Annotated in this window: 55 protein-coding genes, 6 tRNA genes and 1 other annotated feature (1 of these 62 running past the window's edge); of the genes, 56 read left to right on the top strand and 5 right to left on the bottom strand. The window is 34.8% G+C overall.

What is annotated here, in order from left to right; translation table 11 throughout:
- The 38 genes from gpr to K332_RS0103595 form a co-directional block, all read left to right on the top strand.
- Nucleotides 1-399, top strand: partial view of a GPR endopeptidase gene (gpr, locus tag K332_RS0103790; RefSeq protein WP_026906245.1) — the 3' end only. It extends 693 nt beyond the left edge of the window; 399 of the gene's 1092 nt are visible here — the last part of the coding sequence; its start codon lies beyond the left edge, outside the window; the stop codon is at nucleotides 397-399.
- A 107-nt stretch (nucleotides 400-506) separates the two neighbouring features.
- Nucleotides 507-1673 (top strand): stage II sporulation protein P, encoded by a 1167-nt coding sequence (spoIIP, locus tag K332_RS0103785; RefSeq protein WP_036688052.1) that lies wholly within the window; start codon nucleotides 507-509, stop codon nucleotides 1671-1673.
- A gap of 14 nt (nucleotides 1674-1687) precedes the next feature.
- Nucleotides 1688-2020 carry a hypothetical protein gene (locus tag K332_RS0103780; protein WP_026906243.1) on the top strand — a complete coding sequence of 111 codons (333 nt, stop codon included), beginning with the start codon at nucleotides 1688-1690 and terminating at the stop codon, nucleotides 2018-2020.
- 497 nt (nucleotides 2021-2517) lie between these two features.
- Complete coding sequence (lepA, locus tag K332_RS0103775; protein ID WP_026906242.1) at nucleotides 2518-4326, top strand: translation elongation factor 4; 1809 nt, start codon at nucleotides 2518-2520, stop codon at nucleotides 4324-4326.
- A gap of 90 nt (nucleotides 4327-4416) precedes the next feature.
- On the top strand, nucleotides 4417-5586 hold the full coding sequence (hemW, locus tag K332_RS0103770) for a radical SAM family heme chaperone HemW (RefSeq protein ID WP_026906241.1): 1170 nt from the start codon (nucleotides 4417-4419) through the stop codon (nucleotides 5584-5586).
- Nucleotides 5587-5652: 66 nt separating this feature from the next.
- Entirely contained in the window at nucleotides 5653-6687 is a 1035-nt protein-coding gene (gene hrcA, locus K332_RS0103765; RefSeq protein WP_026906240.1) for a heat-inducible transcriptional repressor HrcA, read from the top strand.
- Nucleotides 6688-6743: 56 nt separating this feature from the next.
- The gene (gene grpE, locus K332_RS0103760; RefSeq protein WP_036688049.1) at nucleotides 6744-7319 is read left to right on the top strand and encodes a nucleotide exchange factor GrpE; all 576 of its coding nucleotides are present in this window, start codon (nucleotides 6744-6746) and stop codon (nucleotides 7317-7319) included.
- Nucleotides 7320-7349: 30 nt separating this feature from the next.
- Nucleotides 7350-9179: a molecular chaperone DnaK gene (dnaK, locus tag K332_RS0103755; protein ID WP_026906238.1), complete on the top strand. Its 1830-nt coding sequence runs from the start codon at nucleotides 7350-7352 to the stop codon at nucleotides 9177-9179.
- Between the two features lie 189 nt (nucleotides 9180-9368).
- Nucleotides 9369-10487 carry a molecular chaperone DnaJ gene (gene dnaJ, locus K332_RS0103750; protein WP_026906237.1) on the top strand — a complete coding sequence of 373 codons (1119 nt, stop codon included), beginning with the start codon at nucleotides 9369-9371 and terminating at the stop codon, nucleotides 10485-10487.
- A 54-nt stretch (nucleotides 10488-10541) separates the two neighbouring features.
- Nucleotides 10542-11480 (top strand): 50S ribosomal protein L11 methyltransferase, encoded by a 939-nt coding sequence (gene prmA, locus K332_RS0103745; protein ID WP_026906236.1) that lies wholly within the window; start codon nucleotides 10542-10544, stop codon nucleotides 11478-11480.
- Nucleotides 11481-11488: 8 nt separating this feature from the next.
- Nucleotides 11489-12247, top strand: coding sequence for a 16S rRNA (uracil(1498)-N(3))-methyltransferase (locus tag K332_RS0103740; protein ID WP_026906235.1), 759 nt, complete (start codon nucleotides 11489-11491; stop codon nucleotides 12245-12247).
- Nucleotides 12247-13602, top strand: a complete 1356-nt coding sequence (mtaB, locus tag K332_RS0103735; RefSeq protein WP_026906234.1) for a tRNA (N(6)-L-threonylcarbamoyladenosine(37)-C(2))-methylthiotransferase MtaB — start codon at nucleotides 12247-12249, stop codon at nucleotides 13600-13602. The genes K332_RS0103740 and mtaB overlap by 1 nt, the downstream gene beginning before the upstream one ends.
- A 99-nt stretch (nucleotides 13603-13701) precedes the next feature.
- Nucleotides 13702-14373 (top strand): deoxyribose-phosphate aldolase, encoded by a 672-nt coding sequence (deoC, locus tag K332_RS0103730; protein ID WP_026906233.1) that lies wholly within the window; start codon nucleotides 13702-13704, stop codon nucleotides 14371-14373.
- Nucleotides 14374-15107: 734 nt separating this feature from the next.
- Nucleotides 15108-15284, top strand: a complete 177-nt coding sequence (gene rpsU / locus K332_RS0103725) for a 30S ribosomal protein S21 (protein ID WP_026906232.1) — start codon at nucleotides 15108-15110, stop codon at nucleotides 15282-15284.
- Nucleotides 15285-15299: 15 nt separating this feature from the next.
- Complete coding sequence (locus K332_RS0103720; protein WP_026906231.1) at nucleotides 15300-15746, top strand: GatB/YqeY domain-containing protein; 447 nt, start codon at nucleotides 15300-15302, stop codon at nucleotides 15744-15746.
- Between the two features lie 212 nt (nucleotides 15747-15958).
- Complete coding sequence (locus K332_RS0103715) at nucleotides 15959-17299, top strand: NfeD family protein (RefSeq protein ID WP_026906230.1); 1341 nt, start codon at nucleotides 15959-15961, stop codon at nucleotides 17297-17299.
- 45 nt (nucleotides 17300-17344) lie between these two features.
- A complete protein-coding gene (gene floA, locus K332_RS0103710; RefSeq protein WP_026906229.1) occupies nucleotides 17345-18334 on the top strand; it encodes a flotillin-like protein FloA in 990 nt (329 codons plus the stop codon).
- Between the two features lie 36 nt (nucleotides 18335-18370).
- Nucleotides 18371-18946 (top strand): hypothetical protein, encoded by a 576-nt coding sequence (locus tag K332_RS0103705; protein ID WP_026906228.1) that lies wholly within the window; start codon nucleotides 18371-18373, stop codon nucleotides 18944-18946.
- A 99-nt stretch (nucleotides 18947-19045) separates the two neighbouring features.
- Nucleotides 19046-19327 carry a sporulation protein YqfC gene (gene yqfC, locus K332_RS0103700; protein ID WP_026906227.1) on the top strand — a complete coding sequence of 94 codons (282 nt, stop codon included), beginning with the start codon at nucleotides 19046-19048 and terminating at the stop codon, nucleotides 19325-19327.
- Between the two features lie 23 nt (nucleotides 19328-19350).
- Nucleotides 19351-20577, top strand: a complete 1227-nt coding sequence (gene yqfD, locus K332_RS0103695; RefSeq protein ID WP_026906226.1) for a sporulation protein YqfD — start codon at nucleotides 19351-19353, stop codon at nucleotides 20575-20577.
- Nucleotides 20578-20579: 2 nt separating this feature from the next.
- Nucleotides 20580-21545: a PhoH family protein gene (locus K332_RS0103690; protein WP_026906225.1), complete on the top strand. Its 966-nt coding sequence runs from the start codon at nucleotides 20580-20582 to the stop codon at nucleotides 21543-21545.
- Nucleotides 21546-21626: 81 nt separating this feature from the next.
- Nucleotides 21627-23759 (top strand): HD family phosphohydrolase, encoded by a 2133-nt coding sequence (locus tag K332_RS0103685; RefSeq protein WP_036688046.1) that lies wholly within the window; start codon nucleotides 21627-21629, stop codon nucleotides 23757-23759.
- Nucleotides 23759-24223 (top strand): rRNA maturation RNase YbeY, encoded by a 465-nt coding sequence (gene ybeY, locus K332_RS0103680; RefSeq protein WP_026906223.1) that lies wholly within the window; start codon nucleotides 23759-23761, stop codon nucleotides 24221-24223. The genes K332_RS0103685 and ybeY overlap by 1 nt, the downstream gene beginning before the upstream one ends.
- On the top strand, nucleotides 24213-24566 hold the full coding sequence (locus K332_RS0103675) for a diacylglycerol kinase family protein (protein ID WP_026906222.1): 354 nt from the start codon (nucleotides 24213-24215) through the stop codon (nucleotides 24564-24566). The genes ybeY and K332_RS0103675 overlap by 11 nt, the downstream gene beginning before the upstream one ends.
- Before the next feature lie 722 nt (nucleotides 24567-25288).
- Nucleotides 25289-26191 carry a GTPase Era gene (gene era, locus K332_RS0103665; protein ID WP_026906221.1) on the top strand — a complete coding sequence of 301 codons (903 nt, stop codon included), beginning with the start codon at nucleotides 25289-25291 and terminating at the stop codon, nucleotides 26189-26191.
- A 174-nt stretch (nucleotides 26192-26365) separates the two neighbouring features.
- Nucleotides 26366-26518 (top strand): YqzL family protein, encoded by a 153-nt coding sequence (locus K332_RS23520; RefSeq protein ID WP_084287694.1) that lies wholly within the window; start codon nucleotides 26366-26368, stop codon nucleotides 26516-26518.
- 24 nt (nucleotides 26519-26542) lie between these two features.
- The gene (recO, locus tag K332_RS0103655; protein WP_026906220.1) at nucleotides 26543-27292 is read left to right on the top strand and encodes a DNA repair protein RecO; all 750 of its coding nucleotides are present in this window, start codon (nucleotides 26543-26545) and stop codon (nucleotides 27290-27292) included.
- A 48-nt stretch (nucleotides 27293-27340) separates the two neighbouring features.
- Nucleotides 27341-27516 (top strand) — a binding site (T-box leader).
- Between the two features lie 131 nt (nucleotides 27517-27647).
- On the top strand, nucleotides 27648-28526 hold the full coding sequence (gene glyQ / locus K332_RS0103650; RefSeq protein WP_026906219.1) for a glycine--tRNA ligase subunit alpha: 879 nt from the start codon (nucleotides 27648-27650) through the stop codon (nucleotides 28524-28526).
- Nucleotides 28526-30610, top strand: coding sequence for a glycine--tRNA ligase subunit beta (gene glyS, locus K332_RS0103645; RefSeq protein WP_026906218.1), 2085 nt, complete (start codon nucleotides 28526-28528; stop codon nucleotides 30608-30610). The genes glyQ and glyS overlap by 1 nt, the downstream gene beginning before the upstream one ends.
- 277 nt (nucleotides 30611-30887) lie before the next feature.
- Nucleotides 30888-31517, top strand: a complete 630-nt coding sequence (gene ccpN, locus K332_RS0103640) for a transcriptional regulator CcpN (RefSeq protein ID WP_026906217.1) — start codon at nucleotides 30888-30890, stop codon at nucleotides 31515-31517.
- A gap of 21 nt (nucleotides 31518-31538) precedes the next feature.
- Entirely contained in the window at nucleotides 31539-32336 is a 798-nt protein-coding gene (locus K332_RS0103635) for a pyruvate, water dikinase regulatory protein (RefSeq protein WP_026906216.1), read from the top strand.
- Nucleotides 32337-32822: 486 nt separating this feature from the next.
- The gene (gene dnaG, locus K332_RS0103630; protein WP_026906215.1) at nucleotides 32823-34631 is read left to right on the top strand and encodes a DNA primase; all 1809 of its coding nucleotides are present in this window, start codon (nucleotides 32823-32825) and stop codon (nucleotides 34629-34631) included.
- 34 nt (nucleotides 34632-34665) lie between these two features.
- Nucleotides 34666-35787, top strand: coding sequence for an RNA polymerase sigma factor RpoD (gene rpoD / locus K332_RS0103625; protein ID WP_026906214.1), 1122 nt, complete (start codon nucleotides 34666-34668; stop codon nucleotides 35785-35787).
- 731 nt (nucleotides 35788-36518) lie between these two features.
- Nucleotides 36519-36878, top strand: a complete 360-nt coding sequence (gene cccA, locus K332_RS0103615; RefSeq protein ID WP_026906213.1) for a cytochrome c550 — start codon at nucleotides 36519-36521, stop codon at nucleotides 36876-36878.
- A 95-nt stretch (nucleotides 36879-36973) separates the two neighbouring features.
- Nucleotides 36974-37684: a tRNA (adenine(22)-N(1))-methyltransferase gene (locus K332_RS0103610; protein WP_026906212.1), complete on the top strand. Its 711-nt coding sequence runs from the start codon at nucleotides 36974-36976 to the stop codon at nucleotides 37682-37684.
- Entirely contained in the window at nucleotides 37668-38795 is a 1128-nt protein-coding gene (locus K332_RS0103605; protein WP_026906211.1) for a Nif3-like dinuclear metal center hexameric protein, read from the top strand. Before K332_RS0103610 ends, K332_RS0103605 begins: the two co-directional genes overlap by 17 nt.
- A 32-nt stretch (nucleotides 38796-38827) precedes the next feature.
- Nucleotides 38828-40141: a DEAD/DEAH box helicase gene (locus K332_RS0103600; RefSeq protein WP_084287691.1), complete on the top strand. Its 1314-nt coding sequence runs from the start codon at nucleotides 38828-38830 to the stop codon at nucleotides 40139-40141.
- A 17-nt stretch (nucleotides 40142-40158) separates the two neighbouring features.
- A complete protein-coding gene (locus K332_RS0103595; RefSeq protein ID WP_026906209.1) occupies nucleotides 40159-41052 on the top strand; it encodes a deoxyribonuclease IV in 894 nt (297 codons plus the stop codon).
- Nucleotides 41053-41086: 34 nt separating this feature from the next.
- On the opposite strand, the gene K332_RS0103590 is transcribed toward K332_RS0103595, so the two are convergent.
- Nucleotides 41087-41371: a DUF2624 domain-containing protein gene (locus K332_RS0103590; protein WP_026906208.1), complete on the bottom strand. Its 285-nt coding sequence runs from the start codon at nucleotides 41369-41371 to the stop codon at nucleotides 41087-41089.
- Between the two features lie 166 nt (nucleotides 41372-41537).
- On the opposite strand from K332_RS0103590, the gene K332_RS0103585 reads away from it, so the two are divergent.
- On the top strand, nucleotides 41538-41912 hold the full coding sequence (locus K332_RS0103585; protein WP_036688039.1) for an MATE family efflux transporter: 375 nt from the start codon (nucleotides 41538-41540) through the stop codon (nucleotides 41910-41912).
- A gap of 126 nt (nucleotides 41913-42038) precedes the next feature.
- Here the strand turns inward: K332_RS0103585 and K332_RS21885 are convergent, their stop codons facing one another.
- Nucleotides 42039-42365, bottom strand: coding sequence for a hypothetical protein (locus K332_RS21885; RefSeq protein ID WP_051359336.1), 327 nt, complete (start codon nucleotides 42363-42365; stop codon nucleotides 42039-42041).
- Between the two features lie 79 nt (nucleotides 42366-42444).
- Between K332_RS21885 and K332_RS0103575 the strand changes: the two genes are divergently transcribed.
- From K332_RS0103575 to phoU, 12 genes are all read left to right on the top strand, one after another.
- Nucleotides 42445-43080 (top strand): NfeD family protein, encoded by a 636-nt coding sequence (locus K332_RS0103575; protein ID WP_026906206.1) that lies wholly within the window; start codon nucleotides 42445-42447, stop codon nucleotides 43078-43080.
- Between the two features lie 192 nt (nucleotides 43081-43272).
- Nucleotides 43273-44901 (top strand): Na/Pi cotransporter family protein, encoded by a 1629-nt coding sequence (locus K332_RS0103570; protein ID WP_026906205.1) that lies wholly within the window; start codon nucleotides 43273-43275, stop codon nucleotides 44899-44901.
- A 299-nt stretch (nucleotides 44902-45200) separates the two neighbouring features.
- Nucleotides 45201-45275, top strand: a tRNA-Asn gene (locus tag K332_RS0103565).
- 9 nt (nucleotides 45276-45284) lie between these two features.
- Nucleotides 45285-45361: transfer RNA gene (locus tag K332_RS0103560), tRNA-Met, on the top strand.
- Nucleotides 45362-45390: 29 nt separating this feature from the next.
- Nucleotides 45391-45466 (top strand) — tRNA-His (locus tag K332_RS0103555).
- A gap of 16 nt (nucleotides 45467-45482) precedes the next feature.
- Nucleotides 45483-45559: transfer RNA gene (locus tag K332_RS0103550), tRNA-Ile, on the top strand.
- A 9-nt stretch (nucleotides 45560-45568) separates the two neighbouring features.
- A tRNA-Ser gene (locus K332_RS0103545) sits at nucleotides 45569-45661 on the top strand.
- 69 nt (nucleotides 45662-45730) lie between these two features.
- Nucleotides 45731-45806: transfer RNA gene (locus K332_RS0103540), tRNA-Phe, on the top strand.
- 168 nt (nucleotides 45807-45974) lie between these two features.
- Complete coding sequence (locus tag K332_RS0103535; protein WP_026906204.1) at nucleotides 45975-46586, top strand: superoxide dismutase; 612 nt, start codon at nucleotides 45975-45977, stop codon at nucleotides 46584-46586.
- Nucleotides 46587-46711: 125 nt separating this feature from the next.
- Entirely contained in the window at nucleotides 46712-47986 is a 1275-nt protein-coding gene (locus tag K332_RS0103525; RefSeq protein ID WP_026906203.1) for an MFS transporter, read from the top strand.
- A 70-nt stretch (nucleotides 47987-48056) separates the two neighbouring features.
- Nucleotides 48057-50207 (top strand): peptidoglycan D,D-transpeptidase FtsI family protein, encoded by a 2151-nt coding sequence (locus K332_RS0103520; RefSeq protein ID WP_026906202.1) that lies wholly within the window; start codon nucleotides 48057-48059, stop codon nucleotides 50205-50207.
- Nucleotides 50208-50340: 133 nt separating this feature from the next.
- The gene (phoU, locus tag K332_RS0103515) at nucleotides 50341-51000 is read left to right on the top strand and encodes a phosphate signaling complex protein PhoU (RefSeq protein ID WP_026906201.1); all 660 of its coding nucleotides are present in this window, start codon (nucleotides 50341-50343) and stop codon (nucleotides 50998-51000) included.
- A gap of 241 nt (nucleotides 51001-51241) precedes the next feature.
- Here the strand turns inward: phoU and K332_RS21880 are convergent, their stop codons facing one another.
- Both K332_RS21880 and K332_RS0103505 read right to left on the bottom strand, forming a co-directional pair.
- Entirely contained in the window at nucleotides 51242-51829 is a 588-nt protein-coding gene (locus tag K332_RS21880) for a hypothetical protein (protein ID WP_036688036.1), read from the bottom strand.
- 24 nt (nucleotides 51830-51853) lie between these two features.
- Nucleotides 51854-52063: a hypothetical protein gene (locus tag K332_RS0103505; RefSeq protein WP_026906200.1), complete on the bottom strand. Its 210-nt coding sequence runs from the start codon at nucleotides 52061-52063 to the stop codon at nucleotides 51854-51856.
- A gap of 810 nt (nucleotides 52064-52873) precedes the next feature.
- Between K332_RS0103505 and rpmG the strand changes: the two genes are divergently transcribed.
- From rpmG to K332_RS0103485, 4 genes are all read left to right on the top strand, one after another.
- Entirely contained in the window at nucleotides 52874-53023 is a 150-nt protein-coding gene (gene rpmG, locus K332_RS0103500; protein ID WP_026906199.1) for a 50S ribosomal protein L33, read from the top strand.
- Nucleotides 53024-53110: 87 nt separating this feature from the next.
- Nucleotides 53111-53668 (top strand): 5-formyltetrahydrofolate cyclo-ligase, encoded by a 558-nt coding sequence (locus K332_RS0103495; RefSeq protein ID WP_026906198.1) that lies wholly within the window; start codon nucleotides 53111-53113, stop codon nucleotides 53666-53668.
- Nucleotides 53669-53739: 71 nt separating this feature from the next.
- The gene (locus tag K332_RS0103490) at nucleotides 53740-53937 is read left to right on the top strand and encodes a hypothetical protein (RefSeq protein ID WP_026906197.1); all 198 of its coding nucleotides are present in this window, start codon (nucleotides 53740-53742) and stop codon (nucleotides 53935-53937) included.
- A gap of 201 nt (nucleotides 53938-54138) precedes the next feature.
- Nucleotides 54139-55695, top strand: coding sequence for a rhomboid family protein (locus tag K332_RS0103485; protein WP_026906196.1), 1557 nt, complete (start codon nucleotides 54139-54141; stop codon nucleotides 55693-55695).
- Between the two features lie 9 nt (nucleotides 55696-55704).
- Here the strand turns inward: K332_RS0103485 and K332_RS24665 are convergent, their stop codons facing one another.
- Complete coding sequence (locus K332_RS24665) at nucleotides 55705-55836, bottom strand: hypothetical protein (protein WP_281170890.1); 132 nt, start codon at nucleotides 55834-55836, stop codon at nucleotides 55705-55707.
- An 81-nt stretch (nucleotides 55837-55917) separates the two neighbouring features.
- Here K332_RS24665 and K332_RS0103475 point away from each other — a divergent pair, with 81 nt between their 5' ends.
- Nucleotides 55918-57201, top strand: a complete 1284-nt coding sequence (locus K332_RS0103475; protein ID WP_026906195.1) for an IS110 family RNA-guided transposase — start codon at nucleotides 55918-55920, stop codon at nucleotides 57199-57201.
- The last annotated feature ends 470 nt before the right edge of the window (nucleotides 57202-57671 follow it).

The raw sequence follows: 57671 nt of genomic DNA, 5'->3' as shown, positions 1-57671 counted from the left end.
GCAATAGGTGTTCCGACAGTTGTGGATGCCGTTACGATTACAAGTGATACGATTGACTTTATATTAAAGCATTTTGGACGAGAATGGCGAGAAAAAGACCGTCCATCTAAGGCACTAGCTCCTGCTAATATGTCTTTTGGAGGTAAAAAATTTACGGAAGAGGATTTACCTGACCCTGAAAAAAGGCAAACATTTATGGGGATTGTTGGAACTCTATCAGATGAAGAAAAAAGAAAGCTTATTGCCGAGGTTCTAACTCCAAACGGTTACAATATGATGGTGACTCCTAAAGAAGTGGATGGGTTTATGATTGATATGTCACATGTAATCGCTAATGGAATAAACGCAGCTCTTCACGAAGCAGTAGACGTTGAAAACTTTGCTAATTATTCAAGATAACTAACAGAACAAATCTATTAAATTTTATAAAAAATGAGAGTATCGGTTCTACCTTCCAAAGATTCGTCATAGATTTTACTAAAGACGAACGGGAAGGTGGAACAATTATGGTAGGGTTTAACACTAACAAGAATAAAAAAAGTGTATTTTTAATCGTAAAAAAGAGCGTTTTATATGTAATATGTGTATTGTTCTTATTTATTTTAATAGGATTATTTACTTCTATCTCCCCAGCGCTTCGTTTTTCTTCAAATACATTAACGAATTGGACAAGTGAAATTGAAAGTTCGACTTTCTTATATTTATTGGGGATGGAAAACCGAGTATATTTGGAAGGACTTCCACCTGATTCAGACATACCAAAAATATCATCAACCATTTTTCAAATAGCTACAAGTATTAAACCAGATGATCCTAGGAGTTTACTAGGTAGTGAAATCCCAGGGTTGTCCATTTATGATAGTGAAATTTTTATAGCAGGGGAAGGTACAAATTATACGAATTTGCCTGTAGAATCAGCACCTCCATTAGAAGAGGTTTTGAGAGATAGGGAAGCGGTTGTTGATGAAAATATTGAAAATGAACCTAATAATGAGCCTGACAAGTCTCCGAATACCGGAGGAAAGAATGTAGTGTATATCTATAATACCCATAATTACGAATCCTTTCTCCCTTATTTACCAAGTGTGACAGACCCGAATCTCGCCCAACACAATGAGGTAAACATAACAAAAGTAAGTCAACATCTAGCTAATGCATTAACTGATCAAGGGATAGGTAATACATTTGATGAAGTGGACAATATGAAAATATTAGAAAAAAATGGTATGGAATATCCTCAATCCTATACATCGATAAGAGGTCATGTTCAGGAAGTCTTCGCTAATAACAAAGATATTCAATACGTATTTGATATACACAGAGATGCAGTTAGGAGAGAAGCAACAACCAAAGTGATAGATGGGGAAGCTTATGCTAGAATTGCATTTGTTATTGGTGGAGAGAATAAAGATTATGAGAAAAATGTTGAAATTGCAAGTAATCTTTACAAGATTATGGAAGAGAAATACCCTGGCTTAAGCAGAGGTGTTTTGCCACCGAAACGGGGAGCTGGAACAAATGGCGTATTTAATCAGGACTTACATGAAAATGCTCTAACAGTGGAAATTGGTGGTGTTGATAATACGTTAGAAGAATTATATCGTTCAGCTGATGCCTTAGCAGAAGTATTTAGTGAATATTATTGGGACGCTGAAAAGGTTAGCGGGGATTAAAGGAGGTTCTAAAAATGTCCAAATTTATATCTGTCTCATTACTTTTAATAGTTTGCTTTCTAGTCGGAACCCTTGTTGGTATAGATCATAATGGAAAATCACTGATACCAACTAGTTCAACGGTAAAAACTGAAGATGTAGAATCAACGCCTGAGGTACAACAGACAGTCAACAAAGATATTCAAGAGACAGAAGTGGTAAATCAAGAAACAATTGCCCAAGAACTTACCAATCCCAACACAGAACACCTTAGCCAAAAAACAGCATCCTTCCTAGAAGTAATTGTACAAGGCTTCTATGATCTCATTGTCCAAATACTATATCAGATTTCACAATTATTCTACTAAAACTTGGTCAAATTATAATCCGAATGCCGATTGTTAATTCTTTTAGGGTTACATCCATTTGGATTTTCTCTTTGATTATTAATTTATATGGTTTGGTATTGATTTTGTATAGAATGTGCGGTAACTAATTCCCAAGTTTCTTGGTCAGGGCGCATGCTCCAGTTGACAGGGCCCATGTTTCCCTGAGTCGGGCGCATGCTCCGGTTGACAGGGCGCATGTTTCCCTGAGTCGGGCGCATGCTCTGGTTTACAGGGCCTTGTTACTTCACATTTTCCATCAACTGTGCATTATAATCAAAATACCAAAATAGTGTTTTAAAAATTGGTAACTATGGCTTTGTTTGGACTTCTTAAGAGAATTATACCTCTTCTAACAACTCTTTCTTGAAACTAAAGGTTGCAATTGCTATAATCATCCTAGCAATCATCGTAATTATTTATGTTAAATTTGTACTTTTACTGAATATTGGTAAAGGCATTAGGAGTGAACACCAAGTATGGCGAGAAATCAAGAAAATGTACGTAATTTTTCTATCATTGCCCATATTGACCATGGAAAATCAACATTAGCGGATCGTATATTAGAAAATACTCGAACGGTTACGAAACGTGAAATGAAGGAACAATTGCTTGATGCGATGGATTTAGAAAGAGAACGTGGAATTACAATTAAATTAAATGCAGTACAGCTACATTATCAAAGTAAAAGTGGAGAGGATTTTACCTTTCACTTAATCGATACCCCAGGACATGTTGACTTTACATATGAAGTATCTAGAAGCCTTGCAGCTTGTGAGGGAGCGATATTGGTTGTCGATGCTGCACAAGGAATCGAAGCGCAGACTCTTGCAAACGTGTATCTTGCATTAGACAATGAACTTGAAATTATTCCAGTAATTAATAAGATTGACTTACCAAGTGCAGATCCTGAACGCGTTAAAAAAGAGCTTCAAGATGTAATTGGTATTGATCCAGATGATGTTATTCTAGCGTCAGCGAAGGCGAATATTGGAATTGAAGACATATTGGAGAGGATTACAGAAGCTGTACCACCTCCAATAGGGAATCCAGAAGAACCATTAAAAGCATTAATTTTTGATTCTTTGTATGATTCTTACCGCGGTGTAGTAGCCTATGTGTGTATTAAGGAAGGCTCTGTAAAGGTTGGCGATAAAATAAAGATGATGGCCACTGGTAAAGAATTTGAAGTTAATGAGGTTGGGGTATTTACGCCAAAGCAATTACCACTGAAGGAATTGAATGTTGGAGATGTAGGATACCTAACTGCTTCTATCAAAAATGTTGGTGATACACGTGTTGGTGATACAATCACCTTTGCAAACAACCCAGCATCTGAACCATTACCTGGTTATAGACGTCTAAATCCTATGGTTTACTGCGGACTATATCCAGTAGATTCAAATAAATACAATGATTTACGTGAGGCATTAGAACGCTTAGAACTTAATGACTCAGCACTTCAATATGAAGCTGAGACTTCTCAAGCGTTGGGCTTTGGTTTTCGTTGTGGCTTTTTAGGTCTATTGCATATGGAAATTATTCAAGAACGAATTGAACGTGAATTTAAAATTGATTTAATAACAACAGCACCAAGTGTAATCTATGAAGTGGAACAAACAGATGGAGAAACTATCATTATCGATAATCCGTCAATGATGCCAGATCCACAAAAGATTCAAGAGATTCGCGAACCATATGTAAAAGCAACGATTATGGTTCCGAATGAATATGTTGGAGCTGTAATGGAAATTTCTCAAAAGAAACGTGGCCAATTCATTGATATGGAATATCTTGATGATATCCGTGTTAATGTGATTTATGACATACCACTTTCAGAAATTGTCTATGACTTTTTTGATCAATTAAAATCTAATACAAAAGGATATGCTTCTTTTGACTACGAATTAATTGGTTATCGACCTTCGAAATTGGTCAAAATGGATATTCTTTTAAATGGTGAAACTATTGATGCATTATCCTTTATTGTACATAAGGATTTCTCTTATGAACGCGGGAAACTAATCGTAGAAAAGTTAAAAGAATTAATTCCTAGACAACAGTTCGAGGTGCCAGTTCAAGCTGCGATTGGTAATAAAATTGTAGCAAGATCATCGATTAAAGCAATGCGTAAAAACGTACTAGCAAAATGTTACGGGGGAGATATTTCTCGTAAAAGAAAGCTACTTGAAAAGCAAAAAGAAGGTAAGAAGCGCATGAAGATGGTCGGATCTGTAGAGGTACCACAAGAAGCATTTATGGCCGTACTTAAAATGGATGATGAATAAGGAAAAAGAGCGGAAGAACTTGTATAAAGTTTTTCCTTTTCTTTTTTACACTTATAGAATTATAAAATCAGTTTGTTAGGAGAAAGTACTATGATCCAATCCGTATATATTCATATTCCGTTTTGTCATCATATTTGTCATTACTGTGACTTTACAAAGTTCTTTTATAATGAACAAATGGCAACGGATTATTTAGATGCACTTTCCAATGAAATACACACACAAGTAGAAGGTAAGAAAAACCCAGTGAGAACTATTTTTATTGGTGGTGGTACACCAACATCACTAAACCATACACAATTAAAAACATTATTAGCATTAATCGCAGAAAAATTTGATGTTTCCAATTGTGAAGAATATACAATCGAGGCAAACCCGGGAGATTTTGATGAAGAGAAGGCAAAACTATTAAAAGAATATGGTGTTAATAGGGTATCACTAGGCGTTCAAGTATTTGATGATAATATGCTTAAAGAATTAGGAAGGGCACATCGTATCGAGGATGTATATAAGACCGTAGAGTTATTGAAACAACAAGATCTAACAAATATTAGTCTTGATTTAATCTATTCTTTACCGAAGCAATCTGCTGAACACTTTGAGAAAACAGTTACAGAAGCGCTCTCATTTGACCTTCCACATTATTCAGCCTATTCCTTACAAATTGAGCCTAAGACTATTTTCTATAATCGCTATAAAAAAGGTCAATTACACCGTCCTACACAAGAAGAAGAAGTAAAAATGTACGATATTCTAAAGAGAAAAATGAAAGAAGCAGGAGTACAACAATATGAAATAAGTAATTTTTCAAAGGAAGGTTTTGAAAGTAAGCATAACCTAACCTATTGGAATAATGACTATTACTATGGATTTGGTGCAGGGGCTAGTGGTTACCTTCCTGGTAAACGTACTATTAATATGAAACCTATTCCCGCCTACATTAAACAAGCGATGGAAGATGGAAATCCAACATTAAAAATTGAAACGATAGGTTTAAAAGAACAAATTGAGGAAGAATTATTTTTAGGATTGCGCAAGCTAAGTGGTGTAGACAAGCAAGAGTTTTTATCGAAATTTGCCTTTCCAATTGAATTACTATATAAGAATCAAATCGACTACCTTATTCAAAAAGGTTGGCTAGTTAATGACGAGAAATCTATTCATCTAACGGATGAAGGTGTGCTATTTGGTAATGAAGTATTTGAACACTTTTTATTAGAAGATGAAGACTTAGAGGCAATAGCGTTGACAAAAAAATAAGGATTTGATAATTTATTATTAGAATTAGCACTCAGAAGGCCAGAGTGCTAACAGGGGTGATCATTAATGTTAACAGAAAGGCAATTATTGATTTTGCAAGTTATTATTGATGATTTTATTGAATCAGCTAACCCAGTTGGCTCCCGTGCTATTTCAAAAAAAGATGATATATCCTTAAGTGCCGCAACGATACGTAATGTCATGGCTGACTTAGAAGAATTAGGTTATATTGAAAAAACACATTCTTCATCTGGTCGGGTCCCGTCAGAAAAAGGGTATCGTTATTATGTGGACAATGTTGTTGGACCGCATATGGAGAATGGTAATCTTAGTATCATGAGAGACTTAGTCCGGGATGATTTCATCGATTTTGAAAAGTTGGTGCAGAAGTCTGCTGAGGTATTATCTGATTTAACAAATTATACATCCATTATTCTAGGTCCAGAAATATTTGAAACAAAGCTTAAACAGTTGCAAATAGTCCCATTAACAGATCATTCAGCTGTAGCCATATTGGTCACGGACTCAGGTCATGTAGAACATCGTTCATTTACTATTCCTGCTGAAATCAGTGCAACAGATTTAGAGAAAATCGTTAATATTTTAAATGATCGATTAAATGGTATTTCTCTTGCCAGGTTACCAGAAGTCATTACAACAGAAGTACTTTCTCTAATGCAAATGTATGTACATGATTTTGAGAAGTCCTATCAATATTTGAAATCAGCATTCTTTAAAGAGCAGCCAGTTAAGTTATATATTGGTGGAAAGACGAATTTGCTAACACAACCTGAATTCAATGATATTAAAAAGATTCGTGCATTCTATCAAATGATGGAAAACGAAGATCAAGTTGTGAATTTATTAAAAACACCTCAACATGGCATTAAAGTAACTATTGGTAATGAGAATAAGTTTGAAGAGATTAAGGACTTTAGTCTCATAACAGCTTCTTATCAATTTGGTAATGAACAGATGGGGACAATCGCATTGCTAGGACCTACTAGAATGGAATATCGAAAAGTGATAACCCTATTAAATGCGTTATCAAATGAAATGACAGATGCGTTGTACTTGTGGTATAAAAACAACGAAACGTAAAAAATGTAAATGGTTTAAAAAATCATTTACTTGAGTGGATTTTGGAGGTGCTTGATATGGAAGAGAAGGATGTTACTGGAATTGAGGAAGAATTAGAAGAACAACAAGAAACTGAGGGAAATGAGCCAGAAGTTATAGAACAAGTAGAAGTTACTTCTGATATGGAAGATGAAACAGGGAAGCAAAATGAAGAAATAAATAAATTACAACAAGAAAAAGAAGATATATATCAAAGATTCCTAAGAATACAGGCAGAATTTGATAACTTCAAGAAACGTTCAATTAAAGAGCGTGAAGCTGCGGCTAAATATAAAGCTCAGGATCTTGCTACTGAACTTTTACCTGCTATTGATAATTTTGAACGAGCTTTACAGGTTGAAGTGAATGAAGAAAATAAAGGTTTACTAGATGGTATTTCTATGGTTTATAGACAGCTTATTGATGCTCTTAATTCACAAGGAATAGAATCAATTGAAGCAGTTGGTCAAGAGTTTGATCCTAACATCCACCAAGCTGTTATGCAGGTTGAGGATGAATCAAAGGAATCTAATATTGTTTTAGAAGAATTACAAAAAGGATACTTAATTAAAGATCGTGTTATTCGACCTGCAATGGTTAAGGTAAATAAATAAGTTAGGTAACGATTCAAGGAGGAAACAAATATGGGTAAAATTATTGGGATTGATTTAGGTACAACAAATTCATGTGTTGCAGTTATGGAAGGTGGAGAAGCGGTAGTTATTCCTAACCCTGAGGGTAACCGTACAACGCCATCAGCTGTAGCATTTAAAAATGGTGAAAGACAAGTTGGGGAAGTAGCAAAGCGTCAGGCAATTACTAACCCAAATACGATTCTTTCTATCAAACGTCATATGGGTACAGACTATAAAGTAGAAGTTGACGGGAAAGATTATACACCTCAAGAGCTTTCAGCAGCAATTTTACAATACTTAAAGTCATACGCTGAGGATTATATCGGAGAAACAGTTGATAAAGCTGTCATTACAGTACCAGCATATTTCAATGATTCAGAACGACAAGCAACTAAAGATGCTGGCCGTATTGCAGGACTTGAAGTGGAACGTATTATCAACGAACCAACTGCTGCAGCTTTAGCATATGGTATTGATAAGGCGGACCAAGATCAAACTATTCTAGTATTTGACCTTGGTGGTGGTACTTTTGATGTGTCTATCTTAGACATCGGTGATGGTACGTTTGAAGTTGTTGCAACTGCTGGTGATAACCGTCTTGGTGGAGATGACTTTGATGATGTAATCATCAATCACTTAGTCGCAGAATTTAAAAAAGAAAATGGAATTGACTTATCCCTTGATAAAATGGCAGTTCAACGTCTAAAAGATGCTGCTGAAAAAGCGAAGAAAGATTTATCGGGTGTTTCTCAAACTCAAATTTCCCTACCGTTTATTACGGCTGGTGAAGCTGGTCCATTGCATCTAGAAATGAATTTAACTCGTGCTAAGTTTGAAGAGCTATCTTCTGAACTTGTGGAACGTACGATGATTCCTACACGAAAAGCATTACGTGATGCTGATTTAACTGCTAATGATATTGATAAGGTTATTCTTGTTGGTGGATCTACTCGTATTCCTGCAGTTCAAGAGGCTATTAAACGTGAAACTGGTAAAGAGCCTTCTAAAGGTGTTAACCCTGATGAAGTAGTTGCACTTGGTGCAGCAATTCAAGGTGGAGTTCTTCAAGGTGATGTTAAAGATGTTGTATTACTAGATGTAACACCACTTTCATTAGGTATTGAAACAATGGGTGGCGTATTTACTAAACTAATCGAACGTAATACAACTATTCCGACTAGCCATTCACAAGTTTTCTCTACAGCTGCAGATAGTCAAACAGCAGTAGATATTCATGTTCTTCAAGGTGAACGTGAAATGGCAGCGAACAATAAAACACTTGGACGCTTCCAATTAACGGATATCCCACCAGCACCAAGAGGAGTACCACAAATAGAAGTATCATTTGATATTGATTCAAATGGTATTGTAAATGTGCGCGCGAAAGACATGGGTACAAATAAAGAACAATCTATTACCATTAAATCTTCCTCAGGTCTATCAGATGATGAAGTAGATCGTATGGTACGTGAAGCGGAAGAAAATGCTGAAGAGGATAAGAAACGTCGTGAAGAGGTTGATCTTCGTAACGAATCTGATCAACTAATCTTTACAACAGATAAAACATTAAAAGATTTAGCTGATAAAGTTTCTGATGAAGAAAAACAAAAAGCAGAAGCTGCGAAAGAAGAATTGAAAAAATCACTTGAAGGTTCTGATCTAGAGGATATTAAAGCGAAGAAAGAAGCTTTAGAAGAACAAGTTCAACAACTATCAGTTAAACTATATGAACAAATGGCACAACAAAATCAACAAGCAGAAGGTCAAGAAGGCCAAAGCACAAATGACGACGTTGTAGACGCTGATTACCAAGAAGTAGACGACGAAGAAAAAAAATAAACAACTAAAAATAGTCATCTATAAAGTCAAAGTCAGGATACCCTTGACTTTGACTTTTTCATTAAAGTTATTTGGAAAAAGTTTTATTGGGCTTTTCCATGGATAATTAAACCCTATCCATTTGCCATCATATTATTTTTAATGTTATGATTTACCTTATGTGAAAGTGATTCGGGAGAGTGATAAACAGTGTCAAAACGTGATTATTATGAAGTCTTAGGTATAGAAAAAAGTGCATCAAAAGAAGATATAAAAAAAGCATACCGTAAACTAGCTCGAAAGTATCATCCAGATGTTAATAAAGAGCCCGATGCAGCGGATAAATTCAAAGAAGCGAAAGAAGCTTATGAAACATTATCAAATGAACAAAAACGAGCACAATATGATCAATTCGGTCATGCGGGTATGAATGGTCAAGGCTTTGGCGGAGGTCAAGATTTTGGTGGTTTTGGTGATATATTCGATATGTTCTTTGGTGGCGGCGGGGGCCGTAGACGAGATCCAAATGCACCTCAACAGGGTGCTGATTTACAATATACCATGATTCTTGATTTCGAAGAAGCAATCTTTGGAAAAGAAACAGATATCTCAATTCCAAAGGATGAAGAGTGTGATACTTGTCATGGATCAGGAGCAAAACCTGGTACAAAACCAAAAACTTGTTCCCATTGTAATGGTTCTGGTCAATTGAACACCGAGCAAAATACACCATTTGGTCGTGTGGTTAATCGTAGGGTTTGTCACCACTGTAATGGTACTGGGAAAATTATTCCAGAGAAATGTACGACTTGTGGTGGAGATGGAACGGTTAAAAAGAACAAAAAGATTCATATTAATATCCCTGCTGGTATAGATGATGGTCAACAAATCCGTGTAGCTGGTAAAGGGGAACCTGGGAAAAATGGGGGCCCTGCCGGTGATCTTTATGTAGTTATTCAAGTAAGAAGACACGAGTTCTTTACACGTGAGGGGGATAATATTTTCTGTGAATTACCACTAACTTTTGCACAAGCTGCCCTTGGTGATGAGGTAGAAGTACCAACAGTTCACGGTAAAGTCAAACTTAAAATCCCTGCAGGTACACAAACTGGAAAGACCTTCCGCTTAAAAGGGAAGGGTTCACCAAATGTTAGAGGCTATGGAAATGGTGACCAACATATCAAAGTTCGTATCATGACTCCAACTAAATTGACAGACCGTCAGAAGGAATTATTACGTGAATTTAATGATATAGCAGGAAACGATAAAACAGAAGAACAAGAAGATTCGATTTTTCAAAAGTTTAAAAGAGCTTTTAAAGGGGAATAAAGAATTTTTATCCCCTTTACATAAGAAAACAAATAAGAAATGAGTGAGATTCGTTTGAAATGGTCAGAAATATGTATTCATACAACGAATGAAGCTATTGAACCAATTTCGAATATTTTGCATGAAACGGGTGCAAGTGGTGTCGTTATTGAAGATCCAATGGATTTGGTTATAGAAAAAGAAGACAAATTTGGTGAAATATATGCACTTGATGAAAATGACTATCCGGAAGAAGGAGTCTATATTAAGGCATATTTACCATTTAACAGCTTTCTAGGGGAAACTGTAGAGGAGATCAAGCAAGCGATTAACAATCTTTTAACATTTGATATTGATTTAGGACCAAATCAAGTAACCCTAAGTGAGGTAAATGAAGAAGATTGGGCAACTGCTTGGAAGAAGTATTATAAACCAGTTCGAATTTCAAACAAGATTACAATTACCCCTACATGGGAAGACTATACACCGAAATCTAATGAAGAAATTGTTATTGAGCTTGACCCTGGTATGGCATTTGGTACAGGAACACATCCAACGACTGTATTAAGTATTCAGGCCCTTGAAAAAGTTATTAAAGGAAATGAAACGGTGATTGATGTTGGATGTGGTTCAGGGGTACTTAGTATTACTTCAGCATTACTTGGTGCAGACGAAATTTATGCATATGACTTAGATGAGATTGCAGTTAAAAGTACGCAGGAAAATGCGAAAGTAAACAAGGTTAATCATTTAATCAAAACGAAACAAAATAACCTACTTAGCCATGTTGATATGAAAGTGGATATTATCGTTTCCAACATTTTAGCAGAGATTATTGTAAGATTTATTGATGATGCATGGGACAATCTAAAAGATGGCGGGTATTTTATTACTTCAGGTATTATCCAAACAAAAAAATTATTGGTTTTAGAGAAGTTGGAGCAACAAGGGTTTGAGATACTGGAAATTAATGAGCTAGAAGACTGGGTATCTGTCATAGCCAAGAAAAAGTAGGTGCTGTAATGCAGAGATATTTTATCCCAGATGAAAATTGGAATAGTGAAATAGTAACTATTGACGGGGACGATGCTCATCATATTATACGTGTTATGCGTATGCAAATTGGTGATGAAATAATTTGTAATCCGCCAAATACAAATGGAGCAATCTGCAAAATTACCGAAATAGAAGAACATTGGGTTACTGCTGAAGTTATTGAATGGCAGGATCGTAATGTAGAACTTCCTGTTTTTGTAACAATTGCACAAGGACTACCTAAGGGAGATAAGCTGGATTTTATCTTCCAAAAGGGAACAGAACTTGGTGCTTCGGCATTTATCCCTTTTCAGGCGAAAAGGTCTGTTGTAAAATGGGATGCTAAGAAAGCTGATAAAAAAATTGCTCGTTATGCTAAAATAATTAAAGAAGCTAGTGAACAGTCTCATCGTAGTCGTATACCAGAAATTAAACCAGTCTTGAAATTACAAGAGTTATTGAAGGAGAGCGAATCCTATCAACTGAAAATTATTGCATACGAGGAAGAGGCAAAAACAAAAATTTTTCAATCTTATGCAAGTATTATCAGTCAGTTAAAAACAGGGGATAGTGTTATTATTTGTATTGGACCAGAAGGAGGATTTTCTTCTGAGGAAGTACAAAAATTGAAGGAACATCAATTTATCCCTGTTCGGTTTGGACCACGTATATTACGAACTGAAACTGCTGCTTTATATGCACTAGCTAGTATATCGTATCATTTTGAAGAATTGGGGGGGCAATAATGCCAACTGTAGCGTTTCATACATTAGGATGTAAAGTAAATCATTATGAAACAGAAGGTATTTGGCGGATGTTCATGGAGCAAGGTTATGAACGCGTCGACTTTGACCATGACTCTGACGTCTATGTTATTAATACATGTACAGTAACAAACTCTGGAGATAAGAAAAGTAGGCAGACAATTAGACGTGCGGTGCGTAAAAATCCGGACGCGATTGTTTGTGTTACAGGTTGCTATGCACAAACATCACCGGGCGAAATTTTAGAAATTCCTGGTGTTGATGTTGTTGTCGGTACGCAAGATCGTAAAAATATGATTAAATACATTGAAAATCATAAGAAAACAAGAGAACCGATAAATGGTGTTTCTAACATTATGAAAAATCGTGTATTTGAAGAAATGGATGTTCCTGAATTTACCGATAGAACTCGTGCATCATTGAAAATTCAAGAAGGCTGTAATAATTTCTGTACCTTCTGTATAATTCCATGGTCAAGGGGACTACTACGTTCAAGAGATCCAGAAAGTGTATTAAACCAAGCACAAAAATTAGTAGAAGCAGGTTATAAGGAAGTTGTTCTAACTGGTATTCATACTGCTGGATATGGTGAAGATTTAAATGATTATAATTTTGCAGCTCTTTTACGCGATTTAGAATCAAAAGTGGATGGTCTAGAACGTATCCGCATCTCCTCCATTGAGGCTAGTCAAATTACAGATGAGGTAATTGAAGTACTGGATAAATCTGAAAAGATTGTACGCCACTTACATATACCACTTCAATCTGGTTCTGATACTGTATTAAAGCGTATGAGAAGAAAGTATTCAACTGATTTCTACTATCAAAAAGTAGAAAAAATCCGTAAAGCTTTGCCGGACTTAGCGATTACCTCTGATGTAATTGTAGGCTTCCCTGGCGAAACAGAAGAAGAGTTTATGGAAACGTATAATTTTATTAAAAAAGTTGGATATTCAGAACTTCATGTATTCCCATTTTCAAGAAGAACTGGTACACCAGCTGCTAGAATGGAAGAACAAGTGGATGAAGATATAAAAAATGAGCGCGTTCAACGAATGATTGATTTATCAGAGGAACTGGCTAAGGAATATGCATCTCGTTACGAGAATGAAGTATTAGAAGTTATTCCGGAAGAACGTGTACTGGATGAAGAAAATCCAAATATATTAGTAGGATATACGGATAATTATCTTAAAGTTAAATTTGAAGGAACAAATGACATGATTGGTAAAATTGTACGTGTAAAAATTACCAAATCTGGGTATCCATATAATGAAGGTACCTTTGTACGCATCATGGATTACGCTACTCATAGTAAAATTAAAATGAATGCCTAGTCAAAGGACTGGGCATTCGCTATTATAGATTAGCATTTTAGAAAAGAAAGTGGTATGCTACAAGAGGTACGTACAACATAATAAGAGGATGTGTTTTAATTGGTAAAGGATATTGCAAAATATATTGATCATACATTACTTAAGCCTGATGCAACAAAAGAAGGTATTTTAAAGATTGTTGAGGAAGCAAAAGAATACGAATTTGCATCAGTTTGTGTAAATCCACATTGGGTACCATTATGCTATGAGCATCTAAAAGGAACAAGCGTAAAAGTATGTACAGTAATTGGTTTTCCATTAGGAGCTACCTCTACAGCATCGAAAGTATTTGAAACAAAACAAGCTATTTCAGATGGGGCTACTGAAGTTGATATGGTTATTAACATTGGTGAGCTGAAATCTGGTAACGATGAATTTGTTAAACAAGATATTCAAGCTGTTGTAGAAGCTGCAAAGGGACAAGCATTAACAAAAGTAATCATTGAGACGTCATTACTGACAGAAGATGAAAAGGTAAAAGCTTGCCTTTTAGCAAAAGAAGCAGGGGCAGACTTCGTTAAAACATCAACTGGATTCTCTGGTGGTGGAGCAACAGTAGAAGACATAGCATTAATGCGTAAAACTGTAGGACCGGACCTTGGAGTAAAAGCTTCTGGAGGAGTACGTGACTTAGAGCAAACAAAAGCAGTAATCGAAGCAGGAGCAACAAGAGTCGGTGCAAGTTCCGGAGTAGCCATTGTCAACGGCCTTCAGGGAACATCTGATTATTAATTTATAGTAATGACTATTTAGGAATCGAAGGAAACTGTGCGGTAACTTTAATTAAAAGGTTAATGTAGTGCTAAGACACCGCTCCGGGGTCTTCGGACACGTGCTATTCCCGCAGGACAAATGTTTTCGGTGGGGCGAGTAATCGCAGTCCCAAGGAAGACTTCGGCAGCATAACATCGCACGAAGAAAATCGGTTTTTATTTTCGAGGAGTCTACGTATTCTCCCTGCGCTAGTATTGGCTTTCAAAATAAAAATTGTTTTATCACACATTTTTATTAAAAATTAATTTTAATAAAATTCAAGCTAAACGAGCTCCGGAAATACACGGAGACTCCTGTGGGAGAATAGGCATAGATGAGACCCCGCAGTGCGATAGCACGAGGAGGATCACCAGCCGCCTTAGGATGCGCGAAGTGTATTTCCGGAGCGGGTATGATGCGCTGCCAAAAATTATTAGTTAGTTACTGCACAGTCTATACAATTTGTGTAATTAAAAACAGATTTCCAGAAAACAGCTATTGTAAAATGTGTTTTTATTGTTTATAGTCATATAAATAATGGATCAATATTTATTAACTGCTAAGCTGTGTGCTCACGCTACAGACATAGCAATATAATAAAGAAAAATAATCAGTTGACCATTACAAAGCAATATATTATAATTACAAAAGGCATGATATATATCGATTGCCTTATTAATCTGTTTTTTTGCTTCGGAGGGAGGGAAATTAGCATGTCAAATACAACTCGCGTTCGTAAAAACGAGTCTCTTGAGGATGCTCTTCGTCGCTTTAAACGTAGTGTAGCAAAAAGTGGGACACTACAAGAATATCGTAAGCGTGAACACTATGAAAAACCAAGTGTTAAGCGCAAAAAGAAATCTGAGGCTGCTAGAAAGCGTAAATTCTAAAGTAGGTGCTGGAAGATGTCATTAATGACACAGTTGAACGACGATATGAAGCAAGCAATGAAGAATAAGGATAAAGAAAGACTTAGCGTTATTCGAATGGTAAAAGCTTCATTACAAAATGAATCGATAAAACTTGGTAAAAGTGAATTATCTGAAGACGAAGATTTGACTATTTTATCAAGAGAATTAAAACAAAGAAAAGATTCCCTCCAAGAATTTAAATCAGCTGGACGCGAAGATCTTGTTGAAAAACTTGAAATGGAAATCAAAATAATTCAAGAATATATGCCTGAACAGCTTTCTGATGAGGAACTTTCAGCAATAGTTCAAGAAGCGATTCAAGAAACTGGCGCATCTTCAAAAAAAGATATGGGTAAAGTTATGAGTGCAGTAATGCCTAAAGTTAAAGGAAAAGCTGACGGCTCTAAAATTAATAAATTAGTTCAAGAACATTTGAATTAAGTTTGCCCTGAAAAACCCTTGCAAAATAGCAAGGGTTTTTTATCTTTATCTTATTTTACGATTCTTATTCATAAGAAGATATCATTTTTCTACCTTCTCTATTAGAATCTGTGATAGTATTTATGTTAATCATGTTATACATATGAAATATTTTTGAAACTTTATTCCATTATAAACGTATAAATAACTGTGCATAGAAGGAGGTGTAATAGTTGCCGAGAAAGCGTTTGGCATTATATTTTTCTATTTATATTGTCATTATTATATCTTTGTTAGCACCGGCTTTTGGCAAAACTATTCATGCTGACACTGACACGCAGGGTGGAGGAAAATTAATCTATGTTATTCCTATAAAAAATGACATTGAACGGGGATTAGAAGCTTTTTTATCTAGAACCACAAGTGAAGCAATTGAAAAAGGGGCAGATCATATCATATTTGAGATTGATACTCCTGGTGGAAGTGTAGAAGCTGCAAATAATATTGGAACCTTAATTGCTAACCTATCCATACCTTCCACTTCTTTTGTCGTAAGTGAAGCCTTCTCAGCGGGTTCATATATTGCCCTTCATACGGACACTATTTATATGGCGCCTAGAGCTCGAATTGGAGCAAGTGGCGTAATTAATTCGGATGGAACAGCTGCGGATAAAAAAGCGCAATCAGCATGGTTGAAAACAATGACAAGTGCTGCTGAAGCAGGTGGAAGGGATCCACTATACGCTGCAGCGATGGCAGATGCAAGTATTGATTTGCCTGAATTTGATGCGCCAACGGGAGAATTTTTAACATTAACCCCCCAAGAGGCATTAGATGTTGGTTATGCAGAAGGGATTGTCCAGGATCGTACTGAGTTATTGTATGAACTAGGACTATCAAATGCCACCATTATTCAATCTGAGCCTACCCTTGCAGAAAATATTGCTAGATTTATAACTAATCCAATTGTAGTACCTATTTTACTGTCTTTAGCAAGTCTAGGATTGATTCTAGAGCTTTACTCTCCTGGATTCGGCGTACCTGGTAGTGTTGGACTACTTTCCTTAGCATTATTCTTTTATGGACATTTCGTTGCTGGTCTTGCTGGGATGGAAGCCATTATTATTCTGATTCTTGGTATTGCCTTACTTATCGCAGAGTTTTTTGTGCCCGGTGGTATATTAGGTATACTAGGGATAGGAGCGATTATAGGATCGTTGTTTATGTCTGGCGCGAATATTGGTCACATGATGACCAGTGTTGCCATTGCTTTTCTAGTTGCTGTCATTGCTTCCGTTATATTATTTAAAAGGATTGGACTAGATAAGGGTGTTTTCCGTCATGTTATACTAAAAGATCGAACTACTACAGAACTAGGCTATGTATCCAATCAAAATCGTTTGGATTTAATTGGTATGGAAGGTATTGCTGCTACAGCATTAAGGCCATCTGGTGTAGCTGTTATTGATAACGAACGTGTCGATGTTGTAACAGAAGGTAGTTTTATCCAAAAAAATACCCCGATCAAAGTTGTAAAGGTTGAAGGGGTTCGCGTTATTGTAAGAGGATTATAAGGTTATAATTACCTATAATATAAAACAACTTTAGGAGGAAATTTTATGGATCCAAATATTATTATGCCGGTGATACTAATCGCGGTAATCTTGATTGCAGTAGCAATCTTATTTACATTCATTCCAGTAACACTATGGATAAGTGCCCTAGCTGCAGGGGTACGAGTAGGAATTTTACAATTAATTGGTATGAGATTACGTCGAGTTGTACCGAGTCGTGTTATTAATCCATTAATTAAATCACATAAAGCAGGACTAGATGTAACAACAAACCAGCTTGAGAGTCATTATTTAGCTGGTGGTAACGTGGATCGTGTGGTAAATGCATTAATTGCTGCACACCGTGCGAATATTGAATTATCATTTGAACGTGCTGCTGCTATTGACCTTGCTGGTCGTGATGTACTTGAAGCTGTACAAATGAGTGTTAACCCAGAGGTAATTGAAACACCATTCATTTCAGGTATTGCGATGGATGGTATCGAAGTTAAAGCAAAAGCAAGAATCACTGTTCGTGCAAACATTGACCGATTAGTTGGGGGTGCAGGTGAAGAAACGATCATCGCCCGTGTTGGTGAAGGTGTTGTAAGTACAATTGGTAGTTCCGAAACACATGCAAAAGTTCTAGAAAATCCAGATTCTATTTCACACACGGTCCTTTCTAAAGGACTAGATGCTGGAACAGCATTTGAAATTTTATCGATAGATATTGCTGATGTTGATATTGGTAAGAATATTGGTGCAATGTTACAAACCGATCAGGCTGAGGCAGATAAAAAGATTGCACAAGCAAAAGCGGAAGAACGCCGTGCAATGGCTGTTGCACAAGAACAAGAAATGGTTGCTCGTGTACAAGAAATGCGTGCGAAAGTTGTGGAGGCTGAAGCAGATGTTCCTCTTGCACTTGCAGAAGCTTTACGTACTGGAAAATTAGGTGTCATGGATTATTTAAACTATGAAAACATCAATGCTGACACGGATATGCGTGACTCTATTGGTAAACTTTCTAAAGAAAATAATGATGATGACAAGTAACACCGGTAGTTACAATATTAAGAAAGGGGGATGTAAATGGAAGGTTTAATGCAATTCTTACCTCTAATCGCTTTTATCGTGTATGGAATTATTCGAGCAATGGGCGGTGCTCAGGAAGAAGAACAAAAAAAACCTAATCGACCAAATGTACCAAGACCTGCTACAACCCCTTCACAAGAACAGAATAATCCAAGACGGACTGTTTATCGAACATCCGAAACGGAGATTCAAAAGGGGAAAGATCCAAAACATCATGACCCTAAACAAACCGTTTATTCATCAACTCCATCTAATGTTTATCTGGAAGAACAGCAAAAGCAGCAAGTGGAGAGATTAAAAGAACAGATGAATACAAGAACCAGTGACTCAATAGTTTCCTTAAAGGAGCAGGATTTGTCAATTGGTCCAGCTATTCAGGATGCTATTAGGCATCATTCTTTAAAAAATCAGAATGCAAATAAAGAAAGATTTAAAAAGGATGTAAAGTCAGGCTTAAATTACAAAGGTTTAGTTAATGGCATTATTATGTCGGAAGTTCTTGGAAGTCCAAGAGCAAGGAAACCTTATCAAAGTGTGACAGCAGAGAGAAGAAGAAAAATCCACTATAAGTAATTGATAAAACCCAAAAGTATCGGTAGATGCTTTTGGGTTTTTTAGTTCTTATCTGTTTCATATTCTCATAAATATGTATGTGAGAGGGGGCTTTCACTAGTGAAGAAAATTCAACAACGAATACGACCATGGCTAGTAAAGTATCTTGCATTGCCTTCTGATGTTGTAATGGAATTACCGAGGATAACTATCATTGGTCAACTACATGTATATATTGAAAATCATAAAGGACTTGCTGTTTTTACGGATGAGGAATTAAGACTAAAAACAACAAAAGGATACATTCAAATAAAAGGGTCATCATTTGTATTAAAAATGATGTTACCAGAAGAAATATTGCTGGAAGGAAAAATAACTGACGTCAAATTTATTCCAGGATAAATGATGTTTACCAGGAGGATGAGATGAAACAGATACAGGGATCTTTTATAAAGGGGTATGTAAGAATAATTGTAACAGGTCGAATGCCGGAGATGTTTTTCCAAGAATGTGTGAATAGTGGAGTAACGGTTTGGAATGTAAGAAGGGAAGGGAGGTCTTCTTGTAGCGGTAATGTTAAATTATCGGATATATCGGAAATTAGAAGACTAAGAAGGGAACGAAATTATAAAATTACTTTTGAACAGCGACGAGGTTACCCATTCATATTTAGACGCTTTTTCCGAAAAAAAGAGTTTATCTTTTCCTTTATTATGAGTATTTTATTGATACTTTTTATGTCGAATATTATTTGGAAGGTTGAAATCACAGGGGAACTCCCGAAAGAAATTGAAGAAAAAATAAACAAACAATTAAATACATATGGGATCCACGCGGGTGCATGGATTTTTATGATAGATCCACCAGCAAAGATTCAGCAAAGACTTACTGATGATATTCCGGAATTACTCTGGGTTGGTGTGCGTCAAAAAGGGACAACCTACCAGCTTGAAGGCGTAGAAAAGATAGTGGTGAAAGAGGATAAAGTGGAAGGACCACGAAATCTTGTAGCGAGTAAAAAAGGTGTTATCAAACGGATGTACGTCTCCAAGGGCGTTCCACAAGTTGAAATAAATGAATATGTTGAACCAGGCGAAATTCTAGTTTCTGGAACCTTAAGTGATCAACCGAAAAGTGAAGATGGGGAAGACAAGGAGAAGGAAGATAAAAAAGTTCTCGTACCAGCAGAAGGGGAAATTATTGCAAGTACGTGGTATGAAGCAGATGTTACTATTCCGCTAAAACAAAATTATGAGCTTTTAACAGGACAACAAGAAAAAAAATTCTACCTAGGAATAAATAATTTTAAATTCCCGATTTGGGGATTTGGATCACCTGATTTTGAAGAAGTTCATCGTGATAGTACAGAAACGCCAATCAAATTCATTAGGTGGAATTTGCCAATTAATATTATTGAGTCAACATTGAGTGAAAAACAGATTCAAAAATTAGAGCGAACACAAGAAGAAGCAGTACAAGCAGGTATTAAACAAGCTAAGGAAGAACTTCAATTACAGCTTGGTCCTGATGCTAAAATTACCTCAGAAAAAGTTTTGCATGAATCTCTAGAGAATGGTAAAGTTAAATTATACTTATATATGACAGTAGAAGAAAATATTGCTAAAGCACAGCCTATAACTCAAGGAGATTGAATATGCCTGAAAACTTAAATGCTATCGATATTGAATTAACAAATCCTGAAGAGGCTCTTGAGCTTTTTGGGAACAACGACAGATATCTAAAACACATTGAGGAAAAACTTAATGTCTCCATTGTAACTCGTGGAGAAAGAATTAGTGTTTCTGGAAAAGATAGTGATATTGCTATCGTACAAGATGTATTACTAACCCTACTTAATGTCGTTCGGAAGGGGATTACAATTACTGAACGTGATATTGTTTATGCCATTGAACTAGCTAAGGATGAAAAAATCAATCAATTTGAAACCTTATTTGAGGACGTTATTGCTAAAAATGTTAAAGGAAAAGAAATTCGCATCAAAACACTAGGACAAAAGAGTTATGTATCTGCTATTAGGAAAAATGATTTAGTATTTGGTATTGGACCAGCTGGTACCGGTAAAACGTATCTTGCCGTTGTAATGGCGGTTCAAGCGCTAAAAAATGGCCAAGTAAAACGAATTATTTTAACAAGACCGGCAGTAGAAGCTGGGGAAAGCTTAGGTTTTTTACCTGGTGATTTAAAAGAAAAGGTGGATCCATATTTAAGACCACTTTATGATGGATTAAATGATGTTCTAGGAGCGGAGCATACACTAAGATTATTAGAGAGAGAAACAATTGAAATTGCTCCATTAGCCTATATGCGCGGAAGAACATTAGATGATGCTTTTGTTATATTGGATGAAGCTCAAAATACAACACCTGAGCAAATGAAGATGTTCTTAACACGTCTAGGTTTTGGATCTAAGATGGTAATAACTGGGGATATCACACAAATAGACCTGCCAAAGGGAGTTAAATCAGGATTACAAATTGCAGATAAACTATTAACTTCTATAAAGGATATTTCCTTTGTTTATCTAACCCAAACAGATGTTGTAAGGCATCCATTAGTGCAGAAGATTATTGATGCGTATGAAAAAAGCAACATGACCTGATATTACTCGAAGAAAGACCCGCTAATGGAGGGTCTTATTTCTTTATACTAAAAATATTAATTCGTTCTAAGGGGGGAGAAAATGACTTCGTTTAGAGATATAATTGCATATCTAATAAAACTACGAACAAAATGGGTTAGAATCCTAGTTCCGGTATTAGCCTTAGCGCTTTATTTCTTTATTTTAACTTTTAATAATGTACATACAGAGATTTATGATATTGAGCCACTTACAACTTCAAGGGAAACAATTCGTTCTCCTATTACAATAGAAAATGAAGTAGAGACAGAGCGGAAAACTCGAGAAGCAGTCCAAGCAGTTGAAGACAGATTTGATATATCGACCAATATTGCGGATGAGCAAACCGGATACATAAACGAGATTTTTACTGCAGTTGATAAATTAGAGTCTGAATCTCTTGTTGAAGATGAAGATGGTGTAGTACAGGTTCCATTAACAAACCGTGAAAAAGTCCAAAGACTGAAGGAATTATTGTCCAACAGTATCACTGAAAAAGTGGAGGATAGTGTCTTTTTGAGACTAATCGATGTCCCTAAGGAAGAAAGGGATAAAGGAAAGGAAGTATTTATCTCCTATTTGCAGGAGGAGTTTCAACGAGGTGTAAGAACAGATAATATAAATAGTGCTATAGAGAGGGTTCAAGAGAATATACGCTATTCTAACCTTGATCAGAATGTAATAGAAGCAATTCACGAATTAACATCATTTGCAATTGTTGAAAATTCATTTTATGACTCCGACAAAACTGCAGAGGCCAAAAAACAGGCAGTGAGTAATGTGGAACCAGTGATAATAAATGGCGGGGAAATAATTGTACGTGAAGGAGAAACAATTACTAATGAGATTTATGAAAAACTCCAATTAGTAGGATTACTTAACAAAGATCGTAATGTTTTTCCGGTTATTGGGTTGGGGTTATTAATTCTATTAGTTAGCTCTGTCATTATTTATGAAATGAACCGAATTGATAACCAAAAAAGGCTTGATAAAGGTACCATTGCATCTATTTTACTAATCAGTTTTATTGTTGTTTCCTTAATGAAGATTATGAGTATTTATACTACACAAGGTAATCAATTTTTCTTTATCGTGCCAGTAGCTACAGGTGTATTATTAGTAAAACAATTAATCAATGAACGATTGGCTATTCTTTTATCTATCTTGTTTAGCATTTTGGGTGGAATCATTTTTAATGGAGAAATTCCAGGAACATTAAGCGTTGAAGCAATCGTATATTTCTTCTTCTCTCAAATTGCTGCCATTATTTTCTTGATTAATGTAAAAGATAGATTATCCATTGTTCGTTCAGGCATAGGAATGTCTATCGTCAATATTTTAACTATATTATTATTTGTATTCTTGTCCTTTGAAAAATATTCTATTGTTGACGTTTTAATCTTGTCGGGATTTGGTGTTGCTTCAGCCTTTTTATCAGCAGTATTAACAATTGGCTTGCTTCCATTTTTCGAAACAGGACTTGGAATATTGTCTGATATCAAATTGCTACAATTGTCTAGTCCGAATCAGCCATTGCTTAAAAAGATTCTGACTGAAGCGCCTGGAACATACCATCATTCTATTATGGTTGCTAATTTAAGTGAAACGGCTTGTGATGCAATTGGCGCAAATGGACTATTAGCTAGGGTTGCAGCTTACTATCATGATATTGGAAAGACAGTGCGACCACATTATTTTATTGAAAACCAATTATCAATAAAAAATCCACATGATGTTATTTCACCGGAACAGAGCGCTGAAATAATCATTAGGCATCCATATGATGGAGCAGAACTGTTAAGAAAACATAAAATGCCAAAAGAAATAATCGATGTTGCTATGCAGCATCATGGTACGACATTATTAAAGTATTTTTATTTCAAAGAAAAAGAAACTAATAAAATGGTTAGAGAGGAAGACTTCCGTTACCCAGGACCGAAGCCACAAACAAAGGAAGCTGCAGTAATATCTATTTGTGACTCTGTAGAAGCGGCTGTCCGATCCTTAAAAGAACCAACGGAACAAAAAATAGAAGAAATTGTTTCAAGTATTGTTAACGACAGGTTGATGGATGGTCAGTTAGATGAATGTCCATTAACAATAAAAGAGGTAAAGATAGTTCATCAAACTATCTGTGAAGCATTAAAAGGTATCTTTCATTCTAGAATTCAATACCCAAACAAGGAGGAAAAATAGTGGAAATTGATTTTCAAGATAATACAAATTCAGTACCAAAAAACCATTTTGAGCTTATAGAGGGATTACTAAAACTAACCGCTCAGAGAGAAGGAATATCAGAGAATGCAGAGGTTTCTATTACTTTTGTCAATAATGATGAGATACAGGAAATCAATCGTGACTATCGCAAATTAGACAAGCCAACAGATGTTATTTCATTTGCATTAGAGGAAACGTCAGTAGATGAGGTTAAAATTAAAGGAGATGATATTCCGGTAATCTTAGGTGATATTATCATCTCTGTTGAGAAGGCAAAGGAACAGGCGGAAGAGTATAATCATACTTTTGAAAGAGAACTTGGCTTTTTAGCTGTGCATGGATTACTTCATTTATTAGGCTATGACCATATGACAAAAGAAGATGAAAAAGAAATGTTCCAAAAACAAGATGAAATATTAGGGGAATATAACCTTGGAAGGTAAGAAGAATTCGATTGGATTTACATATGCCATGAATGGCTTAAAAGAAGTTTTTAAATCTGAACGAAACTTTCGACTACATCTTTTTTCAGCAATTTTAGTATGTATAGTAGGAACCTTTTATAATATTACTATTGGTGAATGGATTGCTGTGGTTATCGTCGTAGGATTGGTAATCACAGCAGAAATACTTAATACTGCAATAGAAGAAATTATAAATTACATTAAACCAGAAATCCATCCCGCAGCTAAGAGAATAAAAGACCTAGCTGCTGCGGGGGTATTTGTGGCTTCCTTAACGGCTTTAGTAGTTGGACTTATAATCTTTTTTCCGAAAGTTTTTTAAATAAAATAAGATATACTGATTAAAATGCTTTTTAATAGTAAATTGCTATTTGCATAAACTGTGCGGTAATTTTTGTGAATAGCTGGAGTTGTTGAACTGCTATCACCCCGCTCCGGCAGAATACTCCGCTTTCCTCGGGCACGGCCTCAGCCTCCTCGCGGAAAAAGCACCGCTGCGGGGTCTTCGGACACGTGCTATTCCTGTAGGACAAGGAAAGCTTCGGCAGCATGACATCGCACGAAGAAAATTGTTTTTTATTTTCGAGGAGTCTCCGTATTCTGCCTACGCTAGTTAGAGTTTACGATTTATGGATTATTTGTAACGCATTTTTCTTAGTAATTAAGTACAAAATTTCTAATTCACTACCAGCGGAGTGTATTTCCGGAGCGAGTTAGATGCTCAACTTATAATCCTAAGTAAAGTTACCGCACAGTTTCCATCTATTATTTATCAGATTCAATTCCTAAAATCTTAACATTTTTTCATAACAATCTTACAAAATAAGATGATATAGAAATAGTTAATGGATAATCAGTCTAATTGACAAGATTATCCGTTTTTTAATGTAAGGTTCAAGCATAGTTTTATACAAAATGGGGATAATTATCGAACCATAAAATCTTTTCAAAGCTTTTGTCGATAACATGAAACAACAAAGATTTTGTAGTATAATAGACAAAACATAGAATGAAAAATCTATTTAAACTTCTTGGAGGAACTTCATGGACACAAATTATAAATCAGGATTTATAACAATAATCGGAAGACCAAATGTGGGAAAATCAACCTTTATGAATCAGGTAATTGGCCAAAAAATAGCCATCATGAGCGATAAACCACAAACAACACGAAACAAAATACAGGGTGTTCTAACCCAAAATGATGCTCAATTTATTTTTATTGATACACCAGGGATACATAAACCCAAGCATCGTTTAGGTGATTTTATGGTCAAAATTGCCGAAAACACATTAAACGAAGTAGATGTAATACTATTTATGATTAATGCGGAGGAAGGATACGGTAGAGGTGATCAATTTATCATTGATCGCTTAGAACGTGTAAAGAGTCCGGTCTTTCTTGTTGTGAATAAAATAGATAAGGTACATCCAGATAAATTGTTACCATTAATTGAAATGTACAATGAAAAATATGATTTTGAAGAAATTATTCCGATATCTGCACTACAAGGAAATAACGTCAATCATCTATTAGATGTACTAAAAAGTCACTTACCAGAAGGCCCACAATTCTACCCAGCAGACCAAGTGACAGACCATCCTGAACGATTTATTATTAGTGAATTAATACGGGAAAAAGTTTTACATTTGACACGAGAAGAAATCCCGCATTCCATTGCTGTAGTTATTGAGAATATTGAAAAGAGAGAATCGGACCAGATATATATCCAAGCTGCAATTATTACGGAGAGAAAATCCCAAAAAGGTATTTTGATTGGAAAACAAGGAAGTATGTTAAAAAATGTTGGTAAGGATGCAAGAAAAGATATCGAAGCTTTACTTGGTTCGAAAGTTTATTTAGAACTTTGGGTCAAGGTGCAAAAAGATTGGAGAAATAAGCAAAGCCAGTTACTTGAATATGGCTTCCGTGAAGATGAATATTAGAGATGGAAAATTTTTAAACTAATTGTTTTATGACATAGTGGAGACGATAATAGTATCCGGAACATTGGTTGCTTACGAGCAGAACATGTATCCAGATTAAATGAAGAATTTAATCAGTGTTCTAACTTACAAAAAGATACTTCTAGAAAAGAATAAAGAAAGGTGTGTTTTCTTGTGATCGACTTAGTATGGAAGCTATTTAGTCAAACAGGAAATATTGAGACCTATTTATTAATGAAAGAGTTAGAAAGTGATCCAAGTGAGCTGGGCTTAGACGATGGCTCGACAACTAATCTGGAGAACCTACCGGTAGATTCCAATATGTAGCATGCAGTAAAAAGGGGAATATGTATGCTAGAAAAAATAGATGGTATTATTATTAAGACAAAAGATTATGGTGAAACACATAAATTAGTTACGATTTTTAGCAAAAGAATAGGAAAGTTTACCGCTATTGCCCGTGGTGCAAAGAAACCAAAAAGTAGAATGGCTGCTGTTACGCAGCCATTCATTTATGGTCAATTTTTTGTCTACCTTTCTAAGGGATTAAGTACGATTCAACAAGGCGAAATTATTGAATCATTTCGTGCTATTCGAGAGGATATTATGAAGACTGCCTATGCTGCTTATTTAGTGGAATTAACAGATAAATTAATGGATGAAAGAGTCCTTAATCCAGAAATATATGAACAATTAAATCAAACATTAGAATATATTTCAGAGCATGATGATGTTTCTATCCCACTAATGATGTACGAAATGAAATTGTACCGTGCGGGAGGATTTGCTCCAACCGTACATCAGTGTGCGAACTGTGGTGAAAAAAATGCACCATATTCTTTTTCAATTGTTGAAGGGGGTTTACTGTGTTCGAGGTGTCAGCATGTTGACTCGGATGCTATTCCGTTGGCCAATTCAGTGGTTAAGCTTCTCTATGTATTTTCAACAGTAGGGCTTGAACGTGTTGGTAATGTTTCGGTCAAGGTTGAGAATCGCGAATTATTAAGAAACCTCTTAGATGCCTATTATGATCGATATGGTGGATATTTCTTAAAGTCGAAAAAGTTTCTTAATCAAATCGCCAAGTTTGATAATATATAAAAGTTGACAAATACTTTATCTATAAAGTAAGATGATACATATTCAAAAGATGATGTGATGAAAGAGAAAAGTACTTACTGATACCATTACTAAGCGAGTTCAGGATAGTGTGAGCTGAATAAACGGTCAGTTAGGAATGGCACTCTGGAGCATGGTTAATAAAGTGGCTTTATCCAGTGATAAAGCAAATAGGGTGGAACCGCGGATTAATACCCGTCCCTATGTCTATAATCCATTTATAGGCATAGGGACGGGTTTTTAGATTTGTTAAGTTATAAATTATGATTATTTGCTTATTGTAATGAACGTTAACTCTTCCACCTATAAAAGGAAAAAATATATGGAGGTTTTTAGAATGAATATCCAAAATATGATTTTAACATTGCAGAAATTCTGGTCAGAACAAAATTGTATTTTAATGCAAGCTTATGATGTTGAAAAAGGTGCTGGTACAATGTCGCCGATGACTTTATTAAGAAGTCTTGGTCCAGAGCCATGGCGAGTTGCCTATGTAGAGCCATCTCGTAGACCTGCTGATGGTAGATATGGTGAAAACCCTAACCGGTTGTATCAACACCATCAGTTTCAAGTCATCATTAAACCATCACCCGATAATATTCAAGATCTTTATTTAGAATCACTTCAGGCACTTGGCATAAATCCTTTGGAGCACGATATTCGATTCGTAGAGGATAACTGGGAAAACCCGACACTTGGTGCTGCTGGGCTAGGATGGGAAGTTTGGCTTGATGGAATGGAAATTACTCAATTTACCTATTTTCAACAAATTGGTGGATTAGAAGCTAGTCCTGTAACGGTAGAGCTTACTTATGGGATAGAGCGTCTTGCATCTTACATTCAAGATAAAGAAAATGTATTTGATTTAGAATGGACAGATGGTTTTACTTACAAGGATATTTTTAAACAGCCTGAATACGAACACTCCACATATACATTTGAAGAATCTAATGTGGATATGTTATTCCAACTTTTCTCTATGTATGAGGAAGAAGCACAGAAAACAATGGAAAAGGGTCTTATTTTCCCCGCTTACGACTATGTATTGAAATGTTCGCATACCTTCAATCTTTTAGATGCTAGGGGAGTAATTTCAGTAACAGAGCGTACAGGCTATATAGGAAGAATTAGAAATTTAGCAAGAAATATTGCAAAGGCTTATGTTGAAGAACGTGAACGACTTGGCTTTCCAATGCTTAAAAAGGAGGATAAATAATGGCTAAGAATGTTTTATTCGAAATAGGTCTAGAAGAATTACCCGCTCGTTTTATAGATGATGCTGAAAAACAATTAAAAGTAAAGACAACCAGTTGGTTAGATGATTTACGTATTACTTATTCAAAAATTGAAACCTTCTCTACTCCTAGAAGATTAGCTGTATTAATCCACGATATTGCTGAGAAACAAGCTACTATTGAAGAAGAAGCAAAAGGTCCTGCAATTAAAATAGCACAAGACGATCAAGGAAATTGGTCTAAAGCGGCGGTTGGCTTTACCAAAGGGCAAGGTAAAACAGTTGATGATATATATACAAAAGATGTTAAAGGTACGACATATATTTTTGTAAATAAAGTTATTGAAGGGAAATTAACAGGCTCATTACTCCCAGAATTTAAAAATATTATTGAATCTATTCAATTTGGTAAAAATATGCGTTGGGGAAATGGTACGATGCGATATGTAAGACCAATTCGATGGATGGTTGCTCTATTTGAAGAAGAAATAATTCCATTCGAAATTGCTGGGGTTCAAACTAGTAATGTTACTTATGGACATCGTTTTCTTGGTAAGGAAGTCGTATTGAGAAATCCTCTAGATTATAAGCTAGAAATGAAAAATAACTTTGTTATCGTTGATTCAAATGTAAGAGAAAAAATGATTTTAGAAGGAATTAAACAGGCAGAAGAAAAAGGTAACTTTATTGTTCCTATCGATCAAGATTTACTTGACGAAGTACGGAATTTAGTGGAATATCCTACTGTATTTATTGGATCATTTGAAAAAGAATTCCTTAAATTACCTTCTGAAGTGTTGGTAACTTCCATGAAGGAACATCAACGCTATTTTCCAGTTAAATCGAATACAGGTACATTACTTCCATATTTTGTTGGAGTGCGAAATGGTGATTCAAATGCACTCGAAACAGTAATCAAAGGTAATGAAAAGGTATTACGAGCACGTTTATCTGATGGCCAGTTCTTCTTTGAAGAAGATCAAAAGAATTCAGTAGAGTTTTATTTGGATAAACTGAATTCAGTTGTTTTCCAAGTGAAATTAGGAACAATTGGTGAAAAGGTTAGTCGTGTAGTCTCTATTTCAGAAAAAATTGCACAGTCTTTGAATATTGATGCAGAAGTAACACAAAAAATTATTCGGGCTGCTCAGTTAAGTAAATTTGATTTAATGACCAATATGGTTAATGAATTCACAGAGCTTCAAGGGACTATGGGTGAGAAATATGCCCGTTCTTTTGGAGAGGATGAATCGGTTGCTATTGCAATTCGTGAACATTATATGCCAACAAGTGCAGGTGGAGAACTTCCAGAGACATTAGTTGGTGCAATTGTTAGTGTAGCAGATAAACTGGATACAATTGTAGGTTGTATCGGTGTAGGGTTAAAGCCAACTGGCTCCCAGGATCCATATGGACTGCGTAGACAAGCAACTGGTATTCTTCGTATTGCTAATGACAGGGAATGGGGAATTCCTGTAGCAGATTTATTTAAGTTGACTATAGAGCTTTATGAATCCTTAGATCTGGAACATGTTGATTTTGAAGTAATAAAAAAAGAGCTGCATGCCTTTATACAACAAAGGGTTGCATTTGTATTAAAAGAGCGTGGTATTGAACAGGATATTATTCAAGCAATTACTAGCCATCAAATTGGAATAATGTCAGATATGGTGAAAAAGGCGAGTATTCTATCCGCTAAACGCAATGAAGCTTCATTTAAACCAATCCAAGAGGCATTAGTACGTGTTTTAAATTTAGCTGAGAAGACAGAAGAGACAGTTGTTAATCCAGAATACTTTGAAACAGATTCTGAAAGGGACTTATTTGATATCTATGAAAATGTTCAAGCAAGTTACCAGGAGTTGATTGTACAGGATAACCTTGAAGGAGCATTTTCTGCGTTAGAGAAACTAGCTGAGCCAATACATCTATTCTTCGAAAATAACATGGTAATGGCCGAAAACGAACAATTGAGAAAGAATCGATTGGCATTATTAAATCGAATTGCAATTTTAGTGAATAATTTTGCGGATTTAAATGCCATTGAATGGAAACAGCACTTTTAGGAAGGGGACTACTAATTCCCCTTTTTACCTATTTAGGCTATAATATTAATAAATAGTATGTCTCTTTTTCGTAGTTAGGAAAGCACAAAAACTTTCCGCTCGTATAGAAAAACGAACAAAATGTACTCGTCGTATAGTAATTTTGATTCAAGGAAGTGTTACTCCTTGCAAAGTTGCTGTAGTCAATCAAGTAGTATTTTATGAAGTATCACTAGTAGTTGCGTTGATTGAGACGAAGCGAATGCGAGTTTTTCCAAGACCGTTGGGTGGTGAAAATGTGGAATTATCCAATCGACAAGAAAAAATAATTGAAATTGTAAAAAACAATGGTCCCATTACAGGTGAGCATATTGCAGATAGATTAAATCTAACTCGTGCAACGTTACGACCAGATTTAGCCATACTAACAATGGCAGGATTTTTAGATGCTAGGCCACGTGTAGGATACTTTTATACAGGGAAAACGGGATCTGAACTTTTAACCGAGAAAATTAAGAAATATAAAGTATATGAATACCAATCTGTTCCAATCGTGGTACAAGAGAATTCTTCGGTATATGATGCCATTTCCACCATGTTCCTGGAAGATGTTGGTACATTGTTTATTGTGGATGATAATTCTTGTTTAACAGGAGTTGTATCACGTAAAGATTTATTGCGCGCAGCCATTGGAAAACAAGACTTAAATGCTTTGGCAGTTCATATTATAATGACTAGAATGCCTAATGTCACGGTGTGTCGTAAAGAGGATTTATTAATTGATGTTGCTAAGAACTTAATTAATAAACAAATCGATGGGTTACCAGTAGTTAAAGATACGACTAAAGGCTTAGAGGTAATCGGAAGGGTTACAAAAACTACGATTACAAAGGTTTTTGTGGAATTAATAACAGATAATCATATCTAACCTTAGGGGATGAAGATGCAAATGAATACTAAGAAACCTGTTTTTATATTATCAGATTCTGTTGGGGAAACAGCTGAACTAGCTGTGAAAGCAGGGTTAAGTCAATTTAGTACGGATTATGTAATACAACGAATTCCTTATGTTGAGGATAAGAAAACTATTGATGAAGCATTAAATAGAGCGAAAGAAGAAAATGGGATTATTGGGTTCACACTTGTTGCACCAATGCTTCGCAATTATCTTAATGAGAAAGCAACAGAGTTTAAAGTTGAGGCAATTGATATTATGGGTCCAATGCTAGAGGCAATGGAACGAGTATTCAATAAGAAACCGAGATTAGAACCAGGCCTCGTGCACAAACTAGATGAAGATTATTTCAAAAAAGTCGAAGCAATCGAATTCGCTGTTAAGTATGATGATGGACGTGATCCAAGAGGTATCGCTAGAGCAGATATTATTTTACTTGGTGTATCAAGAACTTCAAAAACGCCTTTATCACAATTTCTTGCTCATAAACGAATAAAAGTTGCTAATATACCAATTGTTCCCGAAGTAGAACCTCCCGAGGAATTATTTGAGGTAGATCCATCAAAATGTATTGGTTTAAGTATTAGACCAGAAAAACTGAACGATATCCGTAAAGAGAGATTGAAGGCTTTAGGACTAGGGGATCAAGCAACATATGCTAATATTAAACGAATTCATCAGGAAATAGATTATTTTTACAAAATTGTGGATAGAATTGGTTGTAGAGTAGTGGATGTTTCGAATAAAGCAGTAGAAGAAACAGCCAATGTCATTCTTCAAATGATAAAGTAAAATAACAATAATCTTGCTGAAGAAGGAGCATGACCATGTGGCATGCTCCTTTAATACGGGTTATAGGGAATATTTTTAAGAATTCGAGCATATTTTGAATTTGTTAATAGTATTTTTCTGTAAAATGTATTATAATTAATTTTTGTGTAAAAATAGATGATATTGTATAAAATATTATCGGTGTATTTTATTGGATATTCTGAAAAATAAAACATTCATTTAAAAGAAGAAATCTGCATTTTTTTGTAGAATAGTATTATTAGACTAATATTAAATGTTTATTCTTAAGTGTTAGTCCAAATATGTAAGGATTGTTTTAGCGTTTATACTATATTTATGATTACTTCTATATCCTTCTAAAAGTACTAACGTAGATAGAAGGAATTTTTTTCGGCTTTCATAAAAAACTTGTCGAATTATGAAGGATTTTATTGGGGGAATATCGAATAACTAATATTATAAAACTCCTTAAGTATGGTGGTATACATGTCTAATCAAATACCCGAAGAGTTAATTGAACAAATTCGTGGAGCTAATGATATTGTAGATGTCGTAGGAGAATATGTTCAATTAAAAAAACAAGGTAGGAACTACTTTGGACTTTGTCCATTTCATGGTGAGAAGTCTCCATCCTTTTCTGTTACCCAAGAAAAGCAAATTTTTCATTGCTTTGGTTGTGGGAAGGGCGGAAATGTCATTACTTTCTTAATGGAAATGGAAAGTTTTACTTTTTACGAGGCTATTAAGCATCTTGCTGATCGTACTGGAATTGATTTACCAACAGATTCTGTCAAAACTGAAACTACATCATTATCAAAGGAAAATCAGCAAGTCCTCTCAGCACAAGAGTGGTTGACAAAGCTTTACAACCATCTCATTCGCTTTACGAAAGATGGAAAAGTAGGGCTAGACTATCTTATGGAAAGAGGCATAACAGAAGAAGCAATAGATACATTTAAACTTGGATATGCTCCGAATACAAAAGATTTTATTGCTACTTTTTTAGAAAAGAAAGGCTTCCATAAGCAATTACTCGTAAAGTACGGTTTACTTAATAGGAATCAGGATAATGACACTGTATCAGACAGATTTCGAGGAAGGGTAATTTTTCCGATTCGGAATCACTTAGGAAAAACAGTTGCTTTTGGAGCTAGAGCATTAGAAAGTCAAGAACCAAAGTACTTAAATAGTCCTGAATCAGACCTATTTCAAAAAGGTAAAATACTTTACAATTTTGACTTAGCAAAAAAACATATCCGAAAACAAAGTGAAGTTATACTGTTTGAAGGATATATGGATGTTATTTCAGCATATCAATCTGGGGTGAAAAATGTTGTTGCTACGATGGGAACAGCATTAACAGAAACTCAAGCCAAATTATTAAAACGATATGTTGATACAGTTATTATTTGTTATGACGGTGACAAAGCTGGAATTGAAGCAACATACAAAGCTTCAAAATTATTACAGCAAGTTGGATGTCAGGTCAAAATAACAAGCCTTAAAGAAGGCCTTGATCCAGATAGCTTCATAAAGAAATATGGAGGAGAGGCATTCAGACGAGAAGTGATAGAGGCATCACAAACATTTATGTCTTTTTATATGCGATATCTTAAAAAAGACTTTAATGTAAGTCTTGAAAGTAATCGTATCGAGTATTTGGAAAAAGTTTTAAAAGAACTTGCTAAGATTGAGAGCTCAGTTGAAAGAGAACTTTATGTAAATGAACTAAGTACTGAATACAATATTACAGTAGAGTCTTTACTAGAACAAATCGAGCAATATAGAGAAAAATCAGGCTCTGACAAGGATAAGAGGGAAAAAGACAGATATACTAATAAGGTACAAATGTCAAGTGGAAAATTATTACCAGCTTTTCATAATGCTGAGAGAAAATTATTAGCATATATGCTTCAGAATCGATCCGTTGCGGATAGAGTCCAAGAGGAATTAGGAGCTTCATTTAATATAGATGACCATAAAATAATTGCTACTTATTTATATGGATATTATGAAGAAAATAATTCAGAAGATGTAAGTAGGTTTATCGATCGAATTACAGAAGAGAAACTAAGAAAACTTGTCATTCAACTTGCATTAATTCCTACACAGTATGAAATTAGTGATAAAGAAATTAGTGACTACCTTTATATTATTCGTACAGAGGGTAGTACAGGGCTAGACATAAAACAATTAAAGGCCGAACAGAGAATGGCTGAACAACAAAAAGATCCAATTAAAGCAGCTCAAATAGCGCTGAAGATTATTGAGTTACAAAGACAAGCGAAACATTAAATTTGATTTTAGTAGTATGGAAGGAGGGGGACTCATGGCCGACAACAAACCTTCACAAACTAAAGAAAATGAGCCTGAGTTAACATTAGAACAAGCAAAAGAACAGCTTGTTGAGATTGGTAAAAAAAGTGGTGAACTAGCTTATGAAATAATAGCAGATCGTTTATCACATTTTGTAATTGAACCCGATCAAATGGACGAATTTTATGAACATCTTGCAGATCAAGGTGTGGATGTAATAGGTGAATCAGAAGACGACCCTAAAATGAAAGAAATTGAAAAAGAAGAAGAATTTGATGTACATGACTTGAGTGTACCACTAGGAATTAAAATAAATGACCCGGTGAGAATGTATTTAAAAGAAATCGGTCGTGTAGATTTATTATCTGCTACTGAAGAAATCGAACTTGCAACACGAATTGAGGATGGGGACGAAGAGGCAAAGAAAAGACTTGCCGAGGCAAACTTGAGACTAGTAGTAAGTATTGCCAAGAGATATGTTGGGAGAGGTATGTTATTTCTTGATTTAATTCAAGAAGGTAACATGGGCCTAATAAAAGCAGTAGAGAAATTTGATTACCGCAAAGGTTTTAAATTTAGTACCTACGCAACATGGTGGATTCGCCAGGCAATTACCCGTGCGATCGCGGATCAGGCTAGAACAATTCGTATTCCGGTTCATATGGTAGAAACAATTAATAAATTAATCCGTGTACAAAGACAATTACTACAAGATTTAGGTCGAGAACCTACGCCAGAAGAAATTGGTGAAGAAATGGATTTAACACCTGACAAGGTTCGTGAAATTTTAAAAATTGCTCAAGAACCAGTTTCCCTTGAAACACCTATTGGTGAAGAAGATGATTCACATTTAGGTGATTTTATAGAAGATCAGGAAGCTATCTCACCTTCTGACCATGCAGCTTACGAATTGTTAAAAGAACAATTAGAAGATGTATTAGATACATTAACAGATCGTGAAGAAAATGTTCTTAGATTACGTTTCGGTCTTGATGATGGCCGGACTCGCACACTTGAAGAAGTCGGCAAGGTATTCGGTGTTACTCGCGAAAGAATACGTCAAATTGAAGCTAAAGCACTTCGTAAGCTAAGACATCCTAGTCGTAGTAAACGATTAAAGGACTTTTTAGATTAAAATAGGTTGGTCATTGGTCGAGTAATTTCGGGCAATGACTTTCCTTTCTTTTTTAAATCTAAAAGAGAATAGTTTTTCTTCTGCACTCGAGGTGGTAATATTGGCGGATGATCGTACTCGAATCATCATAAATGAAATAAAGTATTGGAAAGAACATAAATTACTTCCAGAATCACAGTGTGACTTTTTACTTGCCTTATATACACAAGGTGAAGATTATGAATCAATAGCTTCTCCTATGAAAAGGAACTATCAAGTTAATCAATATGTTCAATTGATTCTTTTGATCTTGATGATACCGTTTTCATTTCTTGTAGTTTATTTTACTCAATTTAATTTCATTTTGCAACTAGGTATATTAGTTTTGTTTTTAAGTTATGCTTTCTGGGTTTTTAGCTATTTTAGAAAAAAAGATATAAAATATATACATATAGCGATAACTGTATTTCTAGTCTTATTACTAATAACAACGGATTTTATATCCAGTGTGCTTCATTTAAATCAATACGTTACGATACTGTTTTTTATTTTTAATTTTATAGGATGGTTTATACTAAGTAGAAAACTACACTATAAATATCTAATGGTAATAAGTTTTTTAGCTTTATTTGTTTTATTGTTCGTAAACTTTTCACATCTTTTTTCTTTTAACTAAAGGAGTTTTCATATAGAATAGATATAGCTATGTGGGATAATTAATTATTCCGGGGATACATAAGGAGGAAATACTAATGAAACGAAACCCAATCATCCCTTTTGCATTAATTGCTATTGTAGGGATACTAGCAGTAATAGTTATTTCATTTGTAGGAGTCAATCAAAGGGATCAGATAGCTAATGGTGGCGAATCTGATGAAAGTGCTGTCATTGAACCAGAAACTATTTATGAGGCTTCATGTTTAGGATGTCATGGGACAGATCTTTCTGGTGGTGCCGGACCTGCGTTATCAGCAATTGGTTCAGAGTTATCTTTAGATGAAATAAAAGACATCATTTCTAACGGTACAGATGGTGGGATGCCAGCAATGTCTGGTACACTTTCTGCAGAAGAAATTGCAGCTATTTCAGAATGGTTAAGTGAGAAAAAATAATAGTGATGGGAAAAGCTTTCTGCTATAATACAGAAAGCTTTTCTTTTATACTTGACTATATTAATTACAACGAAATCTTTTATTGGAGGCTACTAATGGTAGAAGAGATTAAATTGTCAGAACGATTGTTACGTGTAGCTTCATATTTACCAGAAGGAGCATTTTTTGCAGATATTGGTTCTGATCATGCATATCTTCCATGCTTTGTGTGTCAGAATGATGCTAATGCACGTGCAATAGCTGGAGAAGTTAATGTTGGACCATTGTCTAGTGCAAAGGAGACAATCACTAAATACCAATTAAATAATAAGGTTGAAGCTAGACTTGGTGACGGACTTGCTATTTTACAACAAAATGAAGTAAAACAAGTTGTTATAGCTGGAATGGGTGGATCATTAATTCGATCCATTCTTGAGAATGGGAAGGACAAGCTTCAACGTGTGGAATTAATTATTGCACAACCAAATGTAGATGAAAAAAATGTTCGTAAATGGTTTATGGATAATGATTTTGAGATTCAGGATGAAACAATACTGGAAGAGAATGGACATGTCTATGAAATAATAGTTGGAAAACGGACGTCTAACTCATACAGACTAACTAAAAAAGAGCAATTTTTTGGACCAGTATTATTAACTAAAAAATTGAGACTCTTTTATAACAAGTGGGAGTCTGAGCGAGATAAATTAAATAGAGTAATAAACCAAATGAAGAGCGCAAAAATTCAAGACCAATTAAAAATTGGACAATTTCAAGAACAATTAGACTGGATTGAGGAGGTATTAGAGGATGGCGACAACAACTAATTCCGATATTTTCAGGATGATAGAAGAGTGGGCACCGAAATCATTTGCCTATGATTGGGATAATGTAGGGCTACAGGTTGGTTCTTATAACAAACCCGTAAGAAAAATTTTGGTTACTTTAGATGTTTTAGAATCGGTAGTAGATGAAGCTATTGAAAAAAATGTGGACTTAATTATTGCCCACCATCCTCTATTATTTAAACCATTAAAACAATTAAATTTGGATAGTTGGCGTGGGAGGATTATCCAAAAATTGATTCAGCACAATATTACTGCTTATGCTGCTCATACTAATTTGGATATGGCTACTGGTGGCGTTAATGATTTACTTGCCGATATGTTAGGTTTAGAAAATAGAGGTGTATTGGTAGATACAGACCCGGAGTCTTTATACAAATTTGTTGTATATGTACCTGAAACACACGTAGAAAATATAACAAATGCACTTGCTAAGGAAGATGCAGGTCACATCGGAAACTATAGTCATTGTACATTCCAATCTAAAGGAACTGGAACGTTTATGCCATTATCTGAAGCTAATCCGTTTATTGGCGAACAAAATAAACTTGAGAAGGTAAATGAAGTTAAAGTTGAAACTATAGTTAGGGAATCTACATTATCAAATGTACTAAAGGCAGTAATTGATGCACATCCATATGAAGAGGTAGCCTATGATATTTTTCCCCTAAAGAATGTCGATAACAAAATTGGTTTAGGAAGAATAGGTTCACTAAACAAAGCGATACCATTAGAAAAATTTGTAGAGCATGTTAAAAAATCTTTGGGGTTAAACCATGTTAGAGTATCTGGTGATTTAGCTAAAAAAGTTAAAAAAATAGCAGTTTTAGGTGGTAGTGGAGAAAAGTATATCCATTCAGCTTTTTATAAGAAAGCAGATGTATATATTACTGGTGATATGAGTTTCCACATAGCACAGGAAGCAGTTGAAATGGGAATTTCTGTTATTGATGCAGGGCATTATATAGAACAAGTAATGAAAAAAGGTACTAAGAACTATTTGGACCAACGTATTCAAAAAAGCTCGCAAGCAGATTCAAATGTTGAAGTAATTGTATCAGAAATAAATACCGATCCATTTCAATATAGATAGATTTCTTGTAAGGTAAAAAAAGGAGCAGTATGATGAATATTACATTTAAATCATTATCTTTAAAACCAACTATGTTAGAAGTTATAGAAAAATTACACTTTCAACAACCAACAGAGATTCAACAAAAAGTAATTCCAGCAATTTTAAAAGGAAAAAGTGTTATCGGACAGTCCCATACAGGTTCTGGAAAAACACATTCATTTTTACTTCCCATATTTGAACAATTAAATGAAAATGAGAAACAAGTTCAAAGCGTTATAACTGCACCGACCCGTGAGTTAGCAACCCAAATTTATGATGAAGTGAAAAAAATGATTAAGCTTGCCGGTAAAGAGCAAGTATGGAGTGCAAAGTTACTAGTTGGTGGTACGGATAAGCAGAAAATGGTTGATAAACTAAAAGAAGCCCCTCAAATCGTTGTAGGTACACCAGGTCGTATTTTGGACCTTGTTAAAGACGAGGCACTTTCCATATACTCCGCTAAGTCATTTGTTATTGATGAAGCCGATTTAATGCTTGATTTAGGTTTTATTGATGACGTTGATCAGCTCCTTATTCGTTGTAAAAAGGATATACAATTAATGGTTTTTTCAGCCACTATACCACAACGTTTAGAACACTTCTTTAAGAAATATTTAGAAAACCCATTACATGTTAAAATTGCTAATGAGTTATCTCCTGAAACAATGGAGCATCGTTTAATTGCTGTGAAGCATAGAGAAGAAGATGAAATCCTATTCCAGATTTCAAAAGCAATTAATCCCTATCTTGCAATTATTTTTACCAATGGAAAAGAAAATGCAGATAAACTACATGGTAAATTATTAGAGAGGGGCTTGAATGTAGGGATTATACATGGAGGACTTCCACCTAGAGAAAGAAAACGTGTGTTAAAAGAAATTCAAAGCCTTAAATACCAATATATTGTTGCTACAGACCTTGCGTCTAGAGGAATTGATATAAAAGGTGTGAGTCATGTTATCAATGCACAACTTCCAAAAGAGGAAGAATTTTATATACACCGTGTGGGAAGAACAGCTAGAGCTGGACTTGAAGGAACAGCGGTAAGTTTATATCGTGAAGATGACTTGAAATTAATTGATAAGCTTGAACAAAAAGGTTTAGAATTTATTTTTTATGATGTTCGAAATGGTGAATGGAAGGACGCAAAATCTTGGAACGAACGCAACCTTCGTTTGAAAACAACTACAAATGTAGAAAAAGAAGCTTGGAAACAGGTTAGAAAACCGAAAAAAGTAAAACCAGGATATAAAAAGAAAATGAAAAAACAACAGGAATCTATAAAGAGGCAACTTACAAAGAATTCAAAAAAATATAAGAAATAATGGGGGAGAATCTCACAATGCTAAAAATTGGATCACATGTATCAATGAGCGGAAAGAAAATGCTTTTAGCTTCGAGCGAGGAAGCAGTTTCTTATGGAGCAAATACATTTATGATTTATACGGGTGCACCTCAAAACACAAGAAGAAAGCCGATAGAGGAATTGAATATTGACGAAGGTTTAAAGCATATGGCGGATAACGGCATCTCAGACATTATTGTTCACGCACCATATATTATTAATATTGGTAACACAACAAAACCAGAAACATTTGAGTTAGGTGTAAACTTTCTAAGAACAGAAATTGAACGTACAGAAGCAATTGGTGCGAAACAAATTGTTCTCCATCCAGGTGCGCATGTTGGTGCTGGACCGGAAGATGGTATAAAGAAAATTATTGAAGGATTAAATGAAGTATTAGATAAAAATAACCATGTGCAAATTGCACTAGAAACAATGGCAGGAAAAGGATCTGAAATCGGAAGAACATTTGATGAATTAGCCAAAATTATTGATGGTGTTACACTGAATGAAAAACTCTCAGTATGTATGGACACTTGTCATATTCATGATGCTGGTTATGATATAGTAAATGATTTTGATGGAGTATTAGAGGAATTTGATAAAATTATTGGCATCGAACGAATAAAAGTGGTTCATGTAAATGACTCTAAAAATGAACGTGGTGCACATAAAGACCGCCATGAAAATATTGGTTTTGGTCACATAGGTTTTGATGCGTTACATTATGTTATTAATCATCCGCAATTAGTAGAGGTACCTAAGATTTTAGAAACTCCGTATGTAGGGTTGGACAAAAAAAGTAAAAAACCCCCATATAAATTTGAAATTGAAATGATTCGTGAAGGGAAGTTTGTTCCTGAATTACAGGAATTGATAATGAATCAATAAAAAACAAAGCTACCTCAATTAGTGAGGTAGCTTTTTAGTTAAATAAATGTTCCAAACCATATGATTTTATCAGTTCATAAAAAAGTTTATTTGCCTTGATAGCTGTATTTGGATCAGTAATTTCACTTAAATCCTTAAGCATTTTTTCACGTTCGCTTTTCTCAAAGGGATTTATTTTCTTCTTCTGTATATAGTTAGAAATTTGCTCGGCTTGTTTTCTATTGATGGAAAAACCATATTCTTTGGAATAAGTTAAAACATCTTCAGTTGTAATTTGCCTCATTTTATTGATAATCATTTGTTTAATAAATATAGACATAATATCAACTCCTCTCGCTTTTCAATATATGCTCTAAATTGTTTATAATCAACTTGTATTAACAAATAATAAGTTCGGTTTATTTTCATGGTAAAAACTAACATTATAGAATTTGCTAATCGTCATAAACTATAGATGCACCTCAACTATTAGAAGGAGGTCAATTATGGACGATAAATATCGTACAAAGACAACTGAAGATGCTCCAAGCCACGGCGAAGAGGATTATTATACAGCAAATCACACGGATGGTATCTTTAGTAGTCGTGATGAGGAAACTGCTGCAGAGTTAACCGCGGACGATTATAGAAGAAATGTAACCATTGAAGATGATGGCGAGCGTGCAAACACTTCCGTTGGATGGGTTGCATTAGCTTTATCCATTGCCTCATTCTTCTGGGCGCCGATTCTTCTTGGTGGTGCAGGGATTATAGTAGGTTTTATAGCAAGGAGTAAGCAGGCAAATACACTTGGTAATATTGCTATTGCAGCTGGAGTAATTTCAATCTTGATTACACTGTTTATTTTACCATTTGTCTAAACATAGGGACTGGGTTATCTACCCAGTCTCTTTTTTTGTAGTAAATATTCTCCGCGAGTATTGAAAAATACTTAAGTAATAACGCATATTATTGCAATATTAGTTCTTAAGCGGATATAAGTATTTCTAGTTAAGGTTATATTTTGGGAAGAAATAAAAATGATTTGTCTGAAGTTGGTTAGGATCTATATTTGGATTTAACAAGGAAAAGTCTTGCAACATTAGATTAATGTCTGTGGTGCTAGATGCTGTATTTATCCTCTCCATTATGGAGAGAACGGTATCACCGGCTTCCATTTTCACTTTGATTACTTCATATTCCTGTTTATCCATTGTGTTGGTTTGATTAGTCTCCATTGATTTATTGGTTGAGATATTTGTGCCAAAGGTTAAATCTTTATAAATACTGATTAAAAATAGTATAATGAATATATTAATTATTGTTTTTTTCATCATATTACTCCTTTAATATGAAACCATTAATTAAGATCAAACGTATATAAAGTAAGAACACAGTGAGAGGGAGAAGATTATGGAAATATTTTCTCAAGAATGGATTGCATTAGTTATAACAGGTCTAGGTACATTATTTTTACTTGGTGAAGTTTTAGTAAATATGCGGGGGATTTTTGCAATATTAGGTATTGGATTTATCACTGTATATTTCTCAGTATATTTAGGAACAGACTCCCTTATACTTATGCTAATTATTTATTTCATCGGAATACTCTTAATTATTATTGATGGTAAAGTATTAAATGATGGTACATTGGCGGTTATTGGGACTGTAAGTATGTTAGCTTCTGTTGCACTTCCAGCTCCGAATTTTGCTGCTGGTTTATATGCTGTTTTAGGCGTGCTACTTGGTGCGGGGGGTTCACTATTCTTTTTAAAAGTATTTAAACGAAGAGACATGTGGAACAAAATTACTTTAAAAGATCAACTAACAAGTGAGGCAGGCTATAATTCGATGAATAATGAATACCGTAGCTTATTAAACCAAGAGGGAATAACATTAAATGATTTGCGCCCTGTTGGTACTATTCGAATCGATACGAAAGATTATAGTGCTGTTTCGAATGGTCAATGGATACCTAAAGGAACTGCAATAACTGTTAAGCAAGTGGATGGTACAAGAATACTAGTAGAAGTAAAAAATAATTCTTAGGCACAGACCTAAGAATTATTTTTTTACTTTTAAGCAAACTAAATTTAATATTTAAGGTTCCGGCATCAATTGTAAATTTTGTGTAAAGTTTTTAATAATCGCTTTACATTTCATTTCCTTTTTACAATAATAATTAGGGTGTGCTTGTAATGGGAATACATAAGATAAAATTGTAAAAGGAGAGAATTTCCATTGGAAATAGATGTACAGAAGCTGATTTTTGAATTCATCGGTGGTTTAGGTATTTTTCTTTTAGGTATTAAATTTATGGGTGATGGATTACAAAAGTCTGCTGGAGATCGTTTACGGGATATACTAGATCGTTTTACAAGCAATCCTTTCCTCGGGGTTCTTGCCGGTATGATAGTAACTGTTTTAATTCAAAGTAGCTCAGGTACTACTGTTTTAACAGTTGGGCTAGTCAATGCCGGTTTTATGACATTAAGACAAGCTATAGGTGTCATCATGGGGGCGAATATTGGTACTACGGTTACTGCATTCATTATTGGTATTGACATTGGGGAATATGCGTTACCAATTCTTGCTTTTGGTGCTTTTTTAATTTTCTTCTTTAAACATCAAAAAGTAACTGCAGTAGGACAAGCTGTGTTTGGATTTGGTGCATTATTCTTTGGTTTAGAGTTAATGAGTAATGGTATGAAACCTTTACGTTCATTGGAGGCATTCCAAGAATTAACGCTAAGCATGAGTGAACATTCTATTCTTGGGGTAGTTGTTGGTACATTGTTTACTTTAATTGTACAAAGTTCAAGTGCAACTATTGGCATTTTACAAGGACTTTATAGTGAAGGTGCCATGACACTTGAAGCTGCACTACCTGTACTGTTTGGTGATAATATTGGTACAACCATTACAGCAGTTTTAGCATCTTTGGGTGCATCTGTTGCTGCAAGACGCGCTGCTGCAGTACATGTTACATTTAATCTAGTAGGTACTACAATATTTTTAATATTACTTACACCATTCTACAAATATGTTGTATTCTTGCAGTCACAATTATCGTTAAATGAAGAAATGACGATTGCGTTTGCACATGGTAGCTTTAACTTTTTCAATACTATTATTCAGTTTCCGTTTATTGGGGCACTTGCATGGCTTGTTACAAGAATCATCCCTGGTAAAGATACAACGATAGAATATAAGCCGCAACATTTAGACCCAATTTTTATTCAACAGTCGTCCGCATTAGCGTTAGATCAAGCTAAAGCAGAAATTGTTCGGATGGGTGAATATGCACATCAAGGGTTAGAAGAAACAAATAATTATCTATCTACAAACCAAATAAAGCATTCTGATATGGCAATGCAGATTGAGAATGCGCTTAATAGTCTAGACCGAAATATTACGGATTATTTAATCGATATATCCGGTGGTTCTTTATCAGAATTTGAAAGTGAAAAACACACTATGTTAATGGATACCGTTCGAGACATAGAGCGGATTGGCGACCACTTTGAAAATATTATTGAATTAATTGATTATAAAATCTCCAATAAAGTAGCTTTAACAGAAAAAGCTCAAGAAGATTTAAATAATATGTTTGATTTAACAATGTCAACAGTGAAGCAAGCTGTTATTGCTCTTGATAAGGAAGATAGAGAAGAAGCACTTGCTGTAATGCAAAAAGAAGATCAAATTGATAAAATGGAACGTAATTACCGCAAAAAGCATATTATTCGCATGAATGAAGGGGAATGTAGTGTATCCGCAGGGATTGTATTCGTGGATATTATTTCAAATCTTGAACGAATTGGTGATCATGCTGTTAATATCGCAGAAGCAGTTTTATCGGATCATTAAAACACGCAAAAAAAGGATTAGGATTTTCTCTAATCCTTTTTTTATTGATAGATTACATGGTAAGCTTGGAGTGGGAAATCCATTGGTATAACTTGGAAATGATTTTTTAAAAAGTTTTTGTTGTAATTTTATTGTAAAGGTGATATAGTAATTATTGTCGTTTTGAAACACATTTTAAATTACATATTTTCAACTTAAAAATACTTAAAAATAATAGTTGACTTGAATGTTAAAATATGGTATATTAAATCTTGTGCCACTGAAGAAAAGGTTTCAAAATTAAGTAATATTATTATTATTCCACAGTAGCTCAGTGGTAGAGCAATCGGCTGTTAACCGATCGGTCGTAGGTTCGAATCCTACCTGTGGAGCCAACATTAAATGGCGGCGTAGCTCAGCTGGCGAGAGCGTACGGTTCATACCCGTGAGGTCGTGGGTTCGATCCCCTCCGCCGCTACCATTTACTTTTTAAATCTTTTTCACATCATGGCGGTCGTGGCGAAGGGGTTAACGCACCGGATTGTGGCTCCGGCATTCGTGGGTTCGATTCCCATCGATCGCCCCATATTTTAAGTTTTAAAGGACCCTTAGCTCAGTTGGTTAGAGCTATCGGCTCATAACCGATCGGTCGCAGGTTCGAGTCCTGCAGGGTCCACCATAAACTTACGGAGGTATACCCAAGTCTGGCTGAAGGGATCGGTCTTGAAAACCGACAGGCGGGTCAAACCGCGCGGGGGTTCGAATCCCTCTACCTCCTCCATACATATGTATCAGAGAAACGTATTTTTACTTTCACTGATAAGAACAAGGAATTAACAAAATAAATATTGGCTCGGTAGCTCAGTCGGTAGAGCAACGGACTGAAAATCCGTGTGTCGGCGGTTCGATTCCGTCCCGAGCCACCATAATGTACAAGCTAAGGCTTGTTTTTTTATGTTCAAAAGATATGTTCGTTTTTATAGTTATTATTGGGTAAACTAGGCAAAAAATTTGCAAGATATGGTAACGAGTGATAATCTTTCACATGAAGGGTATTATATCCTTATAAAATAATTTAATTGGAGGAGTTCGTTATGGCAAAATTTGAATTACCTGAATTACCTTATGCATATGATGCATTAGAGCCACATATTGACAAAGAAACAATGAACATCCATCATACAAAGCATCATAATACTTATGTAACAAATCTAAATGCTGCTCTTGAAGGACATGCTGATTTACAAGGAAAGTCCGTTGAGGACCTTGTAAGTAACCTTGATGCAATACCAGAAAGTGCTCGTACAGCTGTACGCAATAATGGTGGTGGTCATGTTAACCACAGTTTATTCTGGAAAGTCCTTTCTCCTAATGGTGGCGGTGAGCCAACTGGTGAGCTACTTGAGAAAATCAACGGTAAATTTGGTAGCGTTGATAAATTTAAAGAAGAATTTGAAACTGCAGCTAAAGGCCGTTTTGGATCAGGTTGGGCTTGGTTAGTTCTTAATAATGGTGAGGTTGAAGTAACAAGTACTCCAAACCAAGATTCTCCTTTAATGGAAGGTAAAACTCCTTTACTAGGACTTGATGTTTGGGAGCATGCTTACTACTTAAACTATCAAAATCGACGCCCGGATTACGTTTCAGCATTTTGGAATGTAGTTAACTGGGATGAGGTTACAAAAAATTATAACGAAGCAAAATAAGTTAAAATTTCTAGAAGGATGTCAACAGGAGGGGAACCCCTTTGTTGATATCCTTCTTTTTTCTTTTCGTATATCTGAAATTGAATTGCTTACACTAAGAAAAGATAGAAAAGGGGCAATTCAATATGCATAAAACCTTACAACATGTAATCGGTAAAACAGAAGTAAATCGAGATTTAATCTTGTTATTAGTGATTGGGGGTCTATATTCATTAGGTATATATTTATCTAATACATTTGTAAACATTTATTTATGGAAGCAGGCAGAGGGAAATTATTTTACCATAGCATTCTATAATTTAGCTATTTTTGTTTTTCAACCTGTAACGTTTATATTGGCAGGTAAAATTGCAAAGAAAGTGGACCGAGTAATTGTATTAAGACTAGGGGTCGTCTTTTTATCACTTTTTTTTCTAATGGTGCTCATCATAGGAGAAAATGCTGCGTATTTTAATATTCTACTTGGCAGTCTGTTGGGAATTGGTTATGGATTCTATTGGTTGGCCTTTAATGTGTTAACATTTGAAATTACGGAGCCAGACACGAGAGACTTTTTCAACGGGTTCCTTGGTGTGTTACAGTCATTTGGCGGGATGATAGGACCATTTTCAGCAGGTTTTATTATTTCTAAATTGAATGCAAACATTGGCTACAGTACAATTTTTACTGTATCATTTATACTATTTATTTGTGCAGTTGTCTGTAGCTTATTTTTAAAAAGGAGACCAGCAGAAGGGGTATACTTATTTAAGCGAATAGTTGAAGAAAGGAAAAATAATAAAAACTGGAATCGGATTTTAAATGCACACTTGTTTCAAGGCTTACGTGAAGGAATCTTCTTATTTGTAATTACAATATGGGTGTTTATTGTAACGCAAAGTGAACTTTCACTAGGAATGTTTAACTTATACTTTTCGGGCTTTTCTTTTATCTTTTATTTTTTGGCTACTAAACTCATTAAACCTTCTAAAAGGAAAAAGGCAATCCTAATCGGGAGTCTGATGCTATATCTTTCTCTCTTTATCATTATTGCTCATGCTAGCTATGTCACGCTGATTATATACGGTATAATCATTGGGATGGCCTATCCTATTATTAATGTACCTTATATTTCAATGACCTATGACGTCATTGGAAAGGCATGGAAAGCTGGAAATCTAAGAATAGAGTATATCGTCGTAAGGGAATTATTTTTAAATATTGGACGAGTTATCTCGATTATTATATTTATTATTAGTATTTCTATTTTTGAAACAGAAATAATAATACCGATACTTCTAATTATCTTTGGAGGAATGCATTTAGGTGTATACTTATTTGTACGTAATATATTCTTAACGAGTTCGAATAAAAAGGAAGTTATGATTAAAGACCAAGTGTCTGACGAAAAAAACCGTTAAGTTCTAAAGGATTTAATGATATAATATAAGGATAGAGTAATTTGACTATCCAAAGTTTTGGGGGAGAGAAATGAAAAAAGAAAAAAAGAAAAAAGCCCAGCTTCCCTTCCGTTTAAATATATTATTTTTTGTCGTGTTTATTCTGTTTGCAGTATTAATTCTTCAGTTAGGAATTGTTCAAATTCTTAATGGGGAAAGCTTTCAAGAGGAAATTGATCAAACAACACAGGATACGACGAAGGTTCCAGTACCACGTGGGGAAATATATGATCGATATCTTAATATGATTGCAAAGAACAAACCAATGTATGCTATAACCTATACACCACCAAAGGGTGTACAGGCGCAGGATAGAATAGCAGTAGCTCGGAAACTTTCACAGTATATTGACATGTTTCACCCGGAAGAAGAAGAAAGAAAAAAACAAATTAACAGAATATCTGATAGGGATAAAAAAGAATATTGGTATCTTGAGAATGAAAAGGAAGCAAAGGGTAAATTATCACCAGAAGAAGCGAATGAATTAAAACCCGCAGAACAGTATAAAGAAATTCTAGAGCGAATAACAGTAAATGAGTTCGAAAATCTTACTGAGCAAGAATTAGAAATAATATTGATTAAAAAAGAACTTGATCGTGCGTATGCCTTAACACCACAAATCGTAAAGAGTGAAAACGTCACACCTGAGGAATACGCGACGGTTGCGGAACATCTATCCGAATTACCGGGTATTAATGCCACAACAGACTGGGTTCGGGAGTTTCCTTATGGTGATACTTTAAGAAATTTAATTGGTAATATTACAACTGAAAAAGAAGGTGTACCCGCTGAAAATATTGATTATTATTTAGCGAAGGGGTATAACAGAAATGATAGAGTAGGAACTAGTGGTCTGGAGCAGCAATATGAGGATTTACTTCGAGGTCGTAAAGAGCAAGTAGAGTATACGATGAGTAAAAATGGAGTAATTCTTGGATCAGAAGTTATTGTTCCGGGAGAGAGTGGTAAGAATTTAATTCTAAGTATTGACATGGAGTTCCAGGAAATGGTAGATGAAATACTTAGGAGTGAGTTGAAGGCAAATGGTGGGAAAGAAAGACACCTACGGGATGTGATGGCCGTTGCCATGGATCCAAATACTGGAGAATTATTAGCGGTATCCGGCCAGAGTTATTATGATGATCCTGAAACCGAAAAGGAAGAAAAAGAGGAGATTATTGATGCAGCATATAAAGCGCTGAATGATGCACACCGACCAGGCTCAATCATTAAAGGTGCCACGGTTCTTGCTGGATATGAGTCTGGAGTAATTTCGCCTGGGGATGGTTTAGTGGATAAGCCTATAAAAGTAGCAGGTTCGAACCCAAAGGCATCATGGAAAAATCTTGGATGGGTCAATGATTTAGATGCATTAAGACAATCATCCAACGTGTATATGTTTTTTATCGCAATGAAAATGGGCGGAGAATATAATTATGCTTACAATCAAAAAATTAGCTTTAATCCTGCTGCCTTTACACAGATGCGAAATTACTTTAAACAATTTGGATTAGGCGCTGCTACAGGTGTTGATTTTCCATCTGAAAATACTGGGTATCCAGGGCCAACCGATATTTCTGGTGCTGCTGGTTTATTTCAAGACTTTGCTATTGGCCAGTACGACACCTATTCAGCAATGCAATTGGCTCAGTACGTATCAACGATCGCAAACGGTGGATATCGTGTACAGCCACATTTCTTAAAGGAAGTTCGTAACCCAACCATGGAAGAGGATAGCCTTGGTACGGTGTATCGACATGTTAACACAAACATACTCAATAAAATTGTGATGAGTGAATCAAATATTAAACGAGTTCAAGAAGGATTTCGACAAGTATTTCAAGCACCAGGTGGAACTGCTTATAATTATTTTAAAGGTACAGACTTTAATGTGGCAGGAAAAACAGGTACAGCCCAAAATGAAATTTATAAGGATGGAAAATTAGTTGCTAATACAATCAATTTAACAATGGTAGCTTACGCGCCATATGATAATCCAGAAATTGCAATATCAGTAATTGTTCCTAACCTTAATGAAAATACTAATTCTTCGATAAACCATGATATTACTCGTAGGATTCTTGATGCTTATTATTCCCTTAAAGAAAAAAGAGCTAGTGGAAGCTCTAATGAAGAGAGTTCAGATTCTGGTACAGAGGAAAATGGAGATAAGGACGAATAATTGTAAACCCTAAAACCTAATTTGGTTTTAGGGTTTATTTGAAATTTACATATAATTTACATTAGGTTAATACATACTTTATATATTGCCTATACCATTAAGATAGGTTTACCATGCTGATAGGAGAGATAAGATGCAAAGTAGAGAACAGTTTCACTCAGAAATGAATGAATTAAATCAAGATATTATTCAATTGGCCAATCGTGCGAATAAAGCACTTAGACAATCGATGGATGCATTATTTAATAAGGATATCGAATTAGCGAAGAAAGTTGTTGAAGATGACAAATTAATTGATAAAGAAGAAGCGGCAATAAATGATAAGGTGATATTATTAATCGCTAAGCAACAGCCGGTCGCTACAGACTTACGTAGATTAATTATCGCCCTTCGAGTAGTTACGGATATTGAGCGAATGGGGGATAATGCTAAAAATATTGCAAAAGCAGCTACTCGTTTAGGTGATCATTATCAAACAGAATTACCGTTAGAATTAATCGCAATGCGTGATTCGGCATTAATTATGTTAGAATCGGCTATTAGTGCATTCCAAAATGAAGATATTTCTGTTGCACATAAATTAGCTGAAATGGATGATAAGGTTGATAAATTGTATAAGCAAGTAGTAACGGATATGTTAGAAAAAACAGCAGTAAATTCCGCAGAAGTTCAATATGTTATGCAAATTGCTTTTAGTGCCCGGTATATTGAAAGATTTGCAGACCATATTACAAATATTGGGGAAAGTATATTGTTTTTAGTGAAAGGTGAAATTGTGGATTTGAATGACTGATTCTAGCAGGTTTTCGAGAATTTTGCTGTTTGCTGATATTGGATCTTATGCATATAAACAGCGAAGTAACAAGTTCTCTAGTTTCTTGATCAGGGCGCATGCTTTGTTTTAAAGGGCCCATGATTTCTGAGTTGGGCATATGTCCTATTTTCCATCAATAGTTACAAACAGTATGAAAATAGTCAAAAATAAAGAGGTGTCTATGAAGGATTGGTTTCCTATGACACCTCTTTCACTATTTTTATTTAGTGAGAGCTTCTGCAATTTCAAAATAACTCATGTCACTTGTTAATTGGAATTCTCCTAGTTGAATACGAACTGCATACCCTTCATCTTCAAGGTAACTAATAAATTTTGCTGTATCATCAATTATTCCGTTTGATTCAAGCTCATTACTAATTGCTGATGATGGCATACCAGCTTCGATTTTAAGTGTGAATTTCTTTGCTGCTTCTTGTTCGTTGTTACTATTGTCGTTCTTTGTATCTTCTTCAGTAGATTCTGTTTGATTATTATTCTTTTCATCTTTCTTTTCTGTTGTAGGTTCAGTTTCCTTAGTAGTGTCAGATTTATCCTTCGTATTATCCTTTTCCACTTCTGCTGAAGCAACTTCTGTTTCTTTCTTAGCTACTTCACCATTCATCGATAAGGTTATATACTCGGATTCCGAAAGTACCCGGAAACCTTGTTCTTTTAGTTCGTCAACAATATCTTCTATTGGCATTTCGGAAAATTCTTGTTTAGAACCATTTGAAAAATAATTGACAATCAACATTATAACTGCTGTTGCAAATAATCCAACAGCAAATGCTCGTATTGGTTGTTTCATGTTTTCCACCTTTACCTTTATAGATTAATAGATATCAGTTGTTTCTATATCTTCTGTTAATAATTCTTCCTCAAGGACTTTTACTTTTTTCTTTAATTGATACGTATCCTGCATCGTTGAAATTGATAATTGCTCTAGTTCACTTTCGATTTTCTCAAATCTGTCATTTAGGAAAAAGGATAGAATAAACAAAGCAATAGCAATAATCGCTATAGTCACTCCTGCAATAATCATTATATTTACCTCCATTTCATATACATTAATAGTTATATCATAGATTTGATTCAAAAACCATTGGTAATTCAAGGTTCTAGGGCATTAAATTAAAATTCATCCTATGCTGATAGCAAACTTACGCTAAATTAATTTCTGGATAGTATGTATAATTCCTTAAAACAGTGGGCAATTACACTATCTAACATTGCGAATTATTCCCAAGGCAATCTGCGAGTATGTTTCTAAGCTAAGATGTGCTATTAATATCACCGCATGTAATTGTTTGTGATAATTGAAATTTGTTTTATATCTTTTAAAGTAACAACCTCTACCTTTTGACCAATATTTCATCATCAATGTATATAGTTCGGCTAATTTCTCTCTTTTTTGATGGTCTAATGTCTATATTTTTTATTGTATCGATAAAAACCTTTTTTGATTTATAGTTTTTATAACTTTCTATGTAGTTTTCGAATCATACAATTGATTTTGTTGGTAACTATGTCAAAATAATCGTAATCAATATATCTCCATTGTTTATTAGTTATAAGTAAATAAGTAACAGTGAAATGAAATATCTCTATACTACATGAGGTAAAGAAGAAGTGTTTAATATGGAAACTATACATGTTGAAATTATTTCAATCTAGATTTTTGACATTATTTACAAACTAAAATTTAGCTAGGTATAGAAAGATTTCAACATTTGAAACCAATATTTTTTTCCATACACTTGATTCATTGCCAAACTTCTGCTATTATTAACTAGTCTGAAATGAACTAATACATGCGATTAATGCAAGTCTTGATGAGTTTGGAGGGAAAAATATGCGCGTAAACATTACTTTAGCTTGTACTGAAACAGGAGACCGTAACTATATTTCTACAAAAAATAAGCGTACAAATCCTGAGCGTATTGAGCTTATGAAATATTGCCCACGTCTTAAAAAACACACTTTACATCGTGAAACAAAATAATTTCACAATTAAAAGCTTGCTCTTGTTTTACTAGAGCAGGCTTTTTTTATATTATAATATTATGTTTGTTTAAGGGGGATATCGAGAGTGGTAAAAAAAGAACTTCGCATGCAAACAATGGATATTCTAAAAAAACTTTCTCTGAAGCAAAAAGGTGAAATTGAAAAGAAATTACAAACTCAGCTTTTCGCATCGGATTTGTGGAAACAAGCTAAAAAAATTGGAGTAACTATATCAGGGGGCTTTGAATGGGATACTAGGGCAATTATTGAAACAGGCTGGAAACAGGGGAAAACGATTGTTGTGCCAAAATGTTATCCTCATGAGAAAAGACTCGAGTTTTATCAGTTACAAAACTATGAAGAACTAGAAACAGTTTATTATAATCTTTTAGAACCTAAACCAGTAGAAGAGAATCGAGTTCAAAAAGAATCCATTGATCTTATTATTGTACCTGGAATTGTCTTTGATCAACTTGGTTACCGAATTGGTTTCGGTGGGGGATATTATGATCGATTCTTGACTACATATGGTGGTAATACTGTATCTTTATTAAGTCAAAAACAACTGATTGATAAAGTTCCATATGAATCTTATGATATTCCTGTGAAACATTTACTCACTGAAGCTGGCTTCCTTAGATAAACGTGTTCGCTCGAATATTTTTTTAAAGAATGAAGAGACTATAAACACCAAACCTTATAAGGGGTGTTTTGATGAGAGTATTTTTCGTGTTGACTACTATAGTAGCTGTGATAACAGCTATATATAAATGGCGTTATAAGTTAATGAATGCTATGTTAGCTGTTGATTTCTTGAGAAGAATTGCCGTATCAGTCTCGATGAATTTACCTTCTATTCGAAAAAATATTCTACCAAGTATTTTCAAAGAGACTACAGATTCAACTCCTTAGACGTTTTTTACAAAAGAGCTGTATTCACAGTTCTTTTTTTTAGTTAGGAAAGTATAAAAAACTTTCCGCCGACATAAGAAAAACTAACATATTCGCCAAAAGACAAGCGAATGCGAGTTTTTCTAATGTGAAAAAGTTATATTGGAGTACAGAAAGCAATTATCTTTGGTTTTTGGTATGATGGTTAAGGGAGGGGAACTAATGGAACAACAGGAAAGTTATATGATGTATTTATTTGCATACCAATTAACTGAACAGCATGGTTATGATACCCTATATATTAATAATAACGTTGGAGAAATTTGGTTAGAAAAATATCAAAACAAAATTTCCACCATCATTAGAATTTCAACAACAGGATTCGATTGGAAAAATTATATGAAGAAAGATATTAGTATTGTATTTCAAAAAATAAGCGCCATGAAAAAGATGCTTCAAGGTAAAGATATTGAAATACATAATGTCTATATTTCCTCACATACACCGATAGATAGTTGGGAATTGTTAAAAAAGCCAATGAAGACCCAAGAAAAGAATCCTATTAAAATGAATACCTATTATTTATCTGGAGATGAAATTATACCTGAACAAAATAGATTAGAAAAGAATATAGATGTTTTTTTTGACAATATTTCTGATGGAAAATCTGATGAACAGATGGAACAAGAAATAAATCAATATAAAGTTGAGTTATACCAAGAGGTTCAAAAAAAGCAAAAGAATGAGGAAAGTATCTTTAGCTATGGTAAGCCTATAATCACATATTTATTAATTGCAATTAATGCAATTCTTTTTCTACTACTTGAATTAAAAGGGGGAAGTGAAAATACTTCAACCCTAATTGAATTTGGTGCAAAATTTAATCCACTCATTATGGACGGTGAATGGTGGCGTATCTTAACCTCCATGTTCTTACATATTGGAATATTCCATTTTGCATCAAATATGTTATTTCTATATTATTTTGGAGCATTAGCAGAGAGAATTTATGGTTCATTTAGGTTTTTTGTAATCTATATGCTGGCAGGAATTGGTGGAGGTATCGCTAGTTTTATATTTGTTGAAAATATCTCAGCCGGTGCGTCTGGTGCTTTATATGGGTTATTTGGTGCATTTATCTATTTTGGGATATTCCATAAACGAATCTTTTTTCAAACGATTGGAAATAACATATTATTTCTTCTAGGATTAAATGTCATACTAGGATTTACACTACCACAACTTGATGTATCTGCTCATTTCGGTGGTTTAGTTGCAGGTTTTATTGCTGCTAGTATTGTACATTTTCCTAAGAAAAGAAAGCTTGGAATTCAAATACTTGCCTTAGGTTTGTATTTGGCCGTTATAATGGCTGCTTTTTTATATGGATTCCAACAGAATGAAAATAGTGCTAGTTATCAGTTGATGAAGATTGAAACTTTTATTCAAGAAGAACAATATGAGGAAATTATTGAAAGTGCTACGAAAGGCCTGGAAAATCCAGAGAACTTGGAAGCGATATTATTGTTTCAACGTGCTTATGCCTATATTCACTTAAATGAATTAAAGTTAGCAATGGAAGACTTAGAACAAAGTATTGATGTTTTAGACAAACCAGAAGATCTTCCCGAAGCCTATTATAATTTAGCAATTATCTACTATGAAACAGGGGATGTTCGGTCTAAAGAAATGATTGAAAAAGCCTATCAATTAAATCCAGATGACAAACGTATAGTTGAATATTACAAAATAATAACTGGTAAAAAAATCGGTGATTAAGTACTATACTTAACCACCGATTTTTTGTATCAACTTTTCTTTATGTCCATTTATTTCAAAAAATACTAATAAAGTATCCCCACTTTTTACTTGGTAGTTAGGAAAGCATTCCTGTAATAAAGCAAAATGAAGGTTGTACAAAAAAAGCCCCCTTGGTATGATACGAGGTGTCCACAGCTGTTCAGCAAAAATGGACCCTTAAATAAACCAAGGAGGACTATCATGAATTATAAACAAAATGAAAAGATTAATCAACTAACGGAAGAAACTTTGATTGTTGGGGTTGACATTGCTAAAGAGAGGCATGTTGCCCGTGCCCAAGATAATCGAGGGATTCAATTTGGGAAAGCTATATACTTTGAAAATAATTTTGAAGGTTTTCAACGTTTTATGTTGTGGATGGATGAATTATCCACAGAACACTATAAGAGTAATAGAACTATTGGTATGGAGCCTACTGGCCATTATTGGTTACCACTTGCTTACTGGTTAAAAGAGAAACACCAAAGGGTTGTTGTCGTAAATCCAGCTCATGTGAAAAAATCAAAAGAGCTGGATGATAATTCTCCTACCAAAAATGACGTAAAAGATGCCAGGGTTATTTCACGTTTAGTCCAAGATGGCCGTTATTCTGAACCGAATTTACCAGAAGGAATTTACGCAGAACTTCGAGAAGGCATGAATATGTATGATCAATTAATGAAAGATCTTCAAGCAGTACAAGGACGCGTCCACCAATGGATAGACAGGTATTTTCCAGAATATACAACTGTCTTTGCGAACTGGGAAGGCCAATCATCCTTGCAAGTTTTAAAGATGGGTTTGTTTCCTGATGAAATAGTAGAAACAGATGAAATAACCATTCTTCAAGAAATCCGTAAAGAGGTTAAAAGAGGAGTTGGATTGAAAAAGGTACGACAATTAAAAGAAATAGCTCGTCATTCTATCGGAATTCTAGAAGGTAAAACGATGGCAAGGTTCAAAATCAAAACCCTAATGGCTCAATATGTCCTTCTTCATGAAAAGATTCGTGAAATGTGGGAAATGATTGAGGGACTTACTAGAACGATTCCTGGTGTAAAGGAAATGGTAGACATAAAAGGTGTAGGGGACATTACAGTCGCTGCATTTTTGGCAGAAGTAGGCGATCTAAATAACTATAGTCATCCGGAACAAATTGTTAAATTAGCAGGATTGAATTTAAAGCTGGCCACTTCTGGAAAATGGAAAGGCAGAACGATAATCACCAAAAGAGGGCGACCAAAACTACGTGCTCTGTTGTATAAGGTCATTCTGCCATTAGTGAATCACAACCCCGCATTTAAGGCATTACATGAATATTTTACAACAAGAAAAGAAAATCCTTTGAAGAAGAAACAATCATTAATTGCATTGTGTTGCAAGTTGATTCGAATTTTGTTTACCGTAGGAAAAAAGCAAGTGGCATTTAGTCCGGAAAAAATGATGAATGATATACCGCATTTTAGCTTGCAGAATGCAGCTTAACTAAAAATTAACGCGTTACTCCTGATTTTAAAAGTTTTTCAAATTTCATTTAAATTTATATAGGGTAAATAACAACATCTGAAGCACGGAGCAGTCGGCAAATATTTATACTAGCGGGCAATGACCCTGGAGGAAAGCATTGCCGACCCCACTTCATGGATAGACCGAACGAAGGAATGTATGCGCAATTTGACGCAGTGAGATGTGGGAGGGTTTGTCGCTATGAGTATTGTGGGATTAATTGTGCGATCATAACACAATAGATTTCCATTTTTTTGAAAAAGAAAAGAATGGCTTATTACGTACACCTTTTTTCGCATAATCGCTATATATTCTTTGGTAAGTTTAAATAAAAAAGTTAATAATCTCTTTTAATTAAAATGAAATTCTAAGAAAAACGAAGAAAACAAGAGAAAACGTTAGTATATAGAGGGAGTATAAAAAACTTTCCGCCGACATAAGAAAAACTA

It is taken from the genome of Paucisalibacillus globulus DSM 18846 (genome assembly GCF_000482485.1).
Taxonomy (GTDB): Bacteria; Bacillota; Bacilli; order Bacillales; family Amphibacillaceae; genus Ornithinibacillus; species Ornithinibacillus globulus.
The sequence above is the reverse complement of the archived record's forward strand: the minus strand, read 5'-3'. Positions and strand labels throughout refer to the sequence as shown.

Bases quoted from the DNA above. Each gene is read 5' to 3' on its own strand.
- K332_RS0103520 (WP_026906202.1), top strand. From the start codon at position 48,057: ATGAAAAAAGAAAAAAAGAAAAAAGCCCAGCTTCCCTTCCGTTTAAAT.
- dnaK (WP_026906238.1), top strand. From the start codon at position 7,350: ATGGGTAAAATTATTGGGATTGATTTAGGTACAACAAATTCATGTGTT.
- rpmG (WP_026906199.1), top strand. From the start codon at position 52,874: ATGCGCGTAAACATTACTTTAGCTTGTACTGAAACAGGAGACCGTAAC.
- K332_RS21885 (WP_051359336.1), bottom strand. From the start codon at position 42,365: ATGAAAAAAACAATAATTAATATATTCATTATACTATTTTTAATCAGT.
- K332_RS0103585 (WP_036688039.1), top strand. From the start codon at position 41,538: ATGGACGATAAATATCGTACAAAGACAACTGAAGATGCTCCAAGCCAC.
- era (WP_026906221.1), top strand. From the start codon at position 25,289: ATGGACACAAATTATAAATCAGGATTTATAACAATAATCGGAAGACCA.
- phoU (WP_026906201.1), top strand. From the start codon at position 50,341: ATGCAAAGTAGAGAACAGTTTCACTCAGAAATGAATGAATTAAATCAA.
- dnaG (WP_026906215.1), top strand. From the start codon at position 32,823: ATGTCTAATCAAATACCCGAAGAGTTAATTGAACAAATTCGTGGAGCT.
- glyS (WP_026906218.1), top strand. From the start codon at position 28,526: ATGGCTAAGAATGTTTTATTCGAAATAGGTCTAGAAGAATTACCCGCT.
- cccA (WP_026906213.1), top strand. From the start codon at position 36,519: ATGAAACGAAACCCAATCATCCCTTTTGCATTAATTGCTATTGTAGGG.
- K332_RS0103635 (WP_026906216.1), top strand. From the start codon at position 31,539: ATGAATACTAAGAAACCTGTTTTTATATTATCAGATTCTGTTGGGGAA.
- K332_RS0103705 (WP_026906228.1), top strand. From the start codon at position 18,371: ATGGAAGGTTTAATGCAATTCTTACCTCTAATCGCTTTTATCGTGTAT.
- K332_RS0103485 (WP_026906196.1), top strand. From the start codon at position 54,139: ATGGAACAACAGGAAAGTTATATGATGTATTTATTTGCATACCAATTA.
- hrcA (WP_026906240.1), top strand. From the start codon at position 5,653: ATGTTAACAGAAAGGCAATTATTGATTTTGCAAGTTATTATTGATGAT.
- K332_RS0103720 (WP_026906231.1), top strand. From the start codon at position 15,300: ATGTCATTAATGACACAGTTGAACGACGATATGAAGCAAGCAATGAAG.
- floA (WP_026906229.1), top strand. From the start codon at position 17,345: ATGGATCCAAATATTATTATGCCGGTGATACTAATCGCGGTAATCTTG.
- K332_RS0103610 (WP_026906212.1), top strand. From the start codon at position 36,974: ATGGTAGAAGAGATTAAATTGTCAGAACGATTGTTACGTGTAGCTTCA.
- K332_RS0103505 (WP_026906200.1), bottom strand. From the start codon at position 52,063: ATGATTATTGCAGGAGTGACTATAGCGATTATTGCTATTGCTTTGTTT.
- mtaB (WP_026906234.1), top strand. From the start codon at position 12,247: ATGCCAACTGTAGCGTTTCATACATTAGGATGTAAAGTAAATCATTAT.
- spoIIP (WP_036688052.1), top strand. From the start codon at position 507: ATGGTAGGGTTTAACACTAACAAGAATAAAAAAAGTGTATTTTTAATC.
- hemW (WP_026906241.1), top strand. From the start codon at position 4,417: ATGATCCAATCCGTATATATTCATATTCCGTTTTGTCATCATATTTGT.
- yqfD (WP_026906226.1), top strand. From the start codon at position 19,351: ATGAAACAGATACAGGGATCTTTTATAAAGGGGTATGTAAGAATAATT.
- recO (WP_026906220.1), top strand. From the start codon at position 26,543: ATGCTAGAAAAAATAGATGGTATTATTATTAAGACAAAAGATTATGGT.
- K332_RS0103685 (WP_036688046.1), top strand. From the start codon at position 21,627: ATGACTTCGTTTAGAGATATAATTGCATATCTAATAAAACTACGAACA.
- K332_RS0103525 (WP_026906203.1), top strand. From the start codon at position 46,712: ATGCATAAAACCTTACAACATGTAATCGGTAAAACAGAAGTAAATCGA.
- K332_RS0103600 (WP_084287691.1), top strand. From the start codon at position 38,828: ATGAATATTACATTTAAATCATTATCTTTAAAACCAACTATGTTAGAA.
- grpE (WP_036688049.1), top strand. From the start codon at position 6,744: ATGGAAGAGAAGGATGTTACTGGAATTGAGGAAGAATTAGAAGAACAA.
- K332_RS0103475 (WP_026906195.1), top strand. From the start codon at position 55,918: ATGAATTATAAACAAAATGAAAAGATTAATCAACTAACGGAAGAAACT.
- K332_RS21880 (WP_036688036.1), bottom strand. From the start codon at position 51,829: ATGAAACAACCAATACGAGCATTTGCTGTTGGATTATTTGCAACAGCA.
- K332_RS0103605 (WP_026906211.1), top strand. From the start codon at position 37,668: ATGGCGACAACAACTAATTCCGATATTTTCAGGATGATAGAAGAGTGG.
- K332_RS0103595 (WP_026906209.1), top strand. From the start codon at position 40,159: ATGCTAAAAATTGGATCACATGTATCAATGAGCGGAAAGAAAATGCTT.
- K332_RS0103575 (WP_026906206.1), top strand. From the start codon at position 42,445: ATGGAAATATTTTCTCAAGAATGGATTGCATTAGTTATAACAGGTCTA.
- K332_RS0103590 (WP_026906208.1), bottom strand. From the start codon at position 41,371: ATGTCTATATTTATTAAACAAATGATTATCAATAAAATGAGGCAAATT.
- K332_RS0103740 (WP_026906235.1), top strand. From the start codon at position 11,489: ATGCAGAGATATTTTATCCCAGATGAAAATTGGAATAGTGAAATAGTA.
- K332_RS0103690 (WP_026906225.1), top strand. From the start codon at position 20,580: ATGCCTGAAAACTTAAATGCTATCGATATTGAATTAACAAATCCTGAA.
- rpoD (WP_026906214.1), top strand. From the start codon at position 34,666: ATGGCCGACAACAAACCTTCACAAACTAAAGAAAATGAGCCTGAGTTA.
- lepA (WP_026906242.1), top strand. From the start codon at position 2,518: ATGGCGAGAAATCAAGAAAATGTACGTAATTTTTCTATCATTGCCCAT.
- K332_RS0103535 (WP_026906204.1), top strand. From the start codon at position 45,975: ATGGCAAAATTTGAATTACCTGAATTACCTTATGCATATGATGCATTA.
- rpsU (WP_026906232.1), top strand. From the start codon at position 15,108: ATGTCAAATACAACTCGCGTTCGTAAAAACGAGTCTCTTGAGGATGCT.
- K332_RS0103780 (WP_026906243.1), top strand. From the start codon at position 1,688: ATGTCCAAATTTATATCTGTCTCATTACTTTTAATAGTTTGCTTTCTA.
- glyQ (WP_026906219.1), top strand. From the start codon at position 27,648: ATGAATATCCAAAATATGATTTTAACATTGCAGAAATTCTGGTCAGAA.
- K332_RS0103490 (WP_026906197.1), top strand. From the start codon at position 53,740: ATGAGAGTATTTTTCGTGTTGACTACTATAGTAGCTGTGATAACAGCT.